We start from the raw sequence: 57671 nt of genomic DNA on the forward strand, positions 1-57671 counted from the left end.
GGTTTTTTCAGGTAAATCTGTTCATTTTCATAAGTATTAGTTTTTAGTTTGATGTTATTCCTTTAGTTAATTTATTTTCGTTTTGATTTCCAATAGATTAATGTTGGCTTGTCGACTCTTGGAGTAATAGTATATTCAATAGAACTAGTTACTCTGAATACTTCAAGAATCTGATCTATAGGTTTGTTTTTCATTATTGTCCCATTGTACAGTTCATCAGCTAACTGAGGAGTATCAAACACTATCTCAACATTATACCAACGCTGCATCATTCGGGCAATATCACCAAGGCGTTCATTTCTGAATGTAATCAAACCATCTTTCCACGACGAGAATAATTCGGTCCTTACCTTGCTCACCGTTAACTTGTTCGTTTCAGCAGAATACGACGCTTTATCGCCAGGTACCAGTTTTGTAAGTTCATTCCCAATGTTATCAATAAGGCTCACACTTCCTTCTTCCAGAACTGTGTGAATTTTGCCTTCATCGTGGTAAGCACGTACATTAAATGCCGTTCCATGTACCTTTACATGTACCTTGCCTGGAGTTTTAACAACAAAGGGGTGTTCATCATCCGACTGCACATTAAAATAACCCTCTCCACATAGTTCTACCGTGCGATTGCCAGCTGAGAAATCATTGGCGTACGAAAGTTTGCTTTCCGAATTTAAATGAACCAAAGAGCCATCGGGCAAAAACACACACGACATTTGTCCTACAGGAACTTCAAAACTGGTATTTTCAGCATAAATAGTTTCCTGTGCTTTGTTGGTTAAAAGCTTCTGTGAAATAGCTCCAATTCCAACCAGCAAAATTCCAACCACAGCATACTTTATGAATGAGAGCCATAAAGTTATTCTTGGGGAATCTGTTTTTAGCTGACTCTTCACTTGATCCCAGGCTTTTTCCCCATCTTCAGCGGCTGATGCGGCTAAAGCCCACGTTTGTTTTAAACGGATTAGTTCTTTTCGGTTTTCACCTGATTCTGCTACCCAGCTAAACACTCGATGTACTTCCTCTTCTGAAGCCTCGCCGGATAAATATCTATATAAAATTATTTCTTCCATTTTTTTACTTCTATAATTAGTAACCCTAAAGGAAAGTAAACCCTATATCAGGTTTCATTTTTTTTTGAGGGGGAAGGAAAACACTCTTACGATTTATGCAACCCTGACAAAACCAATCTAAACTTCACTATGAAAGAATGATCAAAACAAAGAAAAGTGGTAAATATTCAGTAAGGTTGGCCTTTAGTGTCTTTATTGCGCGTGTCATATTTGCTTCAACCGATTTAATGGTAATCCCCAATTCTTCAGCAATCTCCCTGTTGGTTTTTCCCTCGAAGCGCTTTTTTTCGAAAACCATTCTGCTCTTTTCAGGCAAATTTTGAATAGATTGCTGAATTAGTTCGTTTAATTCGACATATTCCATTGAATTAAGATCCAAGCTATCAAGAGATTCAATCTGCAATTGTTCCTCTATTTCATTTAGTTTCGAATCAGAATATTTCTTAACTACCTGCAAATGTCGGATATGTTTAAGGCAGGCTGATTTGGCAGAAGTATAAAGAAATGCATTTATACCTGTAACTTTTACAATCTTTTCGCGATTGAGCCACAGGTTTACGAAGGCTTCCTGGGCAATTCCTTTCGCTTCTTCCCGATTGTTTACAAATTGAAGACAAAAGCCAACCAACTGGTTGTATGAAGCTTTAAAAATATGTTCAAATGCTAATTCATCCCCTTTTTGAAAACGTATGAAAAGGAATTCATTTAAACTATTTTTATTATAATTCATTAGTTAAAGTTTAGCTATATCTGTTATTATGCTCCTTTGTTAAATGGAGAACCAAGTTTAGTCCTTTTAAAATATAAAATTCCGTTTAAAAATTTTTAATAACAAATCATATCATGCGGTCTCTGTACCACACCTAAAAACGCACCAGTATTTTCAATACTTTTCCAGGAGCTTCTGACCACTCCTTCATGGCTTGAGAAGCTTCTTCAATTGAAACAATTTTTGATACCAGCAACTTCTCATCGGGTTTTGCCTGTTTCAAATAATTAATCACAGCCTTAAAGTCAGAAGGAGTGGCATTGCGAGACCCCAGTATTTCCAGCTCCTTTTGCACCCATAATTTAGTTGAAAATGCTATTTCCTCTCCGGCATAGCCTATACACACCACTCGCCCGGCAAAACCAATTTCCTCAATCGCGGCTTTGTAAGTAAGTGGATTTCCGGCTGCTTCAACAACAATTGAAGGGCCATCTCCATTGGTCATTCTTTGCACTTCAACATGAAGATCCTGGCTGTTCGAGTTTATCAAATATGTAGCACCTAATTGGCCCGCTATTTCCAGTTTTCTATCATCGATATCAACTGCAATAACAGTAGCACCACGAAGGTTAGCCCGGACAATAGCTCCGGTTCCAATCATGCCACAACCAAAAACCAACACGGTATCAATATCCGTAACCCCGGCATTGTCTATAGCATGGAAGCCGACTGTTAAAGGCTCAACCAAGGCTAATTGAATGGAAGATAAGGATTCGCTCTCAACTATTTTCTGCCAGGAAATAACCAGGTATTCGGCCATGGCACCATCGCGCTGCACACCCAATGTTTGGTTGTAACGACAAGCATTGAAGCGCTTCTTTTTGCATGCAGAACACTGTCCGCAATTGGTGTAAGGGACAACGGTCACATTCTGTCCGGGTTGAAAGTTTTCCGGCACCCGGCTTCCAACCTGTTCAATCACAGCGGCTATTTCATGTCCGGGAATGCGGGGATAGCTAACCATTGGGTTTTTCCCCAGGTAGGTGCTTAAGTCCGACCCACAAAAGCCAACGTATTTCAGTTTTAACAGAACTTCATCTTCTCCGGGAACCGGCACCGGTCTCTCCACCACTCTCATTGCTCCCGGTTTTGTTATTTCAATTGCTTTCATTTCCTATTAGATTATTAAAGATGATAAGCCTTCAAGGCATTGTGATAAAAAATCTGATTCTGTTCTTCGCTGCTTAATTTCGACACCTGCTTTTTTACCAGCTGAAGCCATGCGGAATAGTTGGTTGCCACCTGACATACCGGCCAGTCGGAACCAAACAGCAAGCGAGCCGGGCCAAAAGCATTAAACACCGCATCGAAATAAGGCTGAAGTTGAGCTTCGGTCCAATGTTGATAGTCTGCTTCAGTTACCATTCCACTAATTTTGCAGCTTACATTTTCACGCTTAGCCAATTCTTTCAGCAGCTTGTGCCAAGGTTGGATTTCGTTCGTTTTGATCTTTGGTTTCGCAATGTGATCCAAAACAAACAGCTGATCCGGATGTCGGTCAACAAAGCGAATGGTGTTGGCTAATTGGTGTTCCAAAATCAGAATATCGTAAACCAAACCGTAGACCTTCAGTTGAGAAACGCCCTGGTTAAAAGCTTCTCCTAATATAAACTCAGGATCGGGCTCTCCTTGCACAACATGACGGACACCTTTCAGCCACCTGTTTCCGTGGTATTTATCCAAAATGGTCTGAATGTTTTTATCGGCCAGAGGAAGCCAGCCAACCACTCCTTTTATAAATTCATTTTCCGAAGCCAGTTGCAGTAACCATTCCGTTTCTTCCAGACATTGCCTGGCCTGAACGGTTACCACACCATCGACACCGGAGTTCTGAATGGTACTTGCCAAATCTTCCGGCAGAAAGTTTTTTCGTATGGCGGCCATTTCATCGTCAATCCAGGCGAATTCAACCGGATTGTAATTCCAAAAATGATGGTGAGTATCAATAACCATAGTTTAAATCATTTTACAGATAGGCATAGTCCTGATCAATAATTCCAGTATCTTTTAGTTCTTGCCAAAAAGCCTCGGGTAAAGGCGTATTTATCACAAGCTTGTTATTCACCATGCGTTTGGGCTTGCTGGGGTTGAGTGCCACTGCGTTGATTTCGGGGGCGGACAAGGCAAATTTCAAACAGGCATCTCCGGGTTGAACCGCATATTTCTCACACACAGAAAAAAACTGCTTGCGCCAAGCAAACAAAGGCTGATCGGCAGGATCATCCGGATTCAAAATTCGATAATCAAAATAGTCGCCTCCGGTTAAAAAGCCGGCATTAAAAATGGCAGAATTAATGATTACCACTCCGTCAGCATGCAACTGTTGCATAAAGCCGATAATCTCTTTCGGATGGTGGTAAATGGTGAATTTATTGGCCAACATCACCCAGTCAAATTTCACGTGTTCGTATAGTTCTTTGATAATCAACCAATCTTTTGAACCCACACCAACCGCTTTCACCAGCCCCTTTTCTTTCAGTTCAAACAGTGCCCGGTAAGCTTCCAGAACATCTTTCAGCCGTTGCTCGCGATCAGCGCTGTCAACAGCCGCCCCCAAGTATTCATCCGGATCGTGAACTGACACCAACTCCTGTTTATATTTTGGCCCCAGTAATTCGGCTCCTTGTCGCCAACATTCCAAAATTCCGTCGTAGCTGATTTTCTGCATCGCATCATACTTAAGATTAGCCCAGGCTCCCGGCTCAAAAGTTGGTTCAGCTGTTTCCAGCGGCACCCGGTACCATCCCAGTTTATTGCTAATCGTAATTTGTTCCGGTTCAATCTCAAGCTTTTCCAAGCCCCACCGGATCACTTCCAGCGCCAATCCTGCCCCATACTTTCCCGCGCTGTCAATCATCACTTTTCCATCGCTAACCTTAAACCACTCCTGCATCAGATTCAGCTTCTCTGTTTCCGACAATTCGCGGTACAGGTTGCCCAAGTAACTGGTTCCATATATAATTGCCGGGAAATTGAGTTCGCTTTTGTTCTGTTTATTTAACATGTCAATCTATTTGCTTTGGTTGTCAATCCATCGCCAAACATGCTGGCTGTTGACTCAACGTATAAATTCGATCCACAAGCACTCATTTTTCATCAGCTGTTGCTTCCGATGTCGTCAGTTGAAACTGCGACACATAAGCTTCCCATTCGGCTTGACGAGGCTTTTGAGCCAGTTCTTTCATCGCCTGCTCATGGTCAAAATCGGGTACCGTATCCATGATCATGAATAAGCGGTTTTGGAGGATGTAAATTTCCATATCCAAAATGCCGACTTCTTTCATTCCCTGTGTAATTTCCGGCCACGTGTTTTCCGCTTTATGAACCTCCCGATAGGCTTCAATCAGACTGGGATCATTTTCCAGCAACAAGGTTTTACAATACCGTTTAAACTTCATCGCTTTTCTCTTTTGAATATTTAAATTTCCGTGATTTTCAGTTCTTAATCAAAGTAACGTATGTATATATCTCCATGCAAAGCTTTGCGACAAGCTTTGCAATTCAAAAAATATGTTTTCAAACACAAATAGTAGGCGTTTAGATAGGATAAAAACTATTTTTGTTTGACAAGGACAAATTATGGGCAACAGGCATATTTCATTAAAAGATTTGGCCAGGGAACTAAACGTTTCTATTTCGACGGTTTCGCGTGCGCTAAAAGATCATCCCGATATCAGCGATGCGATGAAGGAGAAAGTGAAAAAAATGGCGCAGGAGCACCGTTACACCCCAAACCCTCTTGCCATGGGCCTGCTTAAGCAGGAAACCCGCATGATTGGTGTGATTGTCCCAGATCTGGTTACCCACTTCTATGCCTCCATTATTGCCGGTATTGAAAGTTATGCCAAAGAGAAAGGCTACTTCATTTTATTAGCCAGCTCCAATGAATCGTATCTCAAGGAAAAAGAATCCATTGAAAATTTATTGCGGGCACGGGTAGAAGGATTCATCGTTTGCCTTAGCCAGGAAACAACAGAAACGGCTCATTTCGAGGATTTACTAAAGCTGAATATTCCGCTGGTATTTTTTGATCGCGTTTGCCTTAGCGGACAAGTGTCTTCTGTAACTGCCGACAACACGGAAGCAGCTCAAACAATCACCCAGCATTTCTACCAACAGGGCTGCCGAAGAATTGCTTTTATATCCGGACCGCAACACCTTAACATTTCCAAAGAACGGATGAGCGGTTACCTCGCAGGTTTAGAAACTTCGAAATTGCCTGTCATCCCGGAGTTGATTGAAGCATGTGACCTCAGCTCCGACTCGGCCACGCAGGCCATGAAACGCTTGCTTGAGCTAAAAAAACCGCCGGACGCAGTTTTCGGGATTAATGATACCGTTGCTTTTGCCGCCATGAAGGAAATTAAGCGTCAAGGCTTTCGCATTCCTGACGATATTGCACTGATTGGTTTTACCGATGAGTTTCATTCAACAGTGGTTGACCCTCCCATGACCTCCGTTACGCATCCTACTTTTGAAATGGGCAGAGCTGCGGCTAACTTATTTTTTAGTGCCAGACAAGCGAAAGAAACACCAAAAACCCTTGTTCTGAAAACCCAGTTGGTTGAGCGGGAATCCTCTCAGAAAAACAAGCTATACTGAGCCTAACAACGACAAACTCTTTCTTCGTTCATCTTTTAGTGCCCTTCTGTTCCAAGCATAATTTTTATTCGGAAATCAAACAGTTTTTCCATAATAAAGATTCCCATGATCTGCTGACATTATAGGAAGATAACGATTTAGGGCCCTAGTATGGTAAATCATTCAAGATGTGCAAATAAAAAAAAAAGAGACTGACTTTAACTGACAGCCTCTTCTCACTAACGAACTAAACTAAATCTATAGAAGATCGGTTTTACCATCCCGGATTTTGTTCCAGTTGCGTTCCTTCAATGTCAAACTCAGGTTTAAAACCTGTATAATACAATCTATCGTACTCTCCCCTATAGATTCTATATGTTTCAACTAATCTTGGGCTCTTGCATCGGCCTCTTTCAGCCAGTTTGGATTTTGATAGATAGGCGAATTGTCCACATTCCCATCTGGCGACGATTGCAGAAAATGTGACACTACAATAGGTTCTAAATAATGAGCTTTATGCCAATATATTTCATGGCAATAAACAACCGGACAATATAGTTCAAACGATGGATAATGGAATTCTGATTGATGAATCAGGTTTATCCGAAACGATATCACTCGATATGTGTTATCAGACTTCGTCCGACCAAGGTCATTTCAAATAACAGCAGGAACGACCAGATCTGAGCACTTCAGACAAATAATAACCGTAATAAAGTTTATTTGAGAAGCAGCACTAAACTGCTTCTCAAATACTATCTTTTCAGTGGTATCTCCCAAACACTTACTCCGTTTTCAAAAAGTCAATTTCAGCAATAGCGGCAGCTTTATTTCCTCCAGCAATAACTCGAGATTCAATCCGGAAAAAACGTGCAGATACGGGAGCATTAAAATAATGCGTCCGTGGAGTCGGGTCGTTTATCAGGTTGCCAAATTTAAAAGCTTCAAGCGTTTCCCAGCTTTTACCGTCCGTGCTTGTTTTAATCAGCCCTTCTTCGATCATGCCATCGGCATTAGCAGTTTGAGGAGTATAAACAAAGCCTGACAGAAGCTGTTCCTGTCCCAAATCAATGGATAAGAAATGAGTTCCTTTTCGTGTCGAAGTCCAGTATGTCTGGCTATTTTCATCGAAAGCCATTGTTCCGGTATGCCCTTCCAACTCCTGATCTGCACCAACTAATTTCCAGCCTTTCTTGATAATTCCAAAGGTTTTTTCGGCCACACTACCCGCCTGATCTTTGGTAAATGAGCGGGCTTTTACTTGTCCTGACTCGTGAAAGAATGGAGCAGTATACAATTTTGACGTGTTGGTTGGTTCACTACCATCCAGTGTATAACGAATTTCCAGATCATTGTTGATGTTCCGTGAAATGTCTTCACCATGAGGTTTCCAACTAAAATCATGTTTCTTCGGCTCAATGGTCAACTGACCATCAATGCTTAGGGAGAAAGCAAGTTGTGGCGGACGGTTTTTATAATAATGAGCCGAAACCTTTGCAATAGCAGGTGCCATGCGTGATTCTAAAATTCGCAAACGCCATTTTGAAGTGGTTACTGTAGGGAAACGCAGAATCCGTTTGTAGCCCACATTTGTTGCTGAAGCAACTTCTTGCCACTGGTTGTCAATCCAGGCATCCAAAGCGTGTTTCTCAATACGCTCGCTATGGCTGGCAATGGCCTCCTGAATAACAAAGCGGTTGGCTTCTACTTCCGAAACCATCGTAATTTCAATCGCCTTTTCATCATCTGCGAGCAATTTGTAAGAGTTTGGATCATTATCCAACACTTCGGCAGGACCTTTAGCTCCTCTCAGCAGATCAGTACCATAAGTTTGCTCGATGCGTTTTCCAACTTCTTCCAAAACCTGAACATCTTCGTCAGAAAAACGTCCTTCCCGGTTGGGTGGAATATTCAAAAGAAATGTGGAATTACCGCCAACCGATCTTTCATAAATATCAAAAACATCATCGGCGTTACGCACTTTCTGACTGGTTTCGTCCCGGTAAAACCATCCTTCTCTTATTGAAGTATTGGTTTCTGCTTGCTGATAATGCAGGAACTTTGCCTGGAATAATTGTTCCCTGCTCCCCAATGACTTATCCGTCATGTCCGGGAAATGCTCAGCGATGTCCGGATTTTCCTGGTATGGAATCACGTTCCATTCAGTATCCCTGGTCTTTCCTGATTCGTTTCCACACCAACGGATGTCCTCACGACCAAAAATAACCGCTTCAGGAGCCAAAGTGCGAATCAATTCTTTCCAGGCCATATAATCGTAAGTTTGTCCGCCTTTGCGCTTTGGGTGTGCCCCGTCAAACCAAACTTCATGCACCGGACCATACTCGGTAAGTAGTTCAAACAGCTGGTTCAGGAAATATTCATTGTAATCATCCACCGTGAATTTAAAGGTGGTTTTGTTCTCAAACGGACGTCCTTCAATCGGACGAGGAATGATACGCTCCGTCTTTTTACTCAGGTTCCCATACAAGCCTTCCGGATTCTCAATCTGGAACAAATCGGCTGGAGAAAGGTAAACACCTAACTTCAAGCCATAATTTTCACACGACTCAGCCAAATCTTTCAACACATCGCCTTTGCCATCTTTAAACGGAGAAGCCATGATCCCGTGTTCAGTATAGCGGCTTTGCCACAAGCAAAATCCATCATGGTGTTTGGCCGTAAAAATCACTTTGGTCATTCCGGCAGCTTTCATCGCCTGGCACCACTGGTCGGTATCCAGCTCGCGAAGGTCAAAAATCCGGGGATCTTCCATGCCATTCCCCCACTCCATTCGTGTAAATGTATTGGGACCAAAATGAATAAAAGCAATGAATTCATCACTCAGGGCATCCATTTGGTTTGGCGTAGGCACCACATGTGCAGCCTTAGCAATAATTGAATCGTTGGTATCATCTTGATCAACCGAAATTGTATTCATGGGCTCCATCAGTTGTCCCGACGGATTTGAACATCCAAAGATGATTGCAAGAAATAATAGTGGTAAAGTTTTTCTCATCTGATTAAAATTGTACGTTTTGAATAAGTATTTTATTTTTCTATTCAATAACCAGCCAGGTATATGAATTAGCCGGAATAGTAAGTTTTACGCTTACCTTGTAATCGCGACTAAGCTGATAAGTAATGGTTTCACCTTCTTTTTCACGGATGGTAGCTGTTTTGGTTAATCCGGTATAATAAAGCGGCAGTGTGATTTCACGCACCATATCTTCATTGGTTGGATTGAAAAACATCGCCAGCCCTTTTTCTTTCAACTCAGGATTGACATGCAGAAAACCATCCCAGTCTTTTCCTGATGGGCGACGCAGATGAACCAGGTCGCTGTTTAGAATATTGCGATACTTCTTATACCAGTCAATTACCCGAACAACAAGCTCTTTTGTTTCCGGGGCATCGTAAAGCCGGGGCCCGCGATAACAGGACTGTACGCCGGAGCCATAATTCTGCATCATCTGGTTTTCGTAAGCATCCAGGTGATCTTTCAAAGGTTCAATGGTCGCAGCTGCACCTCCTCCGTGGTACTGCGTCAGCGGAGTAAACGTCCAGCACATGCTTGGAATCCGATCCCACAAACCATCGTAAATATTCTGGCGGCCAAGCACCAACTGTCGTTCACGTGGTAACGACCAGTTTACTTCCCGGTAGCCAATCCCGGTTTTATTGGAGCCCGAATTGACATAGAAGTCGGGGATATTCATGTATATACCTTCGCCACGCATCCATTGATACAGGCCCTGAATTTGCGCATACTGTTTCCACTGCGAATCGCCCAATCCATTGTGATGCGCATGGCTTGTTGAAGCACACACATTGCCCGGGTAAGAACCATCATTTTCGAAGACACTCATGCCAGTTTTCTCATAAAACTTCCTGATTTTCCGAAAGTAGTTATAGCCCCACTCGCTGCTCAAACAAGGCGACGAGCCAAAAATCATTCCGCCACGCTTTCCGGTTTTGGGATTGATTACATCGACCTCATCGCTGATCCAACGGCTCGAAAGCAGGCTATAGCCCCCCAGTTCAATGCCTTTGGAATGTGCATAGTCCACCAACTTTTTGAAATAAGCGTAATTTTCTTCCGACTCATCTTCCATGTTTACACCACTACCAAAACTCAGAATTACCATTTCATAGCCAACCTCTGCACATTGATCAATGGCGCTCTTTACAACTTCCTCTTTTGAGTCCGTCAGGTGCAGAAAAATTGGGTTTTCAGTGGTCCACGGAGAAATTGTACGGTACATTTTGCGAATGAACAGGCCTCGTCTTTCTTTATCGTAACTGTCCATCGGTGTTTCCCAAACGCGGAAAGTACTCAGCGACTCTCCGGGACGAATAGCAGTTTCCGGTCCCAGTGGCGGTTTTACCTCCAGCAGACAAGGGGTTTGCAAGGGATAGTTGGCCTGTGAAGTGTAGCGCGAATCGGGCTCCCAGTAAGTGGTCACATCCGAATTGCGTTGCTGCATACCACCAAAAGCATAGTCTGTTTCAATATGAATATTGGGCTTGATCCATTCTGCAGGAATGCCTACAAGGCTTTCCCCTTCGACCATGGCCAGCTGCTCCAGTTTAAACTGGTTGACCTGCACCAACAGGTCGCCCTTGTTGATCACTTCCACCCACTTGCTGATGGTTGGAATTCCATCGTAAAGCACAAAATGAACTTTAACGACAATGTCGTCTTTGGTCAGGGTAAATACCAGCTGTTTCCCGCTTGGCATTTCTTTGTTGGCGGCCCAGCGAACTTGCTTCCAGTCCATCCGGTCATCCAGTTCTTTCACTTCAAACTTTTGTACCTGAAAGGCGTTTGGGATAGCTGCTAACTGATCAACCCAGCGCATTAAAGTATAGCCGTAATCCGGCTGCTGGCTCAAACCACCTATGGTATAAGTTTTTCCGTCAATGGTCAGCGTTCCCTCGTTGGAAACAGCCCGCAACAAGCTTTCGCCTGTCATTTGATTGATGTAGTCAATGGTTGCCAAGTTGGGTGAAACCCGAAATACCCGGGCCACCAGCCCATTGCTTAACACCAAATCTTTGTTATCATTGGTTCGGTATACTCCGGCCTTGGCTTTTGAATTGTCAATCAGCCAATCGTAATCCGGTTGAACCAGGGGCTGTTTAATTTCCGGCAACGCTGCGATTAAAGCATCCAGTTGCTTTTTGATCGTTTCTTCCTGTTTTATCACGATTGCAAAATCCGGAGCAGCAATTGTCGGAGCAATCTCGAAGTATTCAAATTGCGGATTAAGCCACACAGCATGATCACCGCTTTCGCCATCTCCGGCATCTTCAACCACCAGTTCCAAAACTCCTCCGCGTACTTTCTCATCAATCGTTTGGGGAGCATCGCCTTGCCTCATGATGCCACTAGTGTAAATCTCCTTGCCATTATGAAGGAGTTTAAACACCACAGTTCCCGCATCGGGTTTTCCACTCTTCCCTTCAATTCCTACAAATTGCTTTTGATCATCGGTTACCTCGTAATAAACCCGTTTTCCATCTGCTAACGGAATGGTCTGAATCGTTGCTGCCTCATAATCGATTCCCGAGTCATTTACGCCAACTTGAGCTGTAAAGCGGCTGCCTTTGTTCATCTTTATTTTGATAACTGAGTGGGAATGAACACCAATTCCCTCACTGAACGTTTCTCCGGCAACGGACAGCTGCTCTCCGGTTACCGACTTGTTTTTCACCGGCGCTCCATAAGTTTGTTGAGACAGCGATATATCCAGTTCCTGAAGTTTGATAAACTGTTGAGCCCTTGCCGAGCATATTAATCCTGCAACAAAAACAAAAATGATGATACTTCTTTTCATACTCTTTCAATTTTCTTATTTCCGGTTGATTTGGTCAGATCCCATCCCCTTATTACAACTGTTTTCATATTCCGACTTTTGGAGGTTGTTTTTTTACGCTTTTCAAAATATCGCATATTTGGCAATTATACAGCAAAGCTAATAAACCAGTTTTTCTATATTTTTAGTTTCCGATCTGATATCATTGGTACAATTGGGCTGTTTTCGGTAGGTTTTGGGAATCTCAATTCTTCCGGAGAAGGGCCCACAAAAGTACTTTCGACCCCATGTATCTGAATCTTGTTTTGATCAATCTCGATAAAAGCAAACAAAGGATCAGCGTACGGAACAGTGTATTTTATCCACGGGAATTTTTCGTCGATTTCCTTGCTGTAGCGAATGGTTTGATAATCGCCTCCCAGCCAGCTATACGACATGCTGTTTATTTGAATGTAGTAGATTCCGTTTATCGAAGTTGCATAATCAGTGTGATGGTGCCCACTAAAACAAGCCACTACTTTTTCAAATCCGGCTGTTTTGTTGGCTGCTTCAAGAATAGCCCTTATTTCATTCTGATTTTCAACTCCCAATTCCACATTCTCAAGGCTCTGATGCGAAAATACAATACAAGGCAGATCTGTTGTTGCCAAATCATTTTTCAACCATTCAACTTGCTCCTTTCCTATAAACCGGGCATATCCGGCAGCTTTATCGGGCGAGGGATTCTTATCATTTCCGTCGAGTACAATAAAATGAAAATCATTCTGGTTGAAAGAGTAATACTTTTGGGGTGCATTCCAGAATTCAATAACCTGCTCGCGGGAAAAACCTCCGTCCATGTCATGGTTCCCGATTACGTGGTATTTATTACCCGGATAATTATTGAAAATGTCTAAGAATTCTTTGTTTTGCTCGTAAGGCCGGCAAAAATCACCCATTTGAATGATAAAATCGGTTTTCTTTTCCGAAGCCTTATTGATGAATGCTTGCAAACGTTCATCTGCATCGTGCATAATGTCTTTGTGAACATCGGCACACACCCCAAAACGGATTTTGTGTTTTGAACCTTTATTAATGGCATTTAAACCGATGGGTAGCGTCAACATAGCCACTCCACCAATGCTGTATCGTATAAAATCTTTTCTTTTCATTACGTTAATTATTTATCGAAAATTAATCATTTTGTTACCTAATTGTACTGCTATAACAATACACATTTCCTGAAAAGTCGCAGATATAAAAGCGCTGTCCATCTACCGCTGCACTTGTAATTACGGGCGCGCCAAGTTTGGTTTTCCACAACAGTTTTCCACTTGCTGCATCGAGGGCATAAACCTGGCCGTCCATTGCTCCGAAAACCAGTTTATCGCCAATTAACAAGGGCGTTGACTCAATACTTTGCTGACGATCGGCATAATACGAAGGTGTATAAAGCAAGGCCGGTTCCACCTCAAAAAGCCAGAGCTGCTCACCTGTTTCCCTGCTAATTGCGGCAATTCCCGGATGCGAACCCGCAACAATAAAACGATCCTTCAAAATAATCGGAGCTGAAGTTCCGCTTTGTTGCAACCCTGTTTCATAAGTAGCAATTGTCTCCCCCGTCTTCAGATCCAGCTGGTGCAAAATACCGGGAACTGCTTTATCTTTTCCTTTTCCGGTTACCCAAAGCGAACCATCAATACAGCTCAAAACGCCGTCGCGAAACCGCATACCTTCATCATTTCTTTTCCAAAGCAATTCGCCCGAGCGAAGGTTATGGGCATAAATTGCCCTCCACTGACTGGATGTAATTAATACATCATCAGCAATCGTCATTGTAGGAGTGGCACCTTCGCCGCCATCCCAATCCTTATTTCTCCACAACACATCTCCAGACAATACATCCAACGCACTAAGCGATTTTCCAAACCCGGTGTAAACCAACTGACCATCGGTAACCAAACCCGAAACAAATCCGGGTAAACGGTTATAATTCAGGTCATGCTCCCAAATCATTTTTCCGGTCAATACATCAACAGCATAAGTGATTCCCTGCATATCTGTTGCGATAACAATTCCCTGCGCAACAACCACCTGATTTTTTATACTGTTGCGGGTATGGTACCGCCATTGTTCTTTCCCGTTTGCAGCATCCAATCCAACGAGATAACAAGCTTTGGCATTCCCGTCATCAAAGCTTGCTGTAATCAGCATGTTTTCATACAACACCGGCGAACTCATGAAAATATTACTTCCAATGTTGCTGGTCCACTGCAATTGGTACGGCACTTCATGTTCTTCGCTAACCAACGGGTTATGAGCAGCATTTCCGGCCAGATTAAACCAATCGCCATTTACACCGGTCTCTATTGATTGTTCAACCGAAAAAAAATGTTTGGCATTGAGAATTTCGCCACTGTGCAAAAACGCATTCACTACCAAAGTGTAGTGATCACTTTCTTTCGGAGTCAATGTTGTTCCCCACGTCCAATCAGATTCCTGAACCATCTTTTGCCATTTGCTTTGGTCCAGTGCTGAGTTCCAACTAAAGCCTTCATCACCATAAAAAGCGTAACGCACACTGTCAACTTCCGCCCCGGTATGATAAACATTTACAGCCAGCTGAATTTCTCCCGCTGCATTCTGTATTGCCACATTCTTTTGAGGACTAATAATTTCTATTTCTCTGTTGAGATTGGTCCATCTAAAATGAGACGAAGTATTTCCCTGTTCATCCACATCAATCACCCGGAAACCTGAGGGAGAATGATCGATACCTCCGGCGGCCAGTGTTGAGGTTCCATACGACATCACGCCCGACTCGCCATGCTCCTTAACCATGCTAATGTGCCAATGCCCGTACAACCAGGCTTTCAAGTTGTATTCAGTCAAATTTATTGCTTCATGATCATTTACCTTGAAGTCAAATTCATCACCGTTGGTTATCAAATCATGGTTAAAGAATATTTTTGGCTGCTCCGCAGGATAAGTTTTCAGCAGGTTTTTCAACCAGGCACCAATGTCTTCCCGGTTAAAAGAAGGTTTATAATCTCCTTTCATCATCGGTGTAATAACAAACAATGTATTTGCTTCTTCAAAAGCATACCATGCCGGGCCAAAACACTCTTCGAAAAATTTTTCGCCATAATCTCCTTTGATCAGATCGTGATTCCCCAAACAGTAATAGACTGGCACTCCAAATTTCTGGGTGGTGATATTTTCGGCATGCCAAGACATCCCACTTTGGTAACAAATATCACCGGTATGAATAATAAAATCAGGCTGATGAACCTGGGCATACTGTTTTAACTGATCCACCCAATCCCTATACTCATAAGTTTCTGTATCAGAAATCTGCACAAAACGAATTTCCTTTTTGCGTTCCTTTGGAGTAATGGCGAAAACATATTCCTCACGCGACTCAGAAATGGGAACGAAAGATTGCCTGCAACGGTACCCTGCTCCCGTGTATACCGTTACAAAACGTTGCTTGCTCCACCCCGGCAAACTGAAGTTTCCATTTTTATCCGTTTTTACAACATTAAGACCGTCAGAAACTACACAGTTCTTTGCACTGTGCTCATCGGGATCCATTTGTCCATTGTTGTTTGTATCTACAAATACGCGTCCGTTTAGTTGAGCTTTTGAAACGGAAGCACAAAAAAAGAAAGATATTGTTGCGAATATTATAATCGACAGTTGTTTCATAACTTCTTTACCACTCAATAATACTATCTGGAAAGATCTTCTAGGCTTAGTTTCGCATTTTGCATCAATGCATTAAAAGCTTCCGGTTTTTGAGATATCCTCATTTGCTCAAGAACCCCGTTGAGCCGTTCAAGCTTTTCCTTTCCTTCTGCTAATTGATTATTTTGAAACTCTTCTTTTAATATCCTGATTTTCTCTGCATCCTGAATTCCTTCTATCAAACGTTCAAACCTGATGGAACTGCGGGCATTTGGATAAACTATGTAAGTATCACCTGCAGGCCAGGTACGAAAACGAGAATCGATCAAGGGATCTTTAACCCAATGATTGTATGCCCAACGCAAGAAACCATCAAAATCGGCAGCCATTGTGTACCAACCAATAAAAGCCGCTTCTCCGGGATCAGAAAATGAAAATACATTCGGAAAAACATCAGAACAGCACACATACCAGGTTGACAAATAGCCTTTTCCTTTACGATACTGCCGAATATCCGGTTCAATTTCAGCCCCATATGCGACACTTAAATCGGTCAATTGGTCAGGGAATTTTTTATAATTCCAATGGTTGTCGGCAAAACCAACACCCAATTCAGGAGCCACTTCAGCCAGCAGTTTCATTGTCGCATTCATTTCTGCCGGTGATCGTTCATCCATCGCCATGCAAGTAATTTCCTTCCATCCCTTTCGGTCAAGGTGGTCAAGAAAATCTTTCAGAAAAGGAGTCCACATTTCTTCGAACTCTTTTGTTCCGGCTTTTGCAATTACTTTTATTTCTTCTCCTACCGAAGCATCAAAGTAGTATAGTTCATTTCCCCACGGCACCATTGAATAACAACTGATTTGTTTGTCAATTCCCAAATCCATCATGAATTGTACCCACTGATCAAATATGGAATAATCGTACGTCCAGCTTCCATCGATCTGTTTTTCCCAGACAATCATTGATTTGTATTCATCTTCTGTTTGCCCTCCCCATGGACGGTTATTTAAGGTTGCTGTTACTACCTTCTGCCCTGCATTGGCTAACATTTTCATTACCGGGCGCAAAAGCTCCCAATGCTCTGCCGACCACAGTTCAACCTCGTGATAACGAGCTACTGCGTATGGATTTTGCCATAAATCAAGATGAAATTTCCACTCTGAAGGATCAGGCAGGACCCGGTCTGCAACTTCTATGTTAAAGGTAAACTTACCATGTTTCTTTCCATTTAATTTCAATTGCATGGTCGAAGTATAGATTCCGGGCGTTGCATCCGCAGGAACGTCAAACGTTATCCAAACCGGGCGGGTTGATCGAGCCTCCATTTCAAAAGCGGAAAGCGTATCAAGCATATCCGGGCTGGTCCGGGCTATAAAATCTTCTGGTTTGCGGTATCCACATCCCGGTCCAAACTCATCGGTTAATACATAACGCACAAAACGAGCCTTGGCGATAGCTGCCGGCAAAACCGCACCATTTTGTGACTTAAAATCACCAAACTGGCATTCAACAATTCCTGCAGGCTCATTATTCCATAAAACCAGTTGCGCTGAAATTTTCTCGTTGCGCCAGGCAAAACCGTTCCATTCTGTTTTTGATTCTAAACTCGGTATTGAACTTTTTTCGTACAGGAAATCAATTGATCCGATAGAAGCATGCAAACCTGCCTTTAGTGCAGACCAGTTTGCTAATGTATCGGGAGCCGGGTCGGGTGCCTCGGCAAAGGTTTGAGGTCGTTCAGGAGGAGTATTGGTTGAACATCCCATCAAAAACAATAAGAATCCTGCAAGTAGTAATACGTTTTTCATTTTATTTCGGGTAAATATATTATTATCAATCAATAACCGGAAACGGATGAACTTTAGAACGTTCATGCTCCTGTTTCATAATCTGCTCGATCTGTTTTACAATTTCCGGATGCTCAGCAGCCAGATCAACCTGTTCCTGCGGATCTGTTTTCAAATTGAAAAGCTGGATTGTCAGATTCCCATCATTCATTTGAGACCGGTATCCTTTCCAGTTTCCCATCCTTACAGCTTGTTGTCCGCCATAAGCTTTCATCGGAAATTCCCAATAAAGGAATTCTTTCTCCTTTTGCTCCTCTCCTTTTAGTGTGGGAAGAAAACTGGTGCCATCCGTTTCCACCTCTGTTTGAAGCCCCGCAATCTCATTCAAAGTGGGCATCACATCCCAAAAAGCAAATGGATGTTCTGTTTGAGTTCCGGGAGCAACCACTCCTGGCCATAAAACAATTAGAGGAACACGGATCCCACCTTCCCGCAGAAATCCTTTCCCCCAGCCCCATTCACTCTTAAAAGGCCTGGCACTATCAAAAAACGGAGAATCGGTTCCTCCGTTGAAAGTCGGACCATTGTCACTGGTAAACATGATTACCGTATTTTCATAAAGTCCTTCCTGTTTTAATTTTTCGATCAACTTGCCAACCTGCATATCCAGGTAACTGACCATTGCCGCATAGGTCGCATGTGGCGTCCGGTTTGGGAAATATCCTTTCTGTCCCAGGTAAGGTTCTTCTTCGCCAAACTGGTTCTGGTAATAGCTCAAAAATTCTGAGTCGGCCGGCACCTGTAAAGGTGCATGTGGTAATATGGGAGCGAAATACAGGAAAAACGGATTCGCTTTGTTCTGCTCTATAAACCGAAGCGACTCATCCAGCATTAAGTCCGGAGCGTATTCATTGGAAGTATACTTTTCATAACTTGCCGGATCGTGCGGGTCCTGATCCTTATCCAAAGGAGTCCAAACCGGGGTATACTCATTATCTAACAAAACCTGCTGGTCATTTTTCCACAAATGCAGGTTGTAGTAATTATGACCTTGCCGCTGGCATATATCACCAAAGAAAAGATCAAAGCCCTGCTTATTCGGATGCCCTTCGGTTAGCGGGCCTCCCAACCCCCATTTCCCAATGCAAGCTGTACGATAACCCGCCTGTTGCATTAATTCTCCAACCGTTACAATCGTATCCGGAATTGGGCGCTGTCCTTCAAGTCCAGGATCTTTGATCACCTCCCGAAAGTCCCAGTTCTTTTTTGTAGCTCCCATTTCATCATTGATCCTCACGTAAGCTTGGCCGGAATGCCGACCCGTGAGCAACACTCCTCTTGACGGAGCACAAACCGGACTTCCGCAATAAAAATCAGTAAAACGGATACCGCTTGAAGCTAAACCGTCAATGTTTGGTGTTTCAATCTTCTGCTGACCGTATGCGCCAATTTCAGCATAACCCAAATCATCCGCTAAAATAAATATGATATTGGGTCGGGCATGCTGTTTTTCCTGCTTCTTGCAAGAGCCCGACGCAAACGCCAAACACACTATTAATAACCCCAGTGAACCTGCTTTTCCTAATCTCATTTCATTTTAATTTAATTGTCCTCAAAAAATGATATATGTATGGACATTACTTCAATCTATTTCTGTTCTCTACGTGTAACTATTCTTTAGTCCCAACTAAAATCATCTTCCATTTCTTCTTTCAGACCAGGACCAATATCAACTCCTTTTTCCCTTAACACGGGATATTTTTCTTTTACAATACGATAAAATTCATCAAATGGTAAGCGCTCTCCCCTGCTCCACATTTGTTCAGCCAGTGCAAATATTCGGGGAAAAACTCTCCGATCCACCATGTGTTCGCACACATACCAGTCCGTCCACAATGCACACCCCATACCAAGAACCAATGGATCAGGCTCAACCATATCAGACGGGTTGTTTTCGTAAACAGTGCGCATATCAAATGTCCGGTCAGCCGAATACTTTGACCAGGGACTTACCGGAAAATTCAGATAAGTGTAATAGTTGGTATTGGCAATGACCTGGTGTCGGTTTCGAATCGCGTTTTTTAATGCCAGGTCTTTGTGTCCCCGCCAGTTCCACCAATGCACAATCACATTATCGGGTAATTTGATGTTATCCTGATAGATAACATCGCCCCAGAAAATAACCTTTTTCTCTTTTGTCTGCAGGTAATTAGCTAATCTTGTGGAAAAATACATTTGCAACTCATGACTGTCCTTTAGTCCTTCCTGCTTTATTTTTCCCTGACAATGCAGACATTGATTCCATTTTCCTTTAGGAGCCTCATCACCTCCCAAATGGATGTACGAAGACGGAAATAACTCACATACTTCATCGAGGACATTTTCGAGAAAGGTATATGTTTCTTCTCTTCCTCCACAAAACAAAACATCCGAAAAGCTCATCACGCTTGCTGGAGCCTCTCCGAAACAGCTTAGCTCAGGATATGCGGTCAATGCCGCTTCCGAATGTCCGGGGACATCCATTTCAGGAACTACAGTAATGTGTAACTTCCGGGCATATTCAACAATATCTTTAATCTCTTCCTGTGTATAAAATCCTTGCTGCTCTTTTCCTGTAGCCACCTTCGAACCAACATCGGTTAGCTTCGGGTATTTCTTAATTTCAATCCGCCAACCTTGTCCTTCGGTCAGGTGCCAATGAAACACATTCATTTTCAACATCGCCATATAATCCAGGTAGCGTTTAATAAATTCCGGGGTTTGATACTGCCGTCCAGAGTCGAGCATAAAACTGCGCCATGCATATTTCGGATAGTCATGAACTTCTATTGCCGGAATTTGATATCCGGATAAAGCATACTCTTTTCCAGCCTGCACTTTTTCAGGTAGAAGCTGCAGGAAACTTTGTACGCCATAAAAAAGCCCGGAAACGTTATTGGCCTTGATTTCAATCATTTTTTTATTGACGAGCAACTGATAACCTTCTTCCCCGAACTGAGCAGGTAAATCAGTCAGTTGTAACCGGATGACATTGTCCGTTGTGGAAGATCCGGAGATTTTTACGTATTGCTCCAATCGTTGGCGGAGATACTCAGCAACTTCCTGCTCCCGTTCGGTAAAACCAATGAAAAGTTCATCACTGAAAAGAAAGTATCCGCCTGACTTTTCCACTCTATAAGGCGTAGGCAGTATATTTTGGCCATGTCCTGCCAAAACAAAAATGAACAGGAAGCCTGCAAAAATTAAGTATCGTTTAAATTTGGCAAACATATCAGCTTATTAAAATTTTACATCTTCTGGTCATCAAAAACATGCGATTGAGACTACTGAACAGAAAGTTCCGTCAAAATTTCTTTTCGTAATTTTCTGAAATGAAGGATACTTAAATCGTAATGATCAAATCCAAATACCATCTGTTGAACTATTTCTTTTGCTTTATCAGGATTCTTCTTTTCAAGCATTTTTAATAACTCATAGTCCACAATTCCGTCGCGCATGGCTTCGAGCCGAATGCTGGGCAAAAGTTTATCCACTGCGGGGTAAACAATATTCATATCGCCAGCCGGCAGCGTATTTCCAGCGTAATTCATATCTGTTGTTACTGAGTACGGATCATTATCATCCGCACGCCAATGGTTCAATCCCCAATGGAGGTACCCGGTAATCCCGTACCGGTAATTTATCCAGTGCAAGATGCGGGTTTTTATCAGCGGTTGTTCGATAAAACGATTGGCAAAGTTTTCCTGTGGTCCCAGGCAAGTATAAAACCAAACTTCTTTCCCTTTTTCCTGCTGTTTTTTATAGAAATCAAAATCGTCTTTCAGGAAATTAAGCTGGGGAACCCAGATATCAATTGATCCGTCAAGGTCACTGGAATGGCAGGCTTCAATAATTTTTATTTCCGGAATAAGCTTTCTGACATATTCCGAAATTTCAGCATACGATTTTTTGTTTGATTCGATGGGCTCGTCGGCTATGTGTTGCCAGTAAATATCGAGCCAACCATTTTCTTTCAGGTTTTTCACCAGTGCCGGAAAAAACTGATTGTAAAAATTACGGGCTTCTGCATCATTTATATCGTAATCTTTCATTTCCCATTTGTCGCCTGTTTTTTCAGGCACTTTTACGATAAAAGGCCCCATCCAATTTTGCGGCAGGCGGCCGCCAATATGTCCTCCTTCGATGTATTCGCAGCATCCTGCGTCAACCATTAATTTCACCATCCGGTTGAAGTTGGAAAAATCGAAAGTCCAGGTATTGCCTTCTTCTTTAAAATCGGTTAAATCGAGTGGCCGAAGCAACACAACATTTTGCCTGTATTCGGCCATTATATCTGCCATTATTTTGGCGTATTTCCAGTAATCATCCGAGAATTTTTCGAGCTTTTTGTCCTTGTTCAATAAATCAAGACGTTCGAAACTGAACCAATTGGTTACCAGCAAGCTGGTTTTATCAATTACCGGTTGAAAAACTTCAATACTGATTTCTTTTTCAATTTTTATTTTTTGTAATCCTTTTTTAGCCACCAGAGTAATATCTCCATTGTAAATTCCGGGGGCGGCATCTCGCGGAATTTTTATGGTAATCCAAACAGGTTGTGTCATTCCTGCCGGAATATCCATGCTAATATCATCCAGAATCGGATCGGGATAGTAACCCGAAGCTGTTTTTAAATAATCGCGACCTGGATTGGGAACAGGCCGATCGACCGGAACAAAACCAACAAAGCCGGTTTTTATCTCCGTTAGCTTAATGTCGTTGAATGTTGGTTCATCTACTCTGACAGTAACATCTTCGAGTGCAAATCCTGATCGAATGACAAACTGAAAACCAGCATCTTCTCCGCGTGCCACATCAGCATGAGCTTCTTGCATGGGAAAATAAGAGGACTCAGGAAATACCTTTTTTAAGGGATCTACGTATTGAAAAACTATTTCTTTTTGATAGTTTAAACAACTGCTCAAAGAAAGAAAAACGGCGGTAATGATAAAATTGATCTTGAAGTTCATATTGTTTCAGTTATTTATACCAGTTTTACTCGTAACGGTGAAAGTAGTTCCGGATTATTGAGATTCAAAACAGCTGATTTAAATAAAGAGGGAGTACACTCCCTCTTTTTTCTAACTAACCTAACTAATCTAAATCGGATTTAAGGTAAAAAACTTTTCCTAAAGAAAGGGAAGTAATCATCTAAATAATAGAGCATTACTACAATATACTCTTAACCCAATGAGAAAAATATAGTATCATATGCTTCAAGTCTATTCCCAGCCTGGGTTCTGCCCCAGATTCGGGTTTAGTGTGATTTCGTTTGGTGGAACAGCCAGCAAATAATCACGACTTGGATCAAAGCCCCATCCTGATGGCAGGACGCTTTTCAAATAATCAATGTAGCCATTTTCGTCGAGAAGAATGGTTTCACCAACAACAAGGTCAGGAAACTCAGTTTGGTCAAACCACGCACCAATCGGGCGTTTACCAACTATCAAGTTATGTGCTCTCCAACGGGCCAAGTCATCAAATCGGTAACCTTCGCAGGCAAATTCCACTCTTCTTTCGCGACGAACCTCGTTGAGAACCGGACTCAAGGCAGGAAACTGCCAGTTGGGGTCAGCTGTAATGGTATTCAACATCAGGTTCGGCATTCCTGCACGTGCCCTGATTTTGTTGATCGACATATCAAGATCGGCTTGTGTGATCGTCCCCAACTCGGCTTTGGCCTCTGCATAGTTCAGCAGTGCCTCGGCAAAGCGAAAAATCGGTAAAGCAGTGATACCCTGCCCAGCAGCCTGAATACCAGGAGATGTAGGATCACCTCCTTTTTTTAGCTGATATCCGGTTGTGTTACGGTCTTCACCACCTGCTGCAAGTGCCGGTTTTTCGAAACTTGCAACCACATTGCCGTTAACAATTTCAATTGCATCATCCGGAATCCAAATCATCTGACTCAGACGTGGATCGCGATCAGCGATAACGTTCTCTAGGGAGTGATCCCCCTGATACAGTGTGCTTGATGCAATGGGATTACCATCAGTGCACAGGTAGCTGTCAATCAAAGATTTTGTTAACCCTGTTCCCCCTCCTGAACGTGGGATGTAACGCTGAACGTTGTGTGCCAGCCCCAACTCAACGTTGTACTTGCGCCACAAAAGAACCTCATTCATCGAGTTCAAATCGTCGCTGTTAAAGAGTTTTCCATAATCTACACCCGGATTTCCGGTATTGTAAAGGCTTACAGAATTCAGATCAATGAGTTGTTTTGCTGCGGTAGCTGCTGCTGTTAAATAATTCTGTCCATTACTTCCGGCAACTCCAAAATCAGTCCCCTGATGGTACTTTTCCCAGGTACCTTCGTAAAGTGCGACACGCGATTTCAACAATAGTGCCGATTCTTTATTGATCCTATTGCCTGACACTTCAGCGCGAAGACTAAGCCGGCTAATGGCGTCATCCAAATCGCTGAGGATATTATCCACAACTTCGTTTCGGGGTGCTCTCGCTGCATAAAGTTCTTCAGAGTCGGCATTTAAAGTATGCTCAATCCAAGGTACATCGCCGTAGTTCTTGATCAGGTTGAAGTAGAAATAGGCTCTGAAAAAGTACGCTTCACCAACAAACTGATTAACCTGACTTTCGGGCGCTTCCACCTTATCGTAGTTGTCCAGCATCAGGTTAATGCTTCTCAAACGGGAAAAAGACCAGTTACCACTGCCCGAATTGATGGTATTGAAACCGGCCAACCTGGAGTCATATCCCGAATGGTGCATATTGTCACTGTTATTGTCGTCCCAGAGATAACCTCCACCCCAGCCCGGAAAGGCAGGCAGCATCGTATAAAACTGATTGACATATATCTTCAGGTCATTGGGACTTGACCAAAAATCTGCTTCCGAAATCTTATCCAAAGGAGATCTTGACAGGTAATCATCCGAGCAGGAAAAGGTAACTATTGCCAGGATTAATAATCCAATATTTAGTATTTTCTTCATAATTTCAACTGTTTAAAATTTTACATTCACACCAAGTGACAATGTTTTTGCAATTGGATATAATTTTCCATTTCCCCACCCGCCACTGATGGCTTCGGGATCAAACATCTCAGCAATTTTCGAGAAGGTCAGCAGGTTTTCGCCGGTAAAGTAAACCCTTAAGTAGTCCAGCTTGATTTTATTGGTGATTTTCTGCGGTATGGTATAACCAAACTGCACGTTCTTTATTCTGAAATAAGCGGCATTCTGCAAATACCTGGTTTGTACCTGAATGTTTTTGTTATGCTGACTTGTCATGTATGGTTTTGGATAGTAAGCATCCGGATTGTCTTCTGTCCAATAATCGAGGTGCTGTTTGAAAACAGAGCTCTGCCAAACATTACCAACGATACCGTAGAATAGGTTTCCGCCCAACGAAACATCACGCTTGGCTACTCCCTGTCCGAAAACATTAAGATCGAAGTTTTTCCACTCAAGTGAAAGGTTTATACCGTAATTGAACCGGGGTGTGCTATTCCCAATGATCGAAAGGTCGCCATGATCATCCAGGGTATAGTTACCACGATCGATTTTTCCGTCGTCACTCAGGTCGGCATATTCCATATCACCGGCTCCCCACTTGGCATAAAAATAAGTTTGATCGGGACCGGCTGCTGCTGCTTCATCCGATTGATACAGGCCAACTGAAGTATATCCCCAGATCTCACCGATTTTTCTGCCCACATAATAGTCACTCAAAGTACCGGTAGTATTCCTGTACTTCGTAATAGTGGTAGTGTTATCAGACAGCGTAAAACGAACATTGTATTTAAGTTCATCAACCTGGTCTTTCCACGAAAGCTGTGCTTCAAAACCTTTGGTTTCAAGGTCGGCGTTGTTGCGTTTAGGCGCAGATGCTCCCAGCACTCCGGGCAAACTTTCAGCTGGTCCGAACATGTTGAGTGTAGCTCTTGTGAAGTAATCGAACGATAGTCCCAACCTGTTGTCCATCATGGCAGCATCAAAACCAAAGTTGGTGGTTTTCACTGTTTCCCAAGTAACGTCGGGCGAAATAAGGCTGGGCGCTGTTACATAAACCGGTCTTTCATTTCCATCGATCCATGAAAGGTTTTGGTTAATTCCCATGTTAGGCAGATACAGGTAGTTGGCCACGTCCTGGTTACCATTTTCTCCGTACGATGCTCTTAACTTCAGCTGGCTGATCTTCTCAGCAAGCGCTCCTTGCCAGAATTTCTCTTTTGCAATGTTGTACCCAACCGAAACGGCAGGAAAGAACGACCAGCGTTTGGTTTCGGGAAAGCGCGAAGAACCGTTGTAACGGCCAACTAGTTCAAGCAGGTATTTGTCATCAAAGCTATAGTTGATCCTTCCGAAATAACTTAATGTAGCCCAATGTCCTGATGTTCCATTGGTATAGTCTTCACCTGTACCTGTGGCAATTGCCGGAACTTCATCGGTTACCAGGTTGTCTTTTCGGCCATAAACGCTGTTGTATTTGTACAACTCATTCTGCCAACCTGCCAGGAAAACCACGTCGTGTTTATTCACTTTAAGGTTGTACGAGGTGTAAATGTTGTTGCTGTTAAAATAGTCTGACGACATGGTTTCAGCAAAATTGTTCGGATATGTACCACCTTCCTTTATTTGTGTTTCATTGTCAACCAGGGTCCTGTACACCGTTTTAAGGTGATTGCTCGACATGTCGAAATTCTGGCGAAGGCTAAAGTCGGCATTGATCTTCCAATTCTTAATTGGCTCAATTTCCGTCTGAACACTGTTTACCAGTTCATTTTCGTTGGTAATACTGCGACCTCCGTCTTCAAGCATCAGCAATGAGTTGAGCAGCAGTTTCCCGTTGGGGTCACGAACCGGGAAATTTGACCACATCCTGGAAACAGCATGATAATAATCTCCGATTTGCCCGTAGGTATAAGGGAAATTTTTATTCCGGCGTGTGTAACGGTTGTTAAACTTAACCTGGAACCAGTCTGTAATTTTGGCATCAATGTTAGCAACCACATTATAACGCTGGAAGCTGTGGTCTCCAAAATTCATCTGGCTTCCCTGGTCGTATATACTTCCCGAAACGAAATAACTTGCAGCAGAGCCACCACCACGCATACTAACGTTGTGTTGTTGCGTATAAGCCCAAGGCTTGAAGAATACCTTGTACCAATCTTCGTTGGCGTTAGCTATTGTCCATGTTCCCCATTGAGTTGTATTAGCGGGGTTGGGAATGGTTACCGGAATACTTCCCGGGTTTTCAAGATATTGCTTTGCCCGGTCAATTGTCTCTTGTGGAATATAGGGTGCCTGCCCGGCATTGACAAAGGCAAGATTTCTTGTTTCCAGATCCTGAACCGAATTGGCGAACTCGGGCAGGACAGTTGGGGCATTCATTGCGATATTTGAGTTGATGGTAAATGAAACTTTTCCGTCAGTATTTTTCCCCCTTTTGGTGGTAATATTAATAACACCAAAAGCAGCACGGGTACCATAAATTGCCGTACTTGCAGCATCTTTAAGAACCGATACCGATTCAACGTCGGCAGGGTTGATATTATCAAGTTGACCTTCCACTCCGTCAACGATGATAAGTGGGCTACCACCTGACAGTGAAGCAAAACCCCTGATATTAATACTTTGGCTCGCTCCGGGTTCACCTCCCTGATTCGTAACTCCCACGTTAACGTTTGGAATGGTTCCCTGCAGCGCCGTAACGATATTTGGAGACACACGGTTACTGATTTCTTCTCCGCTGATTTGTGATACAGCCCCTGTCAGGGTTTCTTTCTTTTGAATACCGTAACCCACCACAACAACTTCTTCCAGCCCCTGGATGTCTTCTTTCATTACAACATCTATCGAAGTTCTATTACCGATAGCTACTTCCTGAGAAAGCATTCCCACATAAGAAAACGTAAGAGTTGAAACACTTTCGGAAATTTTCAGAGTGTAATTTCCGTCCATATTGGTTACAGTGCCCGTTGTTGTGCCTTTTACCATAACTGTAACACCTGGTAGTGTTTCTCCAGTCTCAGATGTTACTTTCCCTGTGATTGTTTTATCCTGTTGTGCAAACAAGCTTAGGGAGCTGATGCAAAGGATAAGAAATGACAGTTGTACCCCTTTTATCAATTGAGGTAGATTTTGCATTCTTAAAATTTGTCTTTCTTTCATAAATATTAGTTTATTCTTAATACTAGTGTATGTACAGAAAATGATTAGAGGTAAGTGAAAATTTGAATAGGTTGAAAAACCCAATAATTAATTAAGACCGTTGTTATTCCATAGGCATTCAATTTAGTTTTGTTAGCGTTCGTAAAATTGAAAAGCGGGCAAAACTAAAGCATTGAATTTTGTACAAATAAAATTTGATTTTGTACAAACCACTGAAAATAAACAAAATAGAAGATAAAGAAATGAGCTAGCAACTAGCTCTGAAGTCCTTGGGATTACTCTAAATCAGTTGATGACAAGCTGGTGTTCATGTAAACAGAACGATATTTTAAGGGTGATTGGGCGTAATAACGTTTGAACACAGTACTGAAGTACGACGGGTCTGAAAATCCGCATTCATAAGCAATGTCCGAAATGGGTTTGTCGGATGAAACGATCATCTTCGCAGCTTTCTGAAGACGAAGATGAAGAATAAAATCCTTTACCGGCTTTCCGGCCAAGGCATTAATTTTGGAATAGACAAGTGTCCGGCTCATTCCCATCTGGCTGACGAAGTCAGAAACCTTGTAATCTTGATTTTCGAGGTTTTCATTCACCAGATTAATGGCCGTATTCATAAACTCTTTATCCAGTGAATTATGAGTCAGGTCCTCGGCTGTGAAATACGGATCGCTGCCAAACCGATTCTTTAAAATCTCCCGGTTTTTGATTAGGGTAGCAATTTGGAGTTTTAGTAATTCGAGATCAAAAGGTTTGGGAATGTACAGATCAGCGCCGGCGATCAATCCCTGCATGTGGTCTTCTGACTCCGACTTTGCCGTTAACAGGACAACCGGAATGTGGCTGATTCGAATATCGTTCTTAACTTTTCCGCACAGCTGATAACCATCCATTTCCGGCATCATTATATCGGATACAATCAGGTCGGGTACATATTTAACCGCAGAGGTAAAAGCTTCTTCTCCGTTGGTCGCCGTAAATACTCTATAGTCTTTTGAAAAATGAATTTTCAAAAAATGTCTGAGTTCCGGCTCATCTTCAACCACAAGAATGGTTGTTACTTTATTGATGTCAGATTCCTGGTAGTCCCCCGGACTTAGGTTGTGCTCAGTACTCTTAAACACAGACAGAGTTTCAGCAGCAACTATTTGCTCTGTGGTATTTTGTTTTTTCGGTAAAACGACATAAAATACAGTACCTTTTCCCAGTTCACTTTCAAGGCTTATTTTTCCACCATGCAATTCAACAAGATGTTTGGTAAGTGCCAAACCGATACCTGTTCCCCCCACTTTTTTTTCGACCTGGTAATAACGTTCGAAAATTCGTTTCTGATCTTCTTCTGAAATCCCCATGCCTGTATCTTTTACCTCAATACAAATCTGATCGTCACACCAGCTTACTGCGATGGTAATCGAATCTCCCGAAACGGAATTTTTTAAAGCATTGGTGATAAGGTTAAACATGATCTTTACAAACTTATCGCGGTCGAGCTCAACTTCCATTTCAGTTTCTTCTTTTTCGAAGATGATATTTATGCCTTCAATCTTTGCATAATAGGTAAAATAGTCGATTATTTCTTCACATGCTTTGACGCAATCTACCTTACAGGCTTCCAGTTTGAGTGCTGATATCTCTGCTTTTCTGAATTGGAGTAGTTGGTCGATAAGTTCCATCATCCGCCTAACATTCCGGTAAATAGTTGGCAAAACCATTTTCATCTCTCTTTCTGAAGTATTCTTCTTCAGCAACTGATTTAGCGGAGTGTAAATTAGAGTTAGTGGTGTTTTTAACTCGTGAGAGATGTTGGTGAAAAACTGTATCTTCTGTTGATTCGAAACTTTGAGTTGTTCCTGTTCTGCTTCTCTTAACTCTATCTGATGTTTTAATTTTAAACGAACTAAACTTTCGTGCCAAACGACGATGATTATGCCAGTTATTGCAATAATAACAAGACCAATAAACCAAATTGTTTTATACCAGGGGGGTAAAATGGTTATATAAATGTCAGTAGTTTTTGTTCCCCACCTCCCCATTTTATTGGTCGACTTTACCTTGAAAATATAGTCCCCTGCCTCCAGGTTGGTATATGTAGCGGTATTAGACTTACCTACATGCCATATATCCTCGTAATTCTCAAGGGTATACGAATAGTCGGTATATTCTTCGAAAGGGATATTAAATGCGTTGAACTTAAATTCATAAATGGCCGATGAATATTTGAATTTAGCCTGAAAATCATTTTTAACATCTATCGCAATGGTTGAATCTGAACTCCCTCCTTTTTTATTATCTATTTTTTTGAAGGATGAAATAGTAACCTTTGAATCAGTTACATAGTTTTTCACCTGCTCCGGAACGAAATAGGTAATTCCGTTATTACTTCCCATGTAAAGATTCTTGTCTGATGCCCGTAAAATAGCACCATGCCGATATTCTATATCCCCATTCGTTTCAAGAGAATTAAATACAGAAACTTCTTTTAAAGTATCTTTTGAAACAATTTGCAGCAAAACGTCGTTTGTTCCTGCCCATACCTGGTTTTTACTGTCAATGTATAAGGAAGAAAACCATTTGGAATTATAGGCTTTGTCTGCTAAATAGCGTGTTAAAGTATTGTTACGAAAATTATAATATCCCAGTCCTTTCCCGGTTCCCACTAATAAGTTCCCGAAAGCGTCTTCCTCGACAGAGTATACGGTATTACCTAATGAATGGTCAAAATCGGAAATTACAATTTCATCCTCTATTTTGTAGGTTTGCAGAGAGTAGGAAAATAACCCGCCGGCAGAACAAAACCATAATTTCCCGGACGAAGACTCAAAAACCGAAAAATAAATTGGTAATATTTTATCAAATACTTCCGGGTGTGTCTTCTGGTTAAAACGTTCTGTTGTATTACTTTTTAAATTTACTTTTAAAAGTTCGCCATCTGAAATCCATATGTTATCTTTTGAGTCTTTAAAAATTTTTTGCCGGCTGTTTTTATTTACCTCCTTAAACAACGGGTGAGAATGAGCATCAGAAAATTTCTTTGTTTTCTTGTCGAAGAAAAATAAACCTTTCTGGTAAGAAGCAACCAGTAACTTGTCCTCAGAATAATCGAGGATGGAAGTCACAATAATAACATCCGGTGAACTATAAGCTATAAACCGATCACTTTTCCTGTCAAAAAAATTCAATCCTCCACCATCTGTCCCAATCCAAATATGATGATCCCTATCTTCTTCGAGACATAAAATTGACTTATCTGACGGACCGGATTCATTTGCGTTGTTGTATTGATAATGATTGATTCCCGAGGAATACAAAATAACAGCACCACAGCGAACAGTACCCAGTATAACAATTTGGTTGGCTGCAAAATATATTTTCTTTATCGAGTTCTCAGGTAAAATATCGTTTGCGCCAGATCCGGCTTTTATTCTTTGCAGCAAATCAAATTCAGTATTCACAATAAATACACCTCCATAATCCGATGATAGCCATATCCTTCCATCCTCCGGGTTTTGCTTCAAATCGAGAAATATATTTCCCTTGAATTCAGGATTTATATCATCGAAAGTAGAAACGATTTCTCCCTGCTTGGTAATTTTATAAACATCGTTATAGGTTGAAACATAAAAGAATTCGTCGATTCTTTCCAAACCGGTCAAACGAACCGCCTCTAATTCTAAAAAACGATCAAGCTTTCCTGAATTTATATTATACAGGAATAAACCTAAATCCTGTATCAATAACAAAAGATTCTCATTATCGTATTTAATAATCTTCTCAATGCTGAACGAAGCCGGAGATTTTATCTTTAATTGAATTGGTTTTATGCTTACTTCATTCGTTTTCTTATTAAACACATAGAAATTGAGATCGCTTCCCGGAAACCATATTTCAGTCTCATTCTCATAATTTATACTCCCTAATATTTCGTTCTTCAGACGCAATGGATTTCTTATGAAATTATCTTTCTTTCGATTGTATAAACACAGCCCATTCGCTGTGGAAACCCAGATACGTCCGTCACGATCTTCGGAAACCGAGTTTATATAATCTCCGGAAAGAGACAAAGAGTCGTTGCTGTTATAAAAATACCTTTGAATGGTTTGTCCATCGTATCGGTTAAGACCGAATTCTGTTCCGAGCCAGATATATCCTACCTGGTCAACACAAATACTGCGAATACTGCTTTGCGATAACTTTTGAAGCCCCGAAACCTGTTTTACATTATAACTTTGCCCCCAAGTTATACTCGGAGAAATAAAGAGAAAAATTAATGTTATTTTTAAAATTAATAGCACAATTAGGACAAAGTTCTTAAATTAATGCAAAAGTAAGCATTAATTTTAATAATATAAATCTGATTGGGTGATGAACCAGTAAGCGATTCAATGATCCAATCAAAAAGCAACAGAATGATGCCTTTCAAAGAATCTCTTGCTTTCTTTCAGAAAATATCCAGCACTGAATTAAACATTCAGTGTTTTTACCTACAAACCAATAACTACACGATGCTTCGAACTTAGCTTTGCATGAGCTACAGCTTCATCAATGTTTTCCAGGCCATACGTTTTTTGGTCGAACAATTTCTCAAATGGATATTTTCGATAGATTTTACGTAATATCATAATGGCATTCCCAAGATCACCGGGGGTATAATTATGCACTCCTTTTATTTGCAATAATCTCCTGACGATCTGTTCGGGATTGATGGCAACATCTTCCACCGGAAAAACAGAACCAGCCAAAACAATACTTGCGCCAATACCGGCCATTTGAAAAATTTTCTGAACAATTTCATTACTGCCTGTCATTTCCAAAAAGACGTCAATAGGTGCATTTTGCTGAAGCATTCCGCCACACTCTCTCTCATTAGCATCCGAAAAGCAATCTTTGAGGCACAAATCAGCGCCAAACTCTTTTGTTAAATCAAGCCTTTGTTCGTCTTTATCGCAAACAACAATTTTTGCGGCTCCCTTTTCACGGCAGACCATAACTGCCAGCAACCCGAGCATGCCTGCACCCGTTATCAATACGTTTTTCCCTTTTATTTCGCCTGCATTCCGTATTGCAGCTACCACGGTTGCCCACGAACAGTTGAGACCTGCCAACAATCTTTTATCAATTTCGCCGGGTAATTTATAAGTAAATGTTCCGGGATATAAGTGGGTGTGTGAGGCGAAACCACCCGTAAGTTGAAAATGTCCCTCCATTTTTTCATGGCCATACTTTTTAATCGAAACACACTTCTGAGGTAATCCCCTTTTACAAAACGAACATTCACCACACGAGGCCATGATTGTCCAGGTTATAAGATCGCCTGTTTTGAGTTGGTTTCCCCAAAAATCAAGTACAGGGTTGGCTGGCAAGGCAACAATTTCTCCAACAATTTCATGACCAAGAATGGAAGGTGTTGGTCCGGGCCTGGTTCCGGATAAGGTATGCAAATCGCTTTTACATATGGAACACATCGAATTTTTCACCAAAATCTCTCCGTTACCCAAAATTGGGAGTTCTATTGTTTTTGCATCGAGGACATTGGGAATACCGGAAAAAATCCAGGCGTTTGCTATTTCGGACATTAATTCAAATATTTTTTTAGTTCTACGATGGCATTCAACAAGCCGTCATTGTCGTATTTTGCAAGCTGTTCTTTCGTATGTGTACCGTAAGTTACACCAAGCGATAACAAACAATTTGCATTTCTCCCTGCCTCCAGATCAGAAGGAGTATCTCCAATTTTTATAACTTGTTTTGGATCGTTAAGGCCAAACACCTCCATTGCTTTGTTGATCATATACGGGGAAGGGCGTCCGGCTATTACCTGATCACTGGACACAGAAAGGTCGATGATTGAATGATCATTTCCTTTATACGCTTCGTCCAGATTTTTATCCCAACCCAGCCTCTGTAGGATAATATCAGTCACTTTCCGGTAAAATCCGGTGGTCAAGACAATTATAACACCTTCTTTTTTGAGGTAACTAAACAGTTCTTCGGCCCCGTCAACAGGTAATACCGGCTGAGTTAAGTAGTGATTTTCAAGAATTTTTCTGAATTTATCGTAAGACTCATCTGTTTTTTCCTGAATTTCAGATTCTTCAGCATCCGGGAGATTTTTCTTCCAAAGCGTTTCAAAAACCAATCGTTTCGACCAGCCCATCATCGCCACAATTTCCTCAATTGTATATTGCAGGCCTGTATTTTGGGCCGCTTCCGTAAAACATTTCTCTACTTCATTATCATCTTTTACAGTGGTTCCGGCCATATCGAACACCACCATTTTAATCTTATTCATAGTTAATTTTTTATGTCAGTTAATAAATACATCACCAATAATGATGCAGTGTTTGCGGTATTGTTTTGAGGAACATGAGGGATCTTTCCATCAAAAAACAGAGAATCACCTGTTTTTAACTGAATGGATTCTTTGTCTAAAACATAATCAACCTCACCATCAATTAAATAAATAAAAGTATATCCATCAGTCGTTACTTTTTCCCGGTAGGCGTTGGGAGCTAACTTTAAGATTGAAGATTGCAAAGCAATATTCTGAATGTTTTCGCTTAAAATTGAATAATAGCTGAAACCTTCCGATTCTTCCTTTTCGTATGGAATGTAATCCTTTTGTTTTTTATGGATATAACCATACGAAATATCATCTGACAGATCGGTAAAGAAATTATTCAGATCTGTATCCAGTGATCGGATTATGCCAAGTAGTACAGGTAACGAAGGAATAGTTCTTCCATTTTCGATTTTTGACAACAAGCTTTTGCTGACATTTGCTTTTTCTGCAACTGCGGCCAGCGTGGTTTTCTTCTCTTGTCTGATTTCCCGAATTTTTTTACCAATTTTCAAATAAAGATTATTGCTCATCATGTTTACTATTTGTCAACTCCAAATATATTAATATTATTTTCAAACCAAACAAGTATTTCAATAGCACAAGAGAAATACATCTCAATAAGCTAAAAATAAACAACATATGACACGAGTGCGAATTTCAATCTCTTTTAAAAGCGTTCAGGCATCACAGAGAAACATATACAAACAATTACTATTACTCAACAACAATATTGACTATACACAATCTCGCTGATCCGACTTACTTCCAGTACATCGATTCGCGGACGGAAGAAATCAGCACTTTCATATCATTCGGTCTGACCTCACCAATGTTTCCAATCCGAAAGCATTGATAATTGGTAACTTTCCCGGGATAAATCACAAAGCCACGTGCTTTCAATTCATTATAGAAGCGGACAAAATCGTAACTGACTGCCTTGGGTGAAAGAAAAGCTGTAATGATTGGCGAGTGAAATTCATCGGAAAGCAAGGTCTCCAATCCAAGGTTACGCATCCCGTTCACCAATGTTCGTTGATTTTCGGCATAACGATGAAAACGCGCCAGAATACCGCCTTCGATATTTAGTTCAATTAAGGCCTGACGAAATGCCTTTACCACGTGTGTCGGCGAAGTAAAACGCCATTTGCCATGTCCCTCCTCCAAGGTTTTCCATTGACTAAAAAGATCGAGCGAAAGGGAACGTGCCAGTCCGTCGCATTTTTCCAGCTCGCTGGTTTTGCCAACAACAAAACCAAAGCCCGGCACCCCCTGAATACACTTATTGGCACTACTGATCAAAAAATCGATGCCAATATTTTCCACATCGATTGGGATGCCTCCAAAGCTACTCATGGCATCAACAACAAATATGCGTCTATTCTTTTTTACCACTTCGCCAATTGCCTCAATATCGTTCAGCATTCCGGTTGTGGTTTCACAATGCACAACAGCCACATGAGAAATACTGCTGTCGTCAGCCAAAATACTGTCAACTTTTTCAAGCTGGTGACGTTCCAAATCTCCCGCATCGTAAACCTCGCACGGTATTTTAAGGTATCGGGCAATTTCAGCAATCCGTTGCCCATAAGCTCCATTTGCAAGTACTAACAGCTTGCCACTTTCGGGAATCACCGATCCGATAACCGATTCTACAGAGAAGGTTCCACTTCCCTGCATCAAAACAGTAGTATAACGTTTGGCATCTAAATCTGAAATAGTGAGTAACTCAGAACGTACCTGCTGAACAATACTATTATAATCTTCATCCCAGGTACACCAATCCCGCAACATGGCAGCCTTCACTGTTTTCGAAGTTGAAAGTGGTCCCGGAGTCAAGAGCAAGTATGGATTTTCGGGCAGATATTTAATATTCATAACAAAGTTTTTTTGATTCGAACTGAACGAATGATTTTTTGTATTTTACTTTGATTGCAACATACGAGATCAAACAAAGGCCTATTCCCAGAGCAGAAAGAGAATACGTTATCGAACTAAAGAAATTTAACCAACTAAGATCTGGAGAGAAAAAATTCTTCGTAAGAAAAGTAGTTACGCTCCCCAAGTAGCCAAAAGCATCAGCCGTATAAAACAAGAAACCAATGTTGCTTGCGTATTTAAATGTTGCAATAAAGCGCTCAAACAAGAGGGCATGATAAGTAACATAACCCAAATAAAGGCCAAAGCCAACCAGTATCATCCAACTTACACCGCCAATTATTTGCATCTGAAACGCTATGGTTGCAAGAATATTAATCCCCATTCCTCCTGCAATAAATAAAAGTGAGGCATTGAGGGCCTTAAGATTATCTTTAATCAAAATCACAAGAGAAACTATTATCAGTACGCCTACTCCGATCGGGATTTCAGCCGTTGTAAAAATGGCAGGCACATCACCTTTCCCTAGTTCTATCCATATTTCAGTGGAAAAATTATCACGAACATCTCTCAGCACAGTCAATAATAGATAGGCCAGTGTGAATGGAATGACAGCCGACGCAAAACGCTTCAAAAAGGTTTTTCGTTCTTGTCTATTCATCGGAACCCGCTGTGTGCGATTCTCTAAATCCTTACTGTTTTGCTCCGGTAATTGATTGAGAAACCAAACCGAAATAATAAGTGGGATAATAAATACTGATCCTGTAACAAAAGGCATCCAGTATTCGGTTACACCATGTTCCAGCATTAGAAATCTGCCAACAGTGCGCACAAATCCTGACGATACAATAAACGTAACACTCACACTGGCCCCTAATAATTCTGTTGTCCGGCGACCTTCCAGGTAGGAAAAAACAATTCCCCAGACAAGGCCAAGCGGAAGTCCGTTTAAAAAAATAAAAATAATATTATAAGGCGCTGGAGTAATTGCAAAAAACAGAAGTGCCACCCAGGCTACCCCAATCACTGACAATATTGTTTGAATGCGTTTCTCTGACCGCAATTCAGAAATATATTTAATACCGAAGAACTTGGAGATAGTGTACCCAATTATCTGGGAAGTAATCAACCATATCTTGTAATGTATGCCTAGAAAATAGAGGCTATCGAACGTAGCTGCCGTGAATGGTTTTCGAAACGCATACATACAGGAGTATGCAAAAAAAGAACTGACTGCAGCCACCAGAACAAAAAGAACTTCATTTTCACCCAGCTTTTTGCGAATATTTTTTCTTGTCATCTCCTTACAATGTTGATAAATAGTAACCATTACTTTGATGGCAAAACTATTTTAAACATATTAAAGAATGATTTCAGAATTACTGCAAATACATTAAATTAACTACACAACAGCAAATTAAATCAAATCATGATACACAGCCAAATTAATTACTGCTTGAGGAAACCATTACACAACCCAACAAAATGGTTGAATATTTATAAACATTCAAATAAACTATTGGAACGCAATCGTTGAAACCAAGCTTGTTGCTGCAATTAAGCAAATCGATTGCATACTATGGTTTTCGTGAGAATAGGTTTCATATGCTTTTGAAGACACCTTTTATCAATAAAACCAAAACGCTGTAACACTTTATTTTCTAGCAATTTATCTATTTTATATCAGTAAAGGAAAGGAAAGTCCTTTAAATGTGAACTAAACGGTGAACCAGAAAAGTAAAATTTCAAAATCTGTAAGAACCTGATTTTGAGCAAAAAAATACAAAATCATCCTTCACTGGCCTTTTGCTTTTGGAGGAACGATGGAGGAACGAAAATGCAAGCAATGTTGATTTAGCTAAACCCCAAACCCACGCAAGATTTTCTCAGGAAGTAATAATTTCCAACACCAGTTCCTTAGTTAACTTTCTACCTGCAGCTTTTTCGCGAATGGCATCAAACGAAAATTTAAAATCACAGCCTTCTTTCCAATTGCTGCAACCGTAAGCCGTTTTTCCTTTTATAATGGTCCCTCCACATTTCGGACATTTGGGCGTCGTATCAACAGCCTTCGTCTTTACCGGAGTTTCCTCCACCAACTCGACATTAAAATCGCCGGTGAGTTGCAACACACCATCCACTTTTTTCTCGCCCGTTTTAAAGCCTTTCAATTTTGTGGTAGCCCCCTTTTCAAGCAGTCGGGCCACTTGTTTATCGGTTAGTTTTTTGTCCATAAAAACAAAGGGCAGTCTGAAATCACAACCATCTTTCCACCGGTTGCATCCATAGGCATTTTTCCCTTTCAAAATCAAGCCCTCCGAACATTTTGGACACTTCATTTCATCACTGGCGGCATCCTTCTCCTTTTTTTTCTTTCCAGCCGGTTTCTTTGGTTCCGGTTCGGGAGCGGCCAGCTTTACCACAGTACGATCACTGAGCACTTCCACCACCAGGTCGTAAACCATACGTTTCATTTCGAAAATAAACTTCGATGCGCTGTATTCACCCTGCTCAATTTCACGCAAACGTTTCTCCCACTGCCCGGTTAATTCGGCTGATTTCAGCAGCTCATTCTGAATGGTATCAATCAACTGGATTCCCATCTTTGTGGGGTGAATCTGCTTTTTCTGCCGCTCAATGTATTTTCTGCGGAACAAGGTTTCGATAATCGCCGCCCGCGTTGAAGGTCGGCCAATTCCATTGGCTTTCATCAGATCGCGCAATTCTTCATCGTCCACATTTTTACCGGCGGTTTCCATGGCACGTAACAATGATGCCTCGGTGTAATAACGCGGAGGTTTGGTTTCTTTTTCGGTAAAGGCGGGCTCGTGCGGACCGTGTTCTCCTACTGTAAATGCAGGAAGAATGGTGTCGCCATCGCCGCTTTTACTATTTTCATCCTGAAACACAACACGCCAACCCGGTTGCAGAATTTGTTTGCCGTTAGCCACAAACTGCACCGTGTCCACTTCGGCTTTCACCTGTGTTTTGGCTACTGTACAATCGGGGTAAAAAACTGCCAGAAAACGGCGCGTAATGGCATCGTAAACGTCTTTCTCCTGTCCTCCCAACAGTTTTTCTTCGCCGGTCGGAATGATAGCGTGGTGGTCGGTAACTTTTTTATCGTTAAAAACGTTGGTCGATTTCCTGATTTTTTTCTCCAACAGCTTCCCGGCAAATTGCGTATAACCTTTCAGTCCTTTTAAAATCCCGGGAACCTTGGGATATAAATCGTTGGGCAAAAAAGTGGTATCAACACGCGGATAGGTAACGGTTTTCATTTCGTACAGCCGTTGAACAGTTTTTAAAGTTTCGTCGGCAGTCAATCCAAAACGTGTATTGCAATACACCTGTAAACTGGTCAGATCGAATAGCTTGGGTGCATATTCTTTTCCGTCTTTCTTTTCCACATCGATGATAAACAGGTCTTTCCCTAACACCTGATTCAACAGTTTTTCACCGTCTTCTTTTTGGAAGAATTTTCCTTCGGTGTTACTGAAAACCGTGTCGCGGTATGTGGTTTGCAACTCCCAGTAAGGCTGCGGTTTAAAATTTTCGATTTCGTAATGACGGGTTACCAGCATGGCCAGCGTTGGCGTTTGCACCCGCCCGATAGACAACACCTGCTTGTAACCACCATACTTCAGTGTGTACAACCGGGTGGCATTCATTCCCAACAACCAATCGCCAATGGCACGAGAACTGCCGGCATAATACAGGTTATCGAACTCGGTGGCAGGTTGCAGTTTTTGAAACCCATTTTTTATAGCCTCGTTGGTGAGCGACGAAATCCACAAACGCTTCACTTCGCCTTTGTAACCGGCCTCTTTCATCACCCAGCGTTGAATAAGCTCACCTTCCTGGCCGGCATCACCGCAGTTAATCACCTGAGTTGCTTTATTCAGCAGGCTTTTAATGGTATTAAACTGTTTGGTCACCCCGCTATCACCCTTCATCACTTTGGTTTCGAAACGTTTGGGCAACATGGGGAGAGTCTGCAAATCCCAACGTTTCCATTGGGCATTATAATCCTCGGGCGGCCACAACGTACAAAAATGGCCAAAAGTCCAAGTTACCTGGTAACCATTTCCTTCGAAATAACCATCTTTCCGCGAACCTGCTCCAATTACCTGGGCAATTTCTTTGGCTACACTTGGTTTCTCTGCAATACAAACAATCATAAATGTTGCGAATATACAAGGAATCGTTTGTGATGAAAAAGGGAGTTATTAACAGCATCCGAAAATATCCTCCAAACCGTATTACAAAGGAAGCATTTACTTTTCAGTCTCCTGCTAACGATACTTAGATAACTCTCCTGATAACTTTATCTTAAAATGAAGTTAGTAGTCTCTCTAAACGTCGAAAGTCAGAAAAACAGTGTATTCAGGCACTTCAAACCTGTTTATTATCTTAATCATATCCTCATTGGCAGGTTGATCAATTTACCGATTAGCAATTGAATTGAGCCTTAAATTCGCTGTGCTCTTAAAGCCTCTTCAATTGTCTATCGGCATTAACCATTGTAATTTCAGAGTTTCGCATAAGGCTCACTCTGAAAGACAATTGGTATTATACTTCAACTCTCTACCATTCTATGGATAAACTTCACCTGAAAAATATATTTCGAAGCCTTTTGCAGTTGATATTTCCATCACACCAATGAAATCGAAAAAAACGAAGGACTGAACGATGAAAAAGGCTTTATTTGCAGATCGAATTTTGAATAAATCATCCAATTAAGTGAGATTAAAACTGACGCTGGCAATACTGCTGTCTTGTATGACAGCTGTGGCCCAAAACTATACGCCAAAGTCTTCCGGAGAAATCGTAAAACATAGTTGTTATACATTGGCCTATTCCGAACAACACGAACAAGCCATTTGGGTGCTGTATCATTTAACGCGAGAGATGGTGACAGGCGCAGCCGGCAGAACAGATGATTTTCGGCCCGATCCAAAAGTGTCAACACAATCTGCATCACTTGAAGATTACAGAGGATCCGGCTACGATCGCGGACACTTATGTCCGGCTGCCGATATGAAACAGTCTTCCACAGCCATGTCCGAGACTTTCTATTTATCCAATATGTCGCCTCAGGTGCCGGGTTTCAATCGGGGAATATGGAAGAACTTAGAAGAAACGGTTCGAAAATGGAGTTTGGAGGAAGATGGAATTTGGGTTGTTACCGGGGCAATATTTAAAGATAATAAAGGGGCGATTGGGAAAAATAAAGTTACTATTCCCGGTTACTACTACAAGGTCGTTTATGACTACACGGGAAAAGAAAAGATGATTGCACTGATCCTGCCCAATTCAGAAGGAAAAAAGCAGCTATCAGATTATGTAGTGTCTGTTGACCTGGTGGAAGAACTTACCGGGGTTGATTTCTTTCCGCAGCTGGATGATGCGCTTGAAGAAAAACTGGAGTCTCAGTCCGATCCCGGAGAATGGTCATTTGACAGGATGGTTACACAAGTAAAAGTTCAGCAGAAGTTAAGTACCCCCATTCAGTGCAAGGGAACTACAAAGAGTGGCAATCGGTGTAAGAACAAGACCTATAACACCAACGGATGTTGTCATTCGCATCAATCGCAGGCGGGGCAATCATCGTTATAAAATAAACGAAGCGGTAAACAAAAAAGGTAGTTTTACAATACAAAGGATACGCAATCAAACATTGATAGATTAGGCATTCCATAGATTGTATCGTTTCAAATTCCTAAAAATTCTAATTCACCCGGCGAATCCCCGCAAAATTACTCCGAAACTCCGTTGGAGTGGTCCCCTTTCTCCTTTTAAATATTCGGTTGAAATTGGCCAGGTTATTAAAACCACAGCGAAAAGCAATCTCTGAAATACTATCGTTATTTTCAATAAGCTGGCGCGTTGCAAAACCAATGCGCGTATCATTCAAAAAATCAATAAAAGTTTTGCCGGTTCGTTGCTTAATAAATCGACTGAACGACACTTCTGTCATACGCGACAAATCGGCCACCTCCTCCACCTTGATCTTACGCATATAGTTCTTCTGAACAAATTCATAAACTCGCTGAATCTTCTCGTTGCTGTAAAAATCATCATGCTTCCCGGTTGAAGAAGACAAAGTCTGTTGATTTCTGGAGGTGGAAAGATCGAAAAGTAGCGAGAGCAATTCCATAAAAGCATCCATGCCATTTAAACTAGCCAGCTTTTCAATACGTCCCTGCATTTGTCGAGCCGTTTCTTCGGAAAAAGTTATTCCCCACAAGGAGCGTTTTAACAGGTCGCGAACCGGCTGCATAATGTTCCGATTCAGCAAGTTTTCATCAAATAAGTCGCGGTGAAACTGAACGGTAATTTCCCGCACTTTGGTTGACAGACAATCGCCCTGCTCCCAAGAATGAGGCAAATTAGGACCAAGCAAAACCAGTTCCAACTCCCCTATTTCAGCAATATGGTCGCCAACAATTCTTTTTACACCGGGGGCATGAGCAATAAAATTCAACTCATACTCAGGATGGAAATGTGGCGGAAAGTCAAATTTATCCTTCCACCGATCAAAAACCAACAAACAATCTTCAGCTGTCAATGGCGTAATTTCCCGATTAAAAAAGGTCGATTTTGCAGATTCCATATTTCAATAATACAAAGAATTGATAAAATAGTACTTGCCAACTGCAAGTATATAAAATATTTTTGACCCATCATTTTCAAGGCATTCCATCAACCTTGAATTTTTACTTGATAAACATACGTGCAAACAGCAAACAAGCTACAAAAAGCTCAAACTAGCAACATATGAAACTCGGTATCATTGACATCTCTGTTATTATTGCCTATTTGGCCATTACAGTCCTCATCGGGCTGGTTCTTCGAAAATGGGCACAACGCGACAAATCGGCTTACCTGCTTGGCGGCAACAAACTCCCCTGGTACATGCTGGGCTTATCCAATGCCTCGGGGATGTTCGATATTTCCGGCACCATGTGGATGGTTACCCTGGCCGTAGTTTACGGGCTGAAAAGTGTCTGGATCCCCTGGCTCTGGCCTTCTTTCAACCAAATTTTCCTGATGGTTTACCTGTCGATGTGGCTGAGAAGATCGAACGTAACCACCGGAGCTGAATGGATTAGAACCCGCTTTGGGTCAGGCCGAGAGGCTAAACTTTCGCATACAATTGTTATTGCTTTTGCTTTAATCAACTGCCTGGGTTTGATGGCTTACGGTTTCATCGGGCTGGGAAAATTTGTTCAAATCTTTGTCCCTTGGGATATTGTTCAACCTTACTTTCCGTTCCATGTAGCAGCAGAATATGTTCCACATGTTTACGGAATCGCCTTCACCCTTTTTGCGGTGTTTTACTCCATTCTTGGCGGAATGTCGGGGATTGTCTGGGCCGACTTAATTCAATACATCATCATGACGATTTCAGCTGTGGTTATAGCAGTTATTGCCATGACAGCCTTGGGCCATCAGAGCTTAAATGTACCCGACGGCTGGATGAATCCATTCTTCGGCATCCAATTGGATCTCGACTGGGCTGGTATTATCAATGAGATGAATGATAAAATAACATCAGATGGGTATTCCCTTTTTAGCATCTTTTTCATGATGATGCTATTCAAAGGAGTTTTAGCCAGTGTGGCCGGGCCAATTCCAAATTACGACATGCAAAAAATCTTATCCACCAAATCGCCTCAAGAAGCTGCAAAAATGAGTGGTTTGGTGAGTGTAGTCCTCGTTCCCGTTCGCTATTTGATGATTACCGGCTTTGCCGTTTTGGCCATTCTTTATTATGACCAGCTTAACCTGGTAGTAGCCGGCAAAATCGATTTTGAGCAAATCCTACCATCAGCAATCAACCAGTTTGTGCCGATTGGCTTTACTGGCTTGTTGCTCGCCGGGTTGCTGGCTGCTTTTATGTCTACGTTTGCCGGCACGTTGAATGCAGCGCAGGCTTATTTGGTAAACGATATCTACCTCAACTATTACAAGCCCAATGCTTCCAACCGTGAAATCAAAATAACCAACTACACCACTGGAATTGTTGTGGTTGCCATAAGCATCATTTTTGGAATTTTCGCAACCGACATTAACTCCATTCTGCAATGGTTAGTCTCCGGATTATATGGAAGTTACATTGCCTCCAACGTTTTAAAATGGCACTGGTGGCGATTCAATGGAAGTGGTTTCTTCTGGGGGATGGTTGCCGGCCTGATTCCGGCCTTGATTTTCCCTTACGTATTCACAGAAACGCTGGATTTGTACTATTTCCCACTGATTTTCCTCATTTCGACAGTTGGCTGTATCGCCGGAACCTACCTGGCCCCACCAACAGAGGAAGGCGTTTTGAAGTCATTTTACAAGAATGTACGCCCTTGGGGATTCTGGAAACCAATCCACGACAAAGTCGTTGCGGAAGATCCAAACTTTGTCAAGAAAACGAGTTTTAAGCGCGATGCATTCAATGTTGCCTTAGGAATCATCGGGCAAACAGCCCTTGTGCTACTTCCCATCTATTTTGTGCTGAAACAAAACATTCCGATGGTGATTACCGCCATCGTTATAGCTGTTTGTGTCTTTATCATGAAGAAAACCTGGTGGGATAAACTGAATGAGTTTTAGAAAACAGAGATAAATCTCGTTTTTCAAATAATCCCAAAATACGAGTATCAGTATATCAAATGTCTAACAGTATAATATCTATATAATGAACAAGCTTTTTACAACACGCCTCAACCTGCTTAGCAATGAGCATAAGCAACTGGTTGAGTGCAAAAACAAGATAGAAGAACGATCCAACGGGATCTTTGAGCGTTACCAGTTCCCCATACTTACTGCTGAGCATGCACCTTTAAACTGGCGCTTTGACTTATCTCCAGAGCGCAACCCCTTTTTAATGGAACGACTTGGCATCAATGCTGTATTTAATGCCGGAGCAATCAAGTGGGAGGGCAAATACCTGCTAGCCGCAAGGGTCGAAGGTTGGGATCGCAAATCGTTCTTTGCCATAGCCGAAAGTCCCAATGGTATTGATCAATTCCGCTTTTGGGATCGCCCAATCAGCCTGCCCCAAACCGATGATCCGGATGTGAATGTTTACGACATGCGCTTGACAGCCCACGAAGATGGTTGGGTTTATGGTATCTTTTGCACTGAGCGAAAAGATCCGAATGCTCCTGATGGAGATACCAGTTCGGCTGTTGCCAATGCTGGCATCGTTCGAAGCCGCGACCTGAAAACATGGGAACGACTACCCGACCTGATCTCTACTTCGGGACAGCAACGAAATGTGGTCCTTCACCCGGAATTTGTCGATGGCAAATATGCCATTTACACCCGCCCACAGGATGGATTCATCAATGTGGGCAGTGGCGGTGGTATTGGCCTTGGATTTATCAATCGGATGGAACACCCCAAAGTTGAAAACGAGTGCATCATTCAAAATAAACAATACCACACCGTTTATGAGCTAAAAAATGGCTTGGGTCCCGCTCCAATCAAAACCAAACATGGCTGGCTGCACCTTGCTCACGGAGTGCGTAATACTGCAGCAGGACTTCGCTATGTATTGTACCTGTTCATGACTGATTTGGTTGAATTGGATAAGGTTACCCATCATCCAGGTGGATATTTTATGGCACCGCAAGATGACGAGCGAGTTGGCGATGTCTCCAATGTACTATTTTCAAATGGGTGGATTGCAGATGAAGATGGCAAAATCTACATCTATTACGCTTCATCAGACACACGTATGCATGTGGCAACATCCAGTGTTGACCAGCTGGTTGACTATGTAATGAACACTCCCGAGGATCGTTTTCACTCAGCCCAATCGGTAGATACCATCAATGAATTAATCACCCGAAACGAAGCCTTTGTAAAATGAAACAAGAGCTGATTGATCAATTCAAACACGAAGTTGAGCAAGAGCTGCACCGCATTATGGACTTTTGGCTTAGCCGAATGCCAGACCAACACCATGGCGGATTCCTGGGAGAACTAGATTTCTTTGGCAAGCCGGTTCCTGATGCTCCCAAAGGAATCATTTTAAACACACGAATCCTTTGGACTTTTTCAACCGTTGCCCAACAATCTCAGAAACACGAACATATTGAAATGGCCAAGCGTGCCTATCAATATTTACTGGATCATTTTCTGGACCAGGAGTTTGGGGGAGTTGTCTGGACGGTGGATTATCAAGGGAAAACCCAAAACAGCCGAAAGCAAATCTATGCGCAAGCCTTTTTCATCTATGCCCTGTCGGCCTATTACCAACTAACCAAAGAACAGCAAGCTCTGGACTTAGCAATCAGCCTTTTTGATTTGCTGGAAGAAAAAGCAACAGACCCAATACATGGCGGCTACCTCGATGCATTTGACAAAAAATGGAAAGAACTAGACGACATGCGACTGAGCGAGAAGGATCTAAATGAAAAGAAGATCTTAAACACTCACCTTCACCTGCTGGAGGCCTATTCAAGTTTAGCCCAGGTTTATCCCAATCCAAAGGTCAAGCAAGCACTAAATAAGTTACTCCAACTATTCAAAGAGAAATTTATTCGGGCTGACTTTCACCTCAACATGTTCTTTGATGAACACTGGAACATCAAAAGCCAACTGGTATCTTACGGACACGACATTGAAACTTCGTGGCTGCTTTACGAAGCGGCCGAAGAAGTAGCCACTCCAACTGATTTGAAAGAAATTAGGGAGCTGGCCGTCCAAATGACAAGAACATTTGTAGCCGAAGGCATCACTACTGATGGTGGTGTTCTCAATGAATTTGACCGATCAACCGGCCACCTGGATACTGATTATCATTGGTGGCCACAGATTGAAGCAATTGTGGGCTTGATTAACGCCTGGCAACTTTCTAAAGACGAACAGTTTTTAACCAAAGCGTTTAAAGTATGGGAGTTTACCAAGAACAACTTATTTGACTTGGAGCATGGGGAATGGCACTGGTCAGTTAATCAGGATCTAAAGCCGGATCAATCCCAAGTGAAAGCCGGATTCTGGAAATGTCCGTACCACAATGGCAGAGGCTGCCTAGAAATTCTGAAACGACTGCAATAAGTCGAGCCAAAAGAAAAAGGTACGAACTCATTTTAGAATTCGTACCTTTTTTTATTCGTTGATTCAACTTATACCAATATCATTCAACTCCCCATGAACGGTTCGCTTTTGGGCCCATTTCAAGGACCAACTTCCCTCCATTCAAAATAGCCTCGTGTAGAATTTCGGGCTTCACCAAAGCCTGCCCATCTAAACTAGCTGACTGAATGTACTTATTCTCCGATGATGCCTGAGGAGCACTTATCTCAAATGTTTTTCCATTTCCTAAATCAATTGTCACCTGCTCAAACACCGGGCTGCCAATCGAGTAAGTAGTCAATCCGGGGGTTACCGGATAAAAGCCCATGGCTGAGAAAACAACAAAGGCCGACATGCCTCCCCCATCTTCATCGCCCGGAACGCCCATTAGGTCATTGCGAAACCACTCGTGCAACAGCTTACGCAAGCGCTTTTGGGTTTTCCAAGGTTCACCGGCATAGTTGTACAGGTAAGGAACATGCAGCGAAGGCTCATTCGCCATCGAAAACTGCCCAACATTCCCGGTATGATCGGGCAATTGCGCATAAAATGCATACTTACTTCGTCCCAAAGGCTCAGTAAACATTTCATCCAAACGATTGATGAAATTCGTTTTTCCGCCCATCAGTTCAATCAAGTCAGGGATATTGTGCTGAACATCCCAGCGATAAACCCAGGCATTATTTTCACCATAATACTTCCGGGCGCCCATGCCCCCCGAAAATTTGTAATCAAATGGCTCAATAAACTTCCCATCCTTGTCTTTCGGGTGAAAGAAGTCGGTTTGAGAATTGAACAGGTTACGGTAGTTGAAGGAAGCTTCTTTAAACTTTTGGGCATCTTCTTCTTTTCCCAGGATCCGGGCGATCTCAGACAAACACCATTCATCATACGAAGTTCCCAGGGTAACCGCAACCGGCTGACGACTTTCAAAGTCATGTACTTCCGGAATTGTTTCCTCCTCCCCTTCGTACAGGGCTGGAATATAGCCGTGATCTTTATAAAACTGGTCGAGTTCTCCGCCTGGCATGCCCGACCACGGAGCCAAAGTTTTCTCGGTTATTGCTCCTTTGCAGGCCAGATAAGCTTTCTCTAAATCGAAGTTCCGCAATCCCTTTTGATAGGCATCAATTACCGAAGCAACGCCATGATTTGAATTCATCCGACGGCTATCACCCGTAATCTCAGGGAAAGTAGGCCACCAAAAGTGATCCATCTGCTCCGACATCAACACAAAAGAATGCAAAATATCTTCTTCCACTTTCGGATCAAGCAAGATCCGCAAAGGATGATGTGCCCGGTAGGAGTCCCAAATCCAATCGTCAGTATAAAATGGCCGACCAGCATCTGCATGCACCTCACCATCAAAAGCACTGTAGTAACGGCCATCTTCTGAAATACACACCGGACGCTCATAGCAACGATACAGCGACGTGTAAAAAACAGTCCGATCATCTTCTGTGCCTCCGGAAACCTTTATTTTACCTAGAGCTTTGGTCCAAACGTCGCGTCCTTGCTCCTGCAATTGAGCCACCGTTTTGCCGGCCACCTCACGGGTTAAATTGGCCTTAGCCTGCACTTCATCAATAAACGAAATTCCATAGCGCATTCGAAGCTGCTTGGTTCCCCGAGGGTACTTCAGCACCAAACAAGCATCCCGGCCTTCCACTTCTTTCTCGGCATGCAAGCTGCCATCAACCAACGATCCCACTATTTGAGGCATAACCTCCGGCTCCAAATAGAGATACACTTTTGTATTATTCTCGATAAGCTGATAGCCGCTTAAAGCTTTTCCATCCCAGCTCATGGCTCCATTGCCCGAGTTCAGAATCAGGTAAGCCGGTGCATCCTGCATAAACTTGAACTCGTACGCAGCCGACTGATGTGATAAGCCAAAGTCAACTTGTACTTGCTGTCCATCCAAAAAAACTGAATAAGAATAAGGAGTCAGCTTTTCCTGATCGTAACTAAAGTTGATTACCGGAGCTAAATCCTTCTCCTCTCCCTGAAAAGGACTCAGGTTAAAAGCCGAACTACCGCGATGGCTGGTCACCACCAAAGGCAATCCCTTCAACCTGATTTCGGTGTAATCACGACGTTCAGGATACACACGCAGCATACTGTTGGGCAAATGAATGGTTGGGAAGGTAGGCACCAACAGGTGACTGATATTCCCCATGTACGGATTGACATAATCAACGGGGGAATTTTCAGACTCATCCCCATTATTCGGAACTGAACACGATAGACCAAGAGCCAAAACGGCCAAGGCTATAAGGTTTAATATTTTTCTCATCACTTTAATTTTTGGGCTTAATTATTCCAGACTTGCTTGATTGAAGCTTCCAAATTAGCACCTTTTGAGCAAAACTTCCGATCATTTGCTTTAAAAATTCGTCGGGAACCATCTCCTGGCGTCAACACACGAACACCGGGCATTTGCAAATAACCATTGGGAGCATTCTCCTGAAGCCACTGATAAGCATAAGCCATCCATGCTGTCTGATCTTCTGGCGACAGCATGCTAAACCAGGTAATTTCGTCGTAGCCCCACACAAAGTGCGACGTGGTATCAGCAATTCCGGGCGCCTGGCTAACTCCAAAATTATCGAACTCAACCAGGTAAGGCAAACTCTCACTGTGCCATCCACTGGGAGTTATTCCCCCTTTGCTTTTGGTATACAAAGCATCTAAATGTCCTACTTCCAAAATGCCTTCCATGGGCTTTCCTGCAAGCTCCTTCACCCGTAACGGAAAAGAATGGAAATCCAGTAGCAGACGACCATCAACCACCACGCCCTTATTGGGAGTATGCGCATCAAACAACAGGTATTTTCTTCGGGCATGGGTCGACGCATAGGTTCGAACCTGATCCAACAATTGCTGAAACTGAGCATGATTCGTATCATTCATTCCAATCAAGGCAATCTGCCCCCAATGAATCGCTTCAAATCCGGCATCGATGTACATGGTTGCTAAAAAGTAAAACCAATATTGAGTTTCCAATTTGGTTAAATCAGGGACACTGCAGCCTGCTCCCCATAAATCGACATAACGGCCGGAATCGTCCAACATCGCGTCATAATTGAAATTCCGATGCACAACTTCATGCCCAAAAGCTTCAAACACACGAGCTGGAATCGGCACCTGATTCACTTGCCTGGATACAGCCTCAAAAATAGCTGCCTGAAAAATGACATCACCATCCTTCTCGTGAACCCGCTCAATCATCTCTTTCATATAATTCTGAAACTCAGGCTTGTTTAGTTGATCCTCGTTTCCCCAGCGAAAAGCAGCCCGTCCGACGAACTTCGCGCCAATGCTCTCCAAAAACCGGACATCATCGTCTTTACAGGGATTGTAACCATCTTGTGACAGTTCTGCTTTTACACAAAATTCAGACATGGTTATTGCTTTGGCCAGGTAATTACGAAGAATAGGCTCCGAAATACTTCCTTCGAAAAAATAGGGATCGTCCTGTTTTCCAGCTCCGGCACAGCCCATCAACAGCAAAATCGCCAACAATCCAACCAACTTATTCATCGTCACTCCAAATTTGTTTGATTGTTTCTTCCTGACTGTAACCATGCTCAAAACCCGCCGTCTTCCTATTGGCACGATAACGTTCATTCCACGATCCGGCATAAGGAACCACCTTTCGGTTGCCGGGCATTTGCAGGTTCCCGATGGGATCATATTCTTCAATCCAGTCCCAAGCATACTTTAAGAATTCATTTCGGTAATCTTCTGGCTGAAGGCTAAACCAGGTAATTTCATCGTAGCCCCACACCCAGGTAGAACTTAACTTTGCCTCTCCCGGAAAGCTGGAGATTCCAAAATTATCGAACTCCACCAAATAGGGCAAGCTTTTACTTTCCCAACCACTTGGCGTTGTACCTCCTTTGCTTCGGCGATAAAAAGCATCTTCGTAATAAAGCACCAGCTCAGCCTCCTGCGGCTTTCCGTAAATCTCCCGCATCCGAAGTGGAAAACTGTGAAAGTCCAACAGTAAGTTTCCATCTACAACAAGCCCACCACCCGGTACATGGCCATCAGAAAGAATAAACTTTCGACGTGCATTTTCCGATGCATAATCACGCACACGGGTCAGCACATCATTCCAACCTTCGTAGTTGTTATTTTTGTCAGCCATGGCATCCAGTTCAACTTGTCCCCAGTGAATGGCTTCTATTCCTATATCGATGTAGTTTTTGGCTAAAAAATAGAACCACATCCGGGTTTCCAACCGGCTAACATCGGGAACACTAGCCCCGGCAGCCCATTGATTCACAAACTTGCCTGATGTATTTATCATCTTTGAATAATCAAACATGCGGTCCTCAACATCCAAACTGAATGCTTCGAAAACCCAAGCCGGAACGGCAATCTCATTCACCTTTGTGGTAACGATTTCGAAGATACAAGCCTGGAAAATCAAATCACCATCCAATGCATGCATTTGCTCCGAGCGCTGTTTGGCTTTCGCAAAGAAATCCGGATTGGCTGCTTTATCCTCCGAGCCCCACATAAATATTGACCGGCCAACAAACTTAGCGCCCAAGTCAATGAGCATGCGTTCATCGTCCTCCCGCTGAGGAATTGCAGAGTCGTAGATGAACTCATCCGCTGTGAGGAACTCCGCCATGGTAATCGAACGACTTAAATAACTTCGGAGTACATTCTCGGGCATAGTTCCGGAAAAGACATAGCTTCGCTCAAAAGTTGCTGGATTTTCATCATCCGGTTCATCGGGCAATGTACCAGAATCGTCACCACATGCCAAAACTCCGGTAACCAATAACAGCAACAGTAAATATTTCCAATTTGTTTTCATAAATACCTTTCATTTACGACTTGCTTCAGCAACAAGTCTGTGTTAAAGATTATGCACCAAACCACATGGTTGGTGCATAATCGACTAGGCTACTCTTTCATTAAAATCGAAAGAAAATGACTTCATCAGTTACAACGTGTTAAGCTATTAAAATCAATGGCATCTTCGTTGCTTCGTTTTAATACAATTAACGCTTCGTTATTCTGAATCACGCCATCATCATAATATTCTTTTATTGTACACATTCCAGGCCCGTTGCCATTTGTTTCATTGGCAATCCATCCATTCTCAACAATTTCAATCCGATTCCCCCCAATAAAACTCAGCTTATCCAAGCCTCCAAGGCTATTGATAAACGGATTGTGCTTGATAATCAAATTTCCTCCAATGTAATCCAGGCCCGGGTTCATCGTGGTAAAATTCCACAGCTTATTGCCTTCACTTCCGCTGTTTTCAACATGGAAGTCGCCACCTACATAAACCAGGCTTAGCAGACCAATTCCTCCGTCAATAAACTGAGGGCAATCCTTGATGACTACACTTCCGTAAACGGAATCAATTTTCGTCAAAGCATCAGGTGCCCAGTTGAAAGGCATTTGTGGTAAATTTTCAAGAACCAGGTCACCATGGATCACTTCCAGGTGTTTAAAGCCATTGGGATTATTCATACTTGCATTGTTACGCAGCTCGATATTCCCTTTAAATTCTATTAACTCAAAGAAATTTTCGGTGGTCGTGAGTGCAGTATTCTCAATCCGAACATCCCCCATCACCACTTTTACTTTCTCGGCAATTGAGCCAATGTAGTCAATGCTTCCTCCCTGGATGAACAAATCCTGAATGGTATCGTTGGCTGGCTGAAACAGATCAACCTCTCCCTGACTTCCCAAGCTATACGAAGTAAACAGGGGCACATCGCTACCATCACACATCTGCAGGGCATAGAAATCTATGTAATTCTGTTCGCCCGATCGTTTCAATTGAATAACCGAAGCAGCAATCTTTCCTTCAGCCAACTTTTCTCTCAACAGACAGAAACCAGGTCCATCTCCTCCGGAATAATCAGGAATACCACCATTATCCACGATGGTAATGCTATCACCGCCCAAATACTCCAGATTTTGGAATCCGTCGAGGCTATTCACCACTTGATTTCCAGTGAAAGTCAAGTCACCACCAATGTATTTAATTCCAGGATTCATAGAACCTAAGTTCCATAGATCACCCCCACTTCCTGAGATTTCAAAATCGCCGGCCACATAAACAAGGCTTTGCAAGCCGATAGCTCCGGAACTAAACTGAGGACAGTCGCGAATAATCAGGTCTCCATAAACTGAATCGATTTTGGTAAAGGCATCTGGCGCCCATGCAAACGGCAGTTTAGGACAATTATCCACCACCAGGTCACCATTGATTCGCGTAGTATGCTTAAAGCCATTCGGGTTATTCAGTTCCGGGTTATCCAACAGGTAAACACTGCTATCAGCCCGAATAATATCAAAGAACCCTTCCGTTGTCGGTACCGAAGTATTTTGAATGGTAATTGTTCCTTTAACTACCTTCACCTTCTGTGCAATCGAGCCAATGTAACCAATGTCAATACCTCGGATGGTCAGATTTCCAATGGTATCTTTGGCGGGTGAAAATTGGTCAATCGCAGCCTGCGATGTTAAAACATAATCGATGTAACCACTCTGGCGGGCAATAGAGCCAATCAAGCTGACATCGGAGACTGAACTTGGATGGTTGTTACTCAACGTAACTTCTCCTTCCAGTACTCCTGCGTTGTACAAATTCAATAATCCACAGAAACTTCCTTCCTCAATGGCACAATCTTTATCTTCACCAAGCTTGTCATTATTGCGGATGATTAATTCTCCTTTTACAAATTCAAACGAATTAAATCCGGAAATATCTTCCAGGTTATCATTGTTATCAAACTCAACACTTCCTCCTAAAAATTTCAACGACGGAACTCCGGTAAACCAGGTCAAAGCAGGATTGTCTTTGACCACTAAAGCTACCCGCACCGCACTTAAATTAGGAAGATCGACATTGGTTATTCCCGTATTTTCAATGATTATAGTATTCACCACCTGAACAGTAACAGCAGAAAGATCAATAATTCCTTCTCCTGATATTCTCAGTCTATCAATTTCCCGAGGGTAATCAAAGTTATTCACCTCTTCCTGGCTGGTTAATGTAACCTGAACGCCTCTCGCTAATTCATCTTCATTACAACTGTATAGCCCCACCACAAATGCCAAAAGCAGCAGGACACTCATTATCTTATTTTTCATTAATTCTGGTGTTATTGGTTTAAATCAGATTCTCTTTGTGGTATCGGGAAAAAGTTGGCATAGTCTGCATCAACAGTCTTATTCGTGATTTCTTCAACTACACGGTTCGTGCGTCTCAGATCATACAAACGGTGACCTTCAAAAGCCAACTCATACTTTCGTTCACTCCACACAGCTTTCCTAAAATCGCCCAACGATAAATCCGGGTTTAACTCTTCCAAACCTGCCCGCGAGCGCACCTGGTTAATCCAGTGATAGCCTTCTTCGGTATTGCCACAAGCCTCGGCATACAGCAAAGCCAAATCGGCAAAACGAATAAAGTAAGGATTGGCGCTTGTCTTTGTTCCATCCGATTCCGGATCGGAATACTTCCGGCAAAACGGATAATAGAAAGCACTCAGGATTTGATCTTCGCTATTGATATTTGAAGGATCGTATTCTGCCAATAATGAGCCATTTGCATCGTATATTTTTGATACAAACAAATCCTTTCTCTTATCATTTTGAGCATAGCTTTTAAAAAAGGTCGAATCCGTCCGGTAGACAGCCCAACTCTGATTGTTTACCATCGGATACACATTGCCCGCCATATCCAGCTCACTGCTTACATATACTTTAGGCAAACTAATCACAAACATTTGAGGGATTTGCGAAAAATTCCCTTCTTCTCCGCTTAAAAACCGTTTTTGCGAAAGCATAAAAATATGCTCCGGACTTGTTTCATGGTTATCAACTTCATACAATCCCAGCAAATCCGGGTCAAGTCGGTAATCGCCCTGGCCTTCAACAACCAGTTGTCCGTATTTTTTTGCTTCAGTGTACATCGCTTCATAATCCGAAACCCAGTCATAACCTTCTGCTCCGGTCATTTTGGATGAGGCCAAAGTAGCATACACCTTTGTTAGCAAAGCCTGCGCAGCCACCCGGTCGGCTCTCCCCTGCTGTTTGCTGACACTCATCAAATCAACGGCTTTATCCAAATCGTCAATAATAAGGGCATACACTTCTTCAATGGAAGAAAAATCAACTTTAACATCGTTGATATCGGCCACAACTTTGGTTCGGATAGGAACTTCACCATAAGTTCGAACCAAATAGAAATAATTAAACGCCCTTAAAAAATATGCTTCACCCATGTATTGATCTCTCACACTTTCCTGCATTGACTTAATTTTAGGGACATTCTCCAGAACTGAGTTAGAGCGAGCAATGGACAAATAACAATATTTAAAAAAGCCCGAGATAACAGTATTTGAAGACGTAAACGTCCAGTTGAACATCTCGATACGATAAGCCTGTTCGCCTTTCCCGTAAGTGATCATTTCGTCGGTGGTAGCATCGGCAATATCAAAAATGAAGCGCGATCCATATTCAATATAGTTCAGCGGGTCATACGCATAAAGCAGAGCTGAAAGCGCATCATCTGCTGACTCAAAAAAATTATCGTTGGAATAAATTCCGTACGGTTTTTCGTCCACCCAGCTTTCGCAAGATGAAAGAAATGCAATTCCCAGAATTAGAATAATTATTTTATTTCTCATTGTTTCGTTGTTTTAGAATTTAGCATTGATTCCTAAAGTAAAAGCACTTACCCTGGGATAGGGATTCCCGCCAATACCATTTTCCCCTACTTCGGGATCATATTCACTTGTATTCGAAATGGTAAACAAGTTGGTGGCATTGGTGTAGATTTTAGCTTCCTTAAAGAACCCCAGGAAGTTCCGTTTAAAATCGTAGCCCAGCATCACGTTTTGAAGACGCAGGAAAGAACCGTCTTCAACAAACCAATCTGAAATTTGGTATTGTCTTCCGGAACGCAAGCTCGGGCGATCGTTATTGGGGTTGGTGGCAGTCCAACGCCCTTCAACTAAGCTTGGAGTTGTTAATTTACGAAGTGAGAATACATCATTCCCATACACTCCATAGAACATCATACTTAGCGAAAAGCCTGATTTATGACTTAAATTAAGGTTCAAACTTCCTGTAAAATCAGGATTGGGATCACCAATAATGGTACGGTCTGCCGAAGTAATTTCACCATCATTATTCAAATCAACATAGTTGTATTCGCCGGGCTGAAGCAGCTCACTTTCTTTAGGTCCATCCTGAATAATTCCATCGACTTTATATCCATAGAACACGTTAATGGGTTTACCGATAGCCAGCACATTCACCACCTGGTCGGTCCCAAGCACTCTTCGCGAACCGTAAAATGTATATTGGTTGCCATACTCATCAACATTGTAACCTGCACCTTCTTTGGTTCCAATATTAACCACCTTATTCTTGTTTTTATAGAAGATCAGGTCGGCTGAAAAATTGAAATCTTTTCCACGAATAATATCCCCTGACAAAGACAATTCAATCCCTTTGTTTTGAACCTCTCCGTCATTAATCCAGATTTCATCAAAACCGGTGTTTGGTGGCAAAAATTTCTTCCGCAAAAGGTCGGTTGTTTTCTTGCTGTACACATCCATCACCACATTCAAACGTTGGTTGAAAAAAGACATGTCCACACCAAGGTTTGCCTGGGCTGTTTGCTCCCAACCCAAACTTTTATTGGCAATTCCACCCCACTCGGCAAAACGTCCGCGTGATGCAATGTAACCGATACCGTTGATGATTTTCTCTTCACCATCGGTGTAGTAATAACTCTCGCCAAATCGTTCATACGTTAAACCCGAAGGAATTCCCTGGTTCCCGGAAATACCATAGCTCGCACGAAATTTCAGGTTGTCAAAAATTCCCAATGCCTTTATCGTTTCTTCTTCCGAAGCTCTCCAGCTAAAAGCCCCCGAAGGGAAATACGCCCAACGATGGTTTTCGCCAAATTTTGAAGAACCATCTAAACGAGAAGTAAATGTAAACAGGTATTTATGATTGTATGAATAATTGATCCGGTTGATTCCTGATAACAGTTTAGGAGAACCGTAGCCATTTCCCAGGTATTTGATTGACCCGGCCGACAAGTTTTCTTCACGCAAAATATCGTTGGTAAATTCACGGCTCTCCAGAAATGAACTTCGATAGGTATCATTTTCATACGACACTCCGGCCATTACCGAAAAATTGTGCTTTCCAATGGCATCTTCATAAGTCAAATAGGTATCTCCTACTACGGCATCATTCGCGGTCATGGTTAAAGTTCCCCGCCCATGATTCTGGTCTCCGTCTTCGGTATAAATAACCGGATCAAACGTTGTTGCCATATAACTCACATGCCGGTAATTCACCTGGGTCGTATGCCGGAATTTACGGCTGATTTCCCAATCAAACTTAAGCTGAGCAAACTGCTCTTTGGTTTTATTATAGTTGGTACGCTCGTTCAGTAAAGCCACTACGTTGCCATAGTCTTTGGAGTAACTTTTAAAATAGGAACCATCAC

General features: G+C 42.2%; 36 protein-coding genes (1 of these 36 only partly in view). 6 read left to right on the plus strand and 30 right to left on the minus strand.

All coding sequences use genetic code 11. The features are described from left to right. Positions 1-71: 71 nt before the first annotated feature. The 6 genes from INQ51_RS21765 to INQ51_RS21790 form a co-directional block, all read right to left on the minus strand. Positions 72-1067, minus strand: a complete 996-nt coding sequence (locus INQ51_RS21765; RefSeq protein WP_233380100.1) for a FecR family protein — start codon at positions 1065-1067, stop codon at positions 72-74. 127 nt (positions 1068-1194) lie between these two features. Further along, positions 1195-1797: an RNA polymerase sigma-70 factor gene (locus tag INQ51_RS21770; RefSeq protein WP_233380101.1), complete on the minus strand. Its 603-nt coding sequence runs from the start codon at positions 1795-1797 to the stop codon at positions 1195-1197. A 133-nt stretch (positions 1798-1930) separates the two neighbouring features. Continuing rightward, positions 1931-2947, minus strand: coding sequence for a zinc-binding alcohol dehydrogenase family protein (locus INQ51_RS21775; protein WP_233380102.1), 1017 nt, complete (start codon positions 2945-2947; stop codon positions 1931-1933). Between the two features lie 14 nt (positions 2948-2961). Further along, positions 2962-3789, minus strand: coding sequence for an amidohydrolase family protein (locus INQ51_RS21780; protein ID WP_233380103.1), 828 nt, complete (start codon positions 3787-3789; stop codon positions 2962-2964). Positions 3790-3802: 13 nt separating this feature from the next. Beyond that, positions 3803-4840, minus strand: a complete 1038-nt coding sequence (locus INQ51_RS21785; RefSeq protein ID WP_233380104.1) for an aldo/keto reductase — start codon at positions 4838-4840, stop codon at positions 3803-3805. Between the two features lie 82 nt (positions 4841-4922). Next, positions 4923-5234: an L-rhamnose mutarotase gene (locus INQ51_RS21790; RefSeq protein ID WP_233380105.1), complete on the minus strand. Its 312-nt coding sequence runs from the start codon at positions 5232-5234 to the stop codon at positions 4923-4925. Positions 5235-5415: 181 nt separating this feature from the next. On the opposite strand from INQ51_RS21790, the gene INQ51_RS21795 reads away from it, so the two are divergent. Next, positions 5416-6438: a LacI family DNA-binding transcriptional regulator gene (locus tag INQ51_RS21795; protein ID WP_233380106.1), complete on the plus strand. Its 1023-nt coding sequence runs from the start codon at positions 5416-5418 to the stop codon at positions 6436-6438. A gap of 763 nt (positions 6439-7201) precedes the next feature. On the opposite strand, the gene INQ51_RS21800 is transcribed toward INQ51_RS21795, so the two are convergent. The 17 genes from INQ51_RS21800 to INQ51_RS21880 form a co-directional block, all read right to left on the minus strand. After that, positions 7202-9433, minus strand: a complete 2232-nt coding sequence (locus INQ51_RS21800; RefSeq protein ID WP_233380107.1) for an alpha-L-fucosidase — start codon at positions 9431-9433, stop codon at positions 7202-7204. A gap of 40 nt (positions 9434-9473) precedes the next feature. Beyond that, positions 9474-12254, minus strand: a complete 2781-nt coding sequence (locus INQ51_RS21805; protein ID WP_233380108.1) for an NPCBM/NEW2 domain-containing protein — start codon at positions 12252-12254, stop codon at positions 9474-9476. A 155-nt stretch (positions 12255-12409) separates the two neighbouring features. After that, positions 12410-13384 (minus strand): metallophosphoesterase family protein, encoded by a 975-nt coding sequence (locus tag INQ51_RS21810; protein WP_233380109.1) that lies wholly within the window; start codon positions 13382-13384, stop codon positions 12410-12412. A 34-nt stretch (positions 13385-13418) separates the two neighbouring features. Continuing rightward, positions 13419-15920 (minus strand): PQQ-binding-like beta-propeller repeat protein, encoded by a 2502-nt coding sequence (locus INQ51_RS21815; RefSeq protein WP_233380110.1) that lies wholly within the window; start codon positions 15918-15920, stop codon positions 13419-13421. A 23-nt stretch (positions 15921-15943) separates the two neighbouring features. Then, a complete protein-coding gene (locus tag INQ51_RS21820) occupies positions 15944-17710 on the minus strand; it encodes a DUF4091 domain-containing protein (protein WP_233380111.1) in 1767 nt (588 codons plus the stop codon). A 25-nt stretch (positions 17711-17735) separates the two neighbouring features. Continuing rightward, entirely contained in the window at positions 17736-19280 is a 1545-nt protein-coding gene (locus INQ51_RS21825) for an arylsulfatase (protein ID WP_233380112.1), read from the minus strand. Between the two features lie 86 nt (positions 19281-19366). Beyond that, positions 19367-20959 carry a beta-N-acetylhexosaminidase gene (locus INQ51_RS21830; protein ID WP_233380113.1) on the minus strand — a complete coding sequence of 531 codons (1593 nt, stop codon included), beginning with the start codon at positions 20957-20959 and terminating at the stop codon, positions 19367-19369. Positions 20960-21012: 53 nt separating this feature from the next. Next, positions 21013-22698: a DUF4091 domain-containing protein gene (locus INQ51_RS21835; protein ID WP_233380114.1), complete on the minus strand. Its 1686-nt coding sequence runs from the start codon at positions 22696-22698 to the stop codon at positions 21013-21015. 252 nt (positions 22699-22950) lie between these two features. Then, positions 22951-24678 (minus strand): RagB/SusD family nutrient uptake outer membrane protein, encoded by a 1728-nt coding sequence (locus INQ51_RS21840; protein WP_233380115.1) that lies wholly within the window; start codon positions 24676-24678, stop codon positions 22951-22953. 12 nt (positions 24679-24690) lie between these two features. Beyond that, positions 24691-27858: a SusC/RagA family TonB-linked outer membrane protein gene (locus tag INQ51_RS21845; protein ID WP_233380116.1), complete on the minus strand. Its 3168-nt coding sequence runs from the start codon at positions 27856-27858 to the stop codon at positions 24691-24693. A 275-nt stretch (positions 27859-28133) separates the two neighbouring features. After that, positions 28134-32150 (minus strand): two-component regulator propeller domain-containing protein, encoded by a 4017-nt coding sequence (locus INQ51_RS22675; RefSeq protein WP_233380117.1) that lies wholly within the window; start codon positions 32148-32150, stop codon positions 28134-28136. Positions 32151-32339: 189 nt separating this feature from the next. Next, positions 32340-33431, minus strand: a complete 1092-nt coding sequence (locus INQ51_RS21855; protein WP_233380118.1) for a zinc-binding dehydrogenase — start codon at positions 33429-33431, stop codon at positions 32340-32342. Next, complete coding sequence (locus tag INQ51_RS21860; protein ID WP_233380119.1) at positions 33431-34147, minus strand: HAD family hydrolase; 717 nt, start codon at positions 34145-34147, stop codon at positions 33431-33433. The genes INQ51_RS21855 and INQ51_RS21860 overlap by 1 nt, the downstream gene beginning before the upstream one ends. A gap of 2 nt (positions 34148-34149) precedes the next feature. Beyond that, entirely contained in the window at positions 34150-34710 is a 561-nt protein-coding gene (locus INQ51_RS21865) for a helix-turn-helix domain-containing protein (protein WP_233380120.1), read from the minus strand. A gap of 247 nt (positions 34711-34957) precedes the next feature. Next, positions 34958-36073 carry a 2-aminoethylphosphonate--pyruvate transaminase gene (gene phnW, locus INQ51_RS21870; protein ID WP_233380121.1) on the minus strand — a complete coding sequence of 372 codons (1116 nt, stop codon included), beginning with the start codon at positions 36071-36073 and terminating at the stop codon, positions 34958-34960. Beyond that, a complete protein-coding gene (locus tag INQ51_RS21875) occupies positions 36063-37373 on the minus strand; it encodes a DUF5690 family protein (RefSeq protein WP_233380122.1) in 1311 nt (436 codons plus the stop codon). The genes phnW and INQ51_RS21875 overlap by 11 nt, the downstream gene beginning before the upstream one ends. Positions 37374-37959: 586 nt before the next feature. After that, a complete protein-coding gene (locus INQ51_RS21880) occupies positions 37960-40254 on the minus strand; it encodes a DNA topoisomerase 3 (RefSeq protein WP_233380123.1) in 2295 nt (764 codons plus the stop codon). A 2-nt stretch (positions 40255-40256) separates the two neighbouring features. Here INQ51_RS21880 and INQ51_RS22580 point away from each other — a divergent pair, with 2 nt between their 5' ends. Further along, the gene (locus INQ51_RS22580; RefSeq protein WP_262909976.1) at positions 40257-40382 is read left to right on the plus strand and encodes a hypothetical protein; all 126 of its coding nucleotides are present in this window, start codon (positions 40257-40259) and stop codon (positions 40380-40382) included. A gap of 434 nt (positions 40383-40816) precedes the next feature. Next, positions 40817-41692: a DNA/RNA non-specific endonuclease gene (locus INQ51_RS21885; RefSeq protein WP_233380124.1), complete on the plus strand. Its 876-nt coding sequence runs from the start codon at positions 40817-40819 to the stop codon at positions 41690-41692. A 112-nt stretch (positions 41693-41804) separates the two neighbouring features. On the opposite strand, the gene INQ51_RS21890 is transcribed toward INQ51_RS21885, so the two are convergent. Beyond that, the gene (locus INQ51_RS21890) at positions 41805-42689 is read right to left on the minus strand and encodes an AraC family transcriptional regulator (protein WP_233380125.1); all 885 of its coding nucleotides are present in this window, start codon (positions 42687-42689) and stop codon (positions 41805-41807) included. Positions 42690-42853: 164 nt separating this feature from the next. Between INQ51_RS21890 and INQ51_RS21895 the strand changes: the two genes are divergently transcribed. The 3 genes from INQ51_RS21895 to INQ51_RS21905 all read left to right on the plus strand — a co-directional run bounded on the left by INQ51_RS21895 (position 42854) and on the right by INQ51_RS21905 (position 47134). Continuing rightward, the gene (locus INQ51_RS21895; RefSeq protein ID WP_233380126.1) at positions 42854-44680 is read left to right on the plus strand and encodes a sodium:solute symporter family protein; all 1827 of its coding nucleotides are present in this window, start codon (positions 42854-42856) and stop codon (positions 44678-44680) included. Positions 44681-44765: 85 nt separating this feature from the next. Beyond that, entirely contained in the window at positions 44766-45944 is a 1179-nt protein-coding gene (locus INQ51_RS21900) for a glycosidase (RefSeq protein ID WP_233380127.1), read from the plus strand. Beyond that, a complete protein-coding gene (locus INQ51_RS21905; protein WP_233380128.1) occupies positions 45941-47134 on the plus strand; it encodes an AGE family epimerase/isomerase in 1194 nt (397 codons plus the stop codon). The genes INQ51_RS21900 and INQ51_RS21905 overlap by 4 nt, the downstream gene beginning before the upstream one ends. A 79-nt stretch (positions 47135-47213) precedes the next feature. Here the strand turns inward: INQ51_RS21905 and INQ51_RS21910 are convergent, their stop codons facing one another. The 6 genes from INQ51_RS21910 to INQ51_RS21935 form a co-directional block, all read right to left on the minus strand. After that, positions 47214-49448, minus strand: a complete 2235-nt coding sequence (locus INQ51_RS21910; protein ID WP_233380129.1) for a GH92 family glycosyl hydrolase — start codon at positions 49446-49448, stop codon at positions 47214-47216. A 17-nt stretch (positions 49449-49465) separates the two neighbouring features. Then, positions 49466-50695, minus strand: coding sequence for a hypothetical protein (locus tag INQ51_RS21915; protein WP_233380130.1), 1230 nt, complete (start codon positions 50693-50695; stop codon positions 49466-49468). Next, on the minus strand, positions 50688-51986 hold the full coding sequence (locus tag INQ51_RS21920; protein WP_233380131.1) for a hypothetical protein: 1299 nt from the start codon (positions 51984-51986) through the stop codon (positions 50688-50690). The genes INQ51_RS21915 and INQ51_RS21920 overlap by 8 nt, the downstream gene beginning before the upstream one ends. A 125-nt stretch (positions 51987-52111) precedes the next feature. Continuing rightward, positions 52112-54286, minus strand: a complete 2175-nt coding sequence (locus INQ51_RS21925) for a hypothetical protein (protein ID WP_233380132.1) — start codon at positions 54284-54286, stop codon at positions 52112-52114. Positions 54287-54297: 11 nt separating this feature from the next. Further along, positions 54298-55827, minus strand: a complete 1530-nt coding sequence (locus tag INQ51_RS21930) for a RagB/SusD family nutrient uptake outer membrane protein (protein WP_233380133.1) — start codon at positions 55825-55827, stop codon at positions 54298-54300. 12 nt (positions 55828-55839) lie between these two features. After that, positions 55840-57671, minus strand: partial view of a TonB-dependent receptor gene (locus INQ51_RS21935; RefSeq protein WP_233380134.1) — the 3' portion only. Its footprint extends 1540 nt past the window's final position; 1832 of the gene's 3372 nt are visible here — the last part of the coding sequence; its start codon lies off the right edge, out of view; its stop codon occupies positions 55840-55842.

The sequence above is a fragment of the Maribellus sp. CM-23 genome (genome assembly GCF_021354595.1).
GTDB lineage: Bacteria > Bacteroidota > Bacteroidia > Bacteroidales > Prolixibacteraceae > Draconibacterium.

Excerpts from the sequence above, each read along its gene's own strand:
- INQ51_RS21765 (WP_233380100.1), bottom strand. The coding sequence starts at position 1,067 with ATGGAAGAAATAATTTTATATAGATATTTATCCGGCGAGGCTTCAGAA.
- INQ51_RS21770 (WP_233380101.1), bottom strand. The coding sequence starts at position 1,797 with ATGAATTATAATAAAAATAGTTTAAATGAATTCCTTTTCATACGTTTT.
- INQ51_RS21775 (WP_233380102.1), bottom strand. The coding sequence starts at position 2,947 with ATGAAAGCAATTGAAATAACAAAACCGGGAGCAATGAGAGTGGTGGAG.
- INQ51_RS21780 (WP_233380103.1), bottom strand. The coding sequence starts at position 3,789 with ATGGTTATTGATACTCACCATCATTTTTGGAATTACAATCCGGTTGAA.
- INQ51_RS21785 (WP_233380104.1), bottom strand. The coding sequence starts at position 4,840 with ATGTTAAATAAACAGAACAAAAGCGAACTCAATTTCCCGGCAATTATA.
- INQ51_RS21790 (WP_233380105.1), bottom strand. The coding sequence starts at position 5,234 with ATGAAGTTTAAACGGTATTGTAAAACCTTGTTGCTGGAAAATGATCCC.
- INQ51_RS21795 (WP_233380106.1), top strand. The coding sequence starts at position 5,416 with ATGGGCAACAGGCATATTTCATTAAAAGATTTGGCCAGGGAACTAAAC.
- INQ51_RS21800 (WP_233380107.1), bottom strand. The coding sequence starts at position 9,433 with ATGAGAAAAACTTTACCACTATTATTTCTTGCAATCATCTTTGGATGT.
- INQ51_RS21805 (WP_233380108.1), bottom strand. The coding sequence starts at position 12,254 with ATGAAAAGAAGTATCATCATTTTTGTTTTTGTTGCAGGATTAATATGC.
- INQ51_RS21810 (WP_233380109.1), bottom strand. The coding sequence starts at position 13,384 with ATGAAAAGAAAAGATTTTATACGATACAGCATTGGTGGAGTGGCTATG.
- INQ51_RS21815 (WP_233380110.1), bottom strand. The coding sequence starts at position 15,920 with ATGAAACAACTGTCGATTATAATATTCGCAACAATATCTTTCTTTTTT.
- INQ51_RS21820 (WP_233380111.1), bottom strand. The coding sequence starts at position 17,710 with ATGAAAAACGTATTACTACTTGCAGGATTCTTATTGTTTTTGATGGGA.
- INQ51_RS21825 (WP_233380112.1), bottom strand. The coding sequence starts at position 19,280 with ATGAGATTAGGAAAAGCAGGTTCACTGGGGTTATTAATAGTGTGTTTG.
- INQ51_RS21830 (WP_233380113.1), bottom strand. The coding sequence starts at position 20,959 with ATGTTTGCCAAATTTAAACGATACTTAATTTTTGCAGGCTTCCTGTTC.
- INQ51_RS21835 (WP_233380114.1), bottom strand. The coding sequence starts at position 22,698 with ATGAACTTCAAGATCAATTTTATCATTACCGCCGTTTTTCTTTCTTTG.
- INQ51_RS21840 (WP_233380115.1), bottom strand. The coding sequence starts at position 24,678 with ATGAAGAAAATACTAAATATTGGATTATTAATCCTGGCAATAGTTACC.
- INQ51_RS21845 (WP_233380116.1), bottom strand. The coding sequence starts at position 27,858 with ATGAAAGAAAGACAAATTTTAAGAATGCAAAATCTACCTCAATTGATA.
- INQ51_RS21855 (WP_233380118.1), bottom strand. The coding sequence starts at position 33,431 with ATGTCCGAAATAGCAAACGCCTGGATTTTTTCCGGTATTCCCAATGTC.
- INQ51_RS21860 (WP_233380119.1), bottom strand. The coding sequence starts at position 34,147 with ATGAATAAGATTAAAATGGTGGTGTTCGATATGGCCGGAACCACTGTA.
- phnW (WP_233380121.1), bottom strand. The coding sequence starts at position 36,073 with ATGAATATTAAATATCTGCCCGAAAATCCATACTTGCTCTTGACTCCG.
- INQ51_RS21875 (WP_233380122.1), bottom strand. The coding sequence starts at position 37,373 with ATGACAAGAAAAAATATTCGCAAAAAGCTGGGTGAAAATGAAGTTCTT.
- INQ51_RS21880 (WP_233380123.1), bottom strand. The coding sequence starts at position 40,254 with ATGATTGTTTGTATTGCAGAGAAACCAAGTGTAGCCAAAGAAATTGCC.
- INQ51_RS22580 (WP_262909976.1), top strand. The coding sequence starts at position 40,257 with ATGTTGCGAATATACAAGGAATCGTTTGTGATGAAAAAGGGAGTTATT.
- INQ51_RS21890 (WP_233380125.1), bottom strand. The coding sequence starts at position 42,689 with ATGGAATCTGCAAAATCGACCTTTTTTAATCGGGAAATTACGCCATTG.
- INQ51_RS21895 (WP_233380126.1), top strand. The coding sequence starts at position 42,854 with ATGAAACTCGGTATCATTGACATCTCTGTTATTATTGCCTATTTGGCC.
- INQ51_RS21900 (WP_233380127.1), top strand. The coding sequence starts at position 44,766 with ATGAACAAGCTTTTTACAACACGCCTCAACCTGCTTAGCAATGAGCAT.
- INQ51_RS21905 (WP_233380128.1), top strand. The coding sequence starts at position 45,941 with ATGAAACAAGAGCTGATTGATCAATTCAAACACGAAGTTGAGCAAGAG.
- INQ51_RS21910 (WP_233380129.1), bottom strand. The coding sequence starts at position 49,448 with ATGAGAAAAATATTAAACCTTATAGCCTTGGCCGTTTTGGCTCTTGGT.
- INQ51_RS21915 (WP_233380130.1), bottom strand. The coding sequence starts at position 50,695 with ATGAATAAGTTGGTTGGATTGTTGGCGATTTTGCTGTTGATGGGCTGT.
- INQ51_RS21920 (WP_233380131.1), bottom strand. The coding sequence starts at position 51,986 with ATGAAAACAAATTGGAAATATTTACTGTTGCTGTTATTGGTTACCGGA.
- INQ51_RS21925 (WP_233380132.1), bottom strand. The coding sequence starts at position 54,286 with ATGAAAAATAAGATAATGAGTGTCCTGCTGCTTTTGGCATTTGTGGTG.
- INQ51_RS21930 (WP_233380133.1), bottom strand. The coding sequence starts at position 55,827 with ATGAGAAATAAAATAATTATTCTAATTCTGGGAATTGCATTTCTTTCA.